59 protein-coding genes (2 of these 59 running past the window's edge) are annotated in these 57,671 nt (G+C 29.5%); 23 read left to right on the top strand and 36 right to left on the bottom strand.

The window, feature by feature from the left end; genetic code table 11:
* The 10 genes from DUT90_RS02480 to htpG form a co-directional block, all read right to left on the bottom strand.
* Positions 1–442, bottom strand: partial view of a transglutaminase domain-containing protein gene (locus DUT90_RS02480; RefSeq protein ID WP_114425135.1) — the 5' end (the start) only. The gene continues 569 nt to the left of window position 1, outside the view; only the first 442 of its 1,011 coding nucleotides appear in the window; its start codon is at positions 440–442; its stop codon lies off the left edge, out of view.
* 3 nt (positions 443–445) lie between these two features.
* Positions 446–853, bottom strand: a complete 408-nt coding sequence (locus DUT90_RS02475; protein ID WP_114425134.1) for a carboxypeptidase-like regulatory domain-containing protein — start codon at positions 851–853, stop codon at positions 446–448.
* 159 nt (positions 854–1,012) lie between these two features.
* Complete coding sequence (locus tag DUT90_RS02470; RefSeq protein ID WP_114425133.1) at positions 1,013–2,248, bottom strand: DEAD/DEAH box helicase; 1,236 nt, start codon at positions 2,246–2,248, stop codon at positions 1,013–1,015.
* 327 nt (positions 2,249–2,575) lie between these two features.
* Positions 2,576–3,028 carry a DUF4440 domain-containing protein gene (locus DUT90_RS02465; RefSeq protein WP_114425132.1) on the bottom strand — a complete coding sequence of 151 codons (453 nt, stop codon included), beginning with the start codon at positions 3,026–3,028 and terminating at the stop codon, positions 2,576–2,578.
* A gap of 4 nt (positions 3,029–3,032) precedes the next feature.
* Complete coding sequence (locus tag DUT90_RS02460) at positions 3,033–4,061, bottom strand: serine hydrolase (protein ID WP_114425131.1); 1,029 nt, start codon at positions 4,059–4,061, stop codon at positions 3,033–3,035.
* A 12-nt stretch (positions 4,062–4,073) separates the two neighbouring features.
* Positions 4,074–5,180, bottom strand: coding sequence for a serine hydrolase (locus DUT90_RS02455; protein ID WP_114425130.1), 1,107 nt, complete (start codon positions 5,178–5,180; stop codon positions 4,074–4,076).
* A gap of 46 nt (positions 5,181–5,226) precedes the next feature.
* Positions 5,227–5,643, bottom strand: coding sequence for a nuclear transport factor 2 family protein (locus tag DUT90_RS02450; RefSeq protein ID WP_114425129.1), 417 nt, complete (start codon positions 5,641–5,643; stop codon positions 5,227–5,229).
* 25 nt (positions 5,644–5,668) lie between these two features.
* A complete protein-coding gene (locus tag DUT90_RS02445) occupies positions 5,669–7,837 on the bottom strand; it encodes a serine hydrolase (RefSeq protein WP_114425128.1) in 2,169 nt (722 codons plus the stop codon).
* Between the two features lie 94 nt (positions 7,838–7,931).
* On the bottom strand, positions 7,932–8,828 hold the full coding sequence (locus DUT90_RS02440; RefSeq protein ID WP_181858125.1) for an AraC family transcriptional regulator: 897 nt from the start codon (positions 8,826–8,828) through the stop codon (positions 7,932–7,934).
* A 344-nt stretch (positions 8,829–9,172) separates the two neighbouring features.
* The gene (gene htpG / locus DUT90_RS02435; RefSeq protein ID WP_114425126.1) at positions 9,173–11,080 is read right to left on the bottom strand and encodes a molecular chaperone HtpG; all 1,908 of its coding nucleotides are present in this window, start codon (positions 11,078–11,080) and stop codon (positions 9,173–9,175) included.
* Positions 11,081–11,436: 356 nt separating this feature from the next.
* Between htpG and DUT90_RS02430 the strand changes: the two genes are divergently transcribed.
* Together DUT90_RS02430 and DUT90_RS02425 are read left to right on the top strand one after the other, a co-directional pair.
* Entirely contained in the window at positions 11,437–12,444 is a 1,008-nt protein-coding gene (locus DUT90_RS02430; protein WP_114425125.1) for a 3-oxoacyl-ACP synthase III family protein, read from the top strand.
* 163 nt (positions 12,445–12,607) lie between these two features.
* Positions 12,608–13,420 (top strand): GLPGLI family protein, encoded by an 813-nt coding sequence (locus tag DUT90_RS02425; protein WP_114425124.1) that lies wholly within the window; start codon positions 12,608–12,610, stop codon positions 13,418–13,420.
* 250 nt (positions 13,421–13,670) lie between these two features.
* Here DUT90_RS02425 and DUT90_RS02420 read toward each other — a convergent pair whose 3' ends face one another.
* The 4 genes from DUT90_RS02420 to DUT90_RS02405 form a co-directional block, all read right to left on the bottom strand.
* Positions 13,671–14,396 carry a head GIN domain-containing protein gene (locus DUT90_RS02420; protein ID WP_258848484.1) on the bottom strand — a complete coding sequence of 242 codons (726 nt, stop codon included), beginning with the start codon at positions 14,394–14,396 and terminating at the stop codon, positions 13,671–13,673.
* A 97-nt stretch (positions 14,397–14,493) separates the two neighbouring features.
* Positions 14,494–16,170 (bottom strand): PspC domain-containing protein, encoded by a 1,677-nt coding sequence (locus tag DUT90_RS02415; RefSeq protein WP_114425123.1) that lies wholly within the window; start codon positions 16,168–16,170, stop codon positions 14,494–14,496.
* Complete coding sequence (locus DUT90_RS02410) at positions 16,163–16,507, bottom strand: PadR family transcriptional regulator (RefSeq protein ID WP_114425122.1); 345 nt, start codon at positions 16,505–16,507, stop codon at positions 16,163–16,165. The genes DUT90_RS02415 and DUT90_RS02410 overlap by 8 nt, the downstream gene beginning before the upstream one ends.
* Before the next feature lie 15 nt (positions 16,508–16,522).
* Positions 16,523–16,951 (bottom strand): DUF4870 domain-containing protein, encoded by a 429-nt coding sequence (locus DUT90_RS02405; RefSeq protein WP_114425121.1) that lies wholly within the window; start codon positions 16,949–16,951, stop codon positions 16,523–16,525.
* Positions 16,952–17,103: 152 nt separating this feature from the next.
* Between DUT90_RS02405 and DUT90_RS02400 the strand changes: the two genes are divergently transcribed.
* Positions 17,104–17,559: a DUF4442 domain-containing protein gene (locus DUT90_RS02400; RefSeq protein ID WP_114425120.1), complete on the top strand. Its 456-nt coding sequence runs from the start codon at positions 17,104–17,106 to the stop codon at positions 17,557–17,559.
* Here the strand turns inward: DUT90_RS02400 and DUT90_RS13315 are convergent, their stop codons facing one another.
* Entirely contained in the window at positions 17,560–17,706 is a 147-nt protein-coding gene (locus tag DUT90_RS13315) for a hypothetical protein (protein WP_181858124.1), read from the bottom strand. It abuts the gene before it with no gap.
* 208 nt (positions 17,707–17,914) lie between these two features.
* Between DUT90_RS13315 and DUT90_RS02395 the strand changes: the two genes are divergently transcribed.
* Complete coding sequence (locus DUT90_RS02395; RefSeq protein WP_114425158.1) at positions 17,915–18,715, top strand: TIGR00266 family protein; 801 nt, start codon at positions 17,915–17,917, stop codon at positions 18,713–18,715.
* 89 nt (positions 18,716–18,804) lie between these two features.
* Here the strand turns inward: DUT90_RS02395 and DUT90_RS02390 are convergent, their stop codons facing one another.
* From DUT90_RS02390 to DUT90_RS02375, 4 genes are all read right to left on the bottom strand, one after another.
* Positions 18,805–19,014: a T9SS type A sorting domain-containing protein gene (locus DUT90_RS02390; RefSeq protein WP_258848485.1), complete on the bottom strand. Its 210-nt coding sequence runs from the start codon at positions 19,012–19,014 to the stop codon at positions 18,805–18,807.
* 100 nt (positions 19,015–19,114) lie between these two features.
* A complete protein-coding gene (locus DUT90_RS02385) occupies positions 19,115–20,023 on the bottom strand; it encodes a DUF5777 family beta-barrel protein (protein ID WP_114425118.1) in 909 nt (302 codons plus the stop codon).
* Positions 20,013–20,558: a YceI family protein gene (locus DUT90_RS02380; protein ID WP_114425117.1), complete on the bottom strand. Its 546-nt coding sequence runs from the start codon at positions 20,556–20,558 to the stop codon at positions 20,013–20,015. The genes DUT90_RS02385 and DUT90_RS02380 overlap by 11 nt, the downstream gene beginning before the upstream one ends.
* On the bottom strand, positions 20,551–20,988 hold the full coding sequence (locus DUT90_RS02375) for an OB-fold protein (protein ID WP_114425116.1): 438 nt from the start codon (positions 20,986–20,988) through the stop codon (positions 20,551–20,553). The genes DUT90_RS02380 and DUT90_RS02375 overlap by 8 nt, the downstream gene beginning before the upstream one ends.
* A gap of 144 nt (positions 20,989–21,132) precedes the next feature.
* Here DUT90_RS02375 and DUT90_RS02370 point away from each other — a divergent pair, with 144 nt between their 5' ends.
* The 10 genes from DUT90_RS02370 (at position 21,133) to DUT90_RS02325 (ending at position 30,594) form a co-directional block, all read left to right on the top strand.
* Positions 21,133–22,233, top strand: a complete 1,101-nt coding sequence (locus tag DUT90_RS02370; RefSeq protein ID WP_114425115.1) for a LytTR family DNA-binding domain-containing protein — start codon at positions 21,133–21,135, stop codon at positions 22,231–22,233.
* A 136-nt stretch (positions 22,234–22,369) separates the two neighbouring features.
* Positions 22,370–22,735, top strand: a complete 366-nt coding sequence (locus DUT90_RS02365) for a cytochrome c (RefSeq protein WP_114425114.1) — start codon at positions 22,370–22,372, stop codon at positions 22,733–22,735.
* A gap of 4 nt (positions 22,736–22,739) precedes the next feature.
* Positions 22,740–23,156: an OB-fold protein gene (locus DUT90_RS02360; protein ID WP_114425113.1), complete on the top strand. Its 417-nt coding sequence runs from the start codon at positions 22,740–22,742 to the stop codon at positions 23,154–23,156.
* Positions 23,157–23,165: 9 nt separating this feature from the next.
* Positions 23,166–23,711, top strand: coding sequence for a YceI family protein (locus DUT90_RS02355; protein ID WP_114425112.1), 546 nt, complete (start codon positions 23,166–23,168; stop codon positions 23,709–23,711).
* Positions 23,712–23,715: 4 nt separating this feature from the next.
* Positions 23,716–24,582 (top strand): DUF5777 family beta-barrel protein, encoded by an 867-nt coding sequence (locus tag DUT90_RS02350; protein WP_114425111.1) that lies wholly within the window; start codon positions 23,716–23,718, stop codon positions 24,580–24,582.
* 76 nt (positions 24,583–24,658) lie between these two features.
* On the top strand, positions 24,659–25,081 hold the full coding sequence (locus DUT90_RS02345; protein WP_114425110.1) for a thioesterase family protein: 423 nt from the start codon (positions 24,659–24,661) through the stop codon (positions 25,079–25,081).
* Between the two features lie 81 nt (positions 25,082–25,162).
* Positions 25,163–26,017, top strand: coding sequence for a PPK2 family polyphosphate kinase (locus DUT90_RS02340; protein ID WP_114425109.1), 855 nt, complete (start codon positions 25,163–25,165; stop codon positions 26,015–26,017).
* A 100-nt stretch (positions 26,018–26,117) separates the two neighbouring features.
* The gene (locus DUT90_RS02335; RefSeq protein ID WP_114425108.1) at positions 26,118–26,945 is read left to right on the top strand and encodes a 3'-5' exonuclease; all 828 of its coding nucleotides are present in this window, start codon (positions 26,118–26,120) and stop codon (positions 26,943–26,945) included.
* Positions 26,946–26,997: 52 nt separating this feature from the next.
* Positions 26,998–27,483: an ABC transporter ATPase gene (locus DUT90_RS02330; protein WP_114425107.1), complete on the top strand. Its 486-nt coding sequence runs from the start codon at positions 26,998–27,000 to the stop codon at positions 27,481–27,483.
* A gap of 186 nt (positions 27,484–27,669) precedes the next feature.
* Positions 27,670–30,594, top strand: a complete 2,925-nt coding sequence (locus tag DUT90_RS02325; RefSeq protein WP_114425106.1) for a glycoside hydrolase family 3 N-terminal domain-containing protein — start codon at positions 27,670–27,672, stop codon at positions 30,592–30,594.
* Between the two features lie 157 nt (positions 30,595–30,751).
* On the opposite strand, the gene DUT90_RS02320 is transcribed toward DUT90_RS02325, so the two are convergent.
* The 6 genes from DUT90_RS02320 to DUT90_RS02295 form a co-directional block, all read right to left on the bottom strand.
* The gene (locus tag DUT90_RS02320) at positions 30,752–31,804 is read right to left on the bottom strand and encodes a lysophospholipid acyltransferase family protein (RefSeq protein ID WP_114425105.1); all 1,053 of its coding nucleotides are present in this window, start codon (positions 31,802–31,804) and stop codon (positions 30,752–30,754) included.
* Between the two features lie 10 nt (positions 31,805–31,814).
* Complete coding sequence (locus DUT90_RS02315; protein WP_114425104.1) at positions 31,815–32,753, bottom strand: bile acid:sodium symporter family protein; 939 nt, start codon at positions 32,751–32,753, stop codon at positions 31,815–31,817.
* Positions 32,754–32,789: 36 nt separating this feature from the next.
* Positions 32,790–33,431, bottom strand: coding sequence for a DUF4159 domain-containing protein (locus tag DUT90_RS02310; protein ID WP_114425103.1), 642 nt, complete (start codon positions 33,429–33,431; stop codon positions 32,790–32,792).
* 41 nt (positions 33,432–33,472) lie between these two features.
* On the bottom strand, positions 33,473–34,180 hold the full coding sequence (locus tag DUT90_RS02305; protein WP_114425102.1) for a 16S rRNA (uracil(1498)-N(3))-methyltransferase: 708 nt from the start codon (positions 34,178–34,180) through the stop codon (positions 33,473–33,475).
* 77 nt (positions 34,181–34,257) lie between these two features.
* The gene (locus tag DUT90_RS02300; RefSeq protein ID WP_114425101.1) at positions 34,258–35,379 is read right to left on the bottom strand and encodes a GTP cyclohydrolase; all 1,122 of its coding nucleotides are present in this window, start codon (positions 35,377–35,379) and stop codon (positions 34,258–34,260) included.
* Between the two features lie 14 nt (positions 35,380–35,393).
* The gene (locus DUT90_RS02295) at positions 35,394–36,416 is read right to left on the bottom strand and encodes a transporter (protein WP_114425157.1); all 1,023 of its coding nucleotides are present in this window, start codon (positions 36,414–36,416) and stop codon (positions 35,394–35,396) included.
* 178 nt (positions 36,417–36,594) lie between these two features.
* Between DUT90_RS02295 and DUT90_RS02290 the strand changes: the two genes are divergently transcribed.
* Both DUT90_RS02290 and DUT90_RS02285 read left to right on the top strand, forming a co-directional pair.
* Positions 36,595–36,852 carry a DUF4834 family protein gene (locus tag DUT90_RS02290; RefSeq protein ID WP_114425100.1) on the top strand — a complete coding sequence of 86 codons (258 nt, stop codon included), beginning with the start codon at positions 36,595–36,597 and terminating at the stop codon, positions 36,850–36,852.
* Between the two features lie 2 nt (positions 36,853–36,854).
* The gene (locus DUT90_RS02285; RefSeq protein ID WP_114425099.1) at positions 36,855–39,266 is read left to right on the top strand and encodes a YfhO family protein; all 2,412 of its coding nucleotides are present in this window, start codon (positions 36,855–36,857) and stop codon (positions 39,264–39,266) included.
* Here DUT90_RS02285 and DUT90_RS02280 read toward each other — a convergent pair.
* Positions 39,263–40,972 (bottom strand): AraC family transcriptional regulator, encoded by a 1,710-nt coding sequence (locus tag DUT90_RS02280; RefSeq protein WP_114425098.1) that lies wholly within the window; start codon positions 40,970–40,972, stop codon positions 39,263–39,265. The two genes, DUT90_RS02285 and DUT90_RS02280, sit on opposite strands and share 4 nt — an antisense overlap.
* Before the next feature lie 159 nt (positions 40,973–41,131).
* Here DUT90_RS02280 and DUT90_RS02275 point away from each other — a divergent pair, with 159 nt between their 5' ends.
* From DUT90_RS02275 to DUT90_RS02250, 6 genes are all read left to right on the top strand, one after another.
* Positions 41,132–42,103, top strand: a complete 972-nt coding sequence (locus DUT90_RS02275) for a LamG-like jellyroll fold domain-containing protein (RefSeq protein WP_181858123.1) — start codon at positions 41,132–41,134, stop codon at positions 42,101–42,103.
* Positions 42,104–42,763: 660 nt separating this feature from the next.
* On the top strand, positions 42,764–43,288 hold the full coding sequence (locus DUT90_RS02270; protein ID WP_114425096.1) for a methyltransferase: 525 nt from the start codon (positions 42,764–42,766) through the stop codon (positions 43,286–43,288).
* Positions 43,285–44,475 carry a glycosyltransferase family 4 protein gene (locus tag DUT90_RS02265; protein WP_114425095.1) on the top strand — a complete coding sequence of 397 codons (1,191 nt, stop codon included), beginning with the start codon at positions 43,285–43,287 and terminating at the stop codon, positions 44,473–44,475. The genes DUT90_RS02270 and DUT90_RS02265 overlap by 4 nt, the downstream gene beginning before the upstream one ends.
* Positions 44,472–45,749 carry a glycosyltransferase family 4 protein gene (locus DUT90_RS02260; RefSeq protein WP_114425094.1) on the top strand — a complete coding sequence of 426 codons (1,278 nt, stop codon included), beginning with the start codon at positions 44,472–44,474 and terminating at the stop codon, positions 45,747–45,749. Before DUT90_RS02265 ends, DUT90_RS02260 begins: the two co-directional genes overlap by 4 nt.
* A gap of 2 nt (positions 45,750–45,751) precedes the next feature.
* On the top strand, positions 45,752–46,837 hold the full coding sequence (wecB, locus tag DUT90_RS02255; RefSeq protein ID WP_114425093.1) for a non-hydrolyzing UDP-N-acetylglucosamine 2-epimerase: 1,086 nt from the start codon (positions 45,752–45,754) through the stop codon (positions 46,835–46,837).
* The gene (locus DUT90_RS02250; RefSeq protein ID WP_114425092.1) at positions 46,838–48,292 is read left to right on the top strand and encodes an oligosaccharide flippase family protein; all 1,455 of its coding nucleotides are present in this window, start codon (positions 46,838–46,840) and stop codon (positions 48,290–48,292) included.
* Here the strand turns inward: DUT90_RS02250 and DUT90_RS13440 are convergent.
* The 10 genes from DUT90_RS13440 to DUT90_RS02200 all read right to left on the bottom strand — a co-directional run bounded on the left by DUT90_RS13440 (position 48,283) and on the right by DUT90_RS02200 (position 57,094).
* Complete coding sequence (locus DUT90_RS13440) at positions 48,283–48,591, bottom strand: DUF6122 family protein (protein WP_114425091.1); 309 nt, start codon at positions 48,589–48,591, stop codon at positions 48,283–48,285. The two genes, DUT90_RS02250 and DUT90_RS13440, sit on opposite strands and share 10 nt — an antisense overlap.
* Before the next feature lie 138 nt (positions 48,592–48,729).
* Positions 48,730–49,305: a Crp/Fnr family transcriptional regulator gene (locus DUT90_RS02240; RefSeq protein ID WP_114425090.1), complete on the bottom strand. Its 576-nt coding sequence runs from the start codon at positions 49,303–49,305 to the stop codon at positions 48,730–48,732.
* 62 nt (positions 49,306–49,367) lie between these two features.
* Positions 49,368–49,967, bottom strand: coding sequence for a WbqC family protein (locus DUT90_RS02235; protein ID WP_114425089.1), 600 nt, complete (start codon positions 49,965–49,967; stop codon positions 49,368–49,370).
* 33 nt (positions 49,968–50,000) lie between these two features.
* A complete protein-coding gene (lepB, locus tag DUT90_RS02230) occupies positions 50,001–51,701 on the bottom strand; it encodes a signal peptidase I (protein WP_114425088.1) in 1,701 nt (566 codons plus the stop codon).
* A gap of 125 nt (positions 51,702–51,826) precedes the next feature.
* Complete coding sequence (gene dapB, locus DUT90_RS02225) at positions 51,827–52,528, bottom strand: 4-hydroxy-tetrahydrodipicolinate reductase (RefSeq protein ID WP_114425087.1); 702 nt, start codon at positions 52,526–52,528, stop codon at positions 51,827–51,829.
* 1 nt (position 52,529) lies between these two features.
* Positions 52,530–53,006, bottom strand: a complete 477-nt coding sequence (locus DUT90_RS02220) for a DUF5683 domain-containing protein (protein ID WP_258848483.1) — start codon at positions 53,004–53,006, stop codon at positions 52,530–52,532.
* Between the two features lie 129 nt (positions 53,007–53,135).
* Positions 53,136–54,020 carry a ParB/RepB/Spo0J family partition protein gene (locus tag DUT90_RS02215; RefSeq protein WP_114425085.1) on the bottom strand — a complete coding sequence of 295 codons (885 nt, stop codon included), beginning with the start codon at positions 54,018–54,020 and terminating at the stop codon, positions 53,136–53,138.
* Complete coding sequence (locus tag DUT90_RS02210; RefSeq protein ID WP_114425084.1) at positions 54,021–54,785, bottom strand: ParA family protein; 765 nt, start codon at positions 54,783–54,785, stop codon at positions 54,021–54,023.
* 193 nt (positions 54,786–54,978) lie between these two features.
* Positions 54,979–56,439 (bottom strand): aminoacyl-histidine dipeptidase, encoded by a 1,461-nt coding sequence (locus tag DUT90_RS02205; protein ID WP_114425083.1) that lies wholly within the window; start codon positions 56,437–56,439, stop codon positions 54,979–54,981.
* A gap of 22 nt (positions 56,440–56,461) precedes the next feature.
* The gene (locus DUT90_RS02200) at positions 56,462–57,094 is read right to left on the bottom strand and encodes an NAD(P)H-dependent oxidoreductase (protein ID WP_114425082.1); all 633 of its coding nucleotides are present in this window, start codon (positions 57,092–57,094) and stop codon (positions 56,462–56,464) included.
* Positions 57,095–57,207: 113 nt separating this feature from the next.
* Here DUT90_RS02200 and DUT90_RS02195 point away from each other — a divergent pair, with 113 nt between their 5' ends.
* A protein-coding gene (locus DUT90_RS02195) for a DUF2851 family protein (protein WP_114425081.1) crosses the window boundary here: on the top strand, positions 57,208–57,671 show its 5' portion. It continues 808 nt past the right edge of the window; only the first 464 of its 1,272 coding nucleotides appear in the window; its start codon is at positions 57,208–57,210; its stop codon lies off the right edge, out of view.

The raw sequence follows: 57,671 nt of genomic DNA, 5'->3' as shown, positions 1-57,671 counted from the left end.
TACCAGATCCGTTTACTAAAATAGATTTTATTCCAACAATGGCAGACATTTCTTTAAGTAGGTATGCATAACCAGTACAAATTGTTTTTTTCTTTTTTCTAAGTTTTTTAAAAAGCGTTTTTTGAAACTTAGAATTCCATTTCTTTTGTTTAATAGAATCCTTTTTATACCGTTTTCTTTTTCTATCGTTTTTTAAATAAAGATTGTAGTCGTTTTCAATATTTGAAGTAACCCATATATAAATGGCTCTAAATTTTTCTACATCTGTGTCTAAATTCTGTGTTAATGCAAATGTAATTTTATTTAGGTTTTGTAAATCTTTGCTTTTGTACGATTTAGCAATATTATCAGCCTTAGAAAAATTTATATGTTTAAAATCGGACTTTTGGGCAAAATAATTTTTATGAAATAGGCATAGTAGGATAAATAAAAATAAACGCATTTATTATTGTTTCGCTCTTTTTGATTTAAAGCGTTTTTCTGAATTTAATGCGCCTAACATTTCAATATCTTCCTCTTTTAATAGTACTGTTAAGAATGATGTATCTTCTTTAATTTTTATATTTTGTTTTTCAAACCCGAGGTAAGAAAATACAAGAATATCACCTTTTTTTAATTTTTTAGGAAATGTAAATTCGCCTTTTTTATTAGTTGTAGTAGACTCATTAGCATTTTTTAAATAGACGTTAGCACCATCTAAAAGTTCAGTTTCAGATTCTACGAGCCCTTTTACAACTCCTTTTACCAAAATTTCTTGCGCTAAACTAGTATTTGAAAATAAGAAAAAAGATAAAAATAAACTCCATAAAAGAAGTGTAGGTTTTTGCAATGTAGTGGTTTTTGTAGTTTTCATTATTGTATGTATTAAATTCACATCTAAGCTATAAAGAACCAAAGAAAACAAAAATAAAAATTTAGTAATCAGTTCTTTTTAAAGGGTTAAAGTTACTTTTTATTTAGGTAAATTTAAAAAGAGAGTTGTTAAAACAACCCCATAATTTATTTTTCTACATTAATACCAACGTTTTTTCTTCTTTTTAGAAGCCTCAGATTTTCTGCTTTTTTTATGTTTACTAATGGTATTAGGTTGCTTTTTTTTGTGTTTTGGTTTGTTGATAGGGTAAGGATGATCTTCTATAACCTTGATAAATTTTTCTAGTAAGGCTTCTATGTTTTTTATATAGATATTTTCATCAGGAGAACAAAAAGAAAATGCGATACCAGATTTTCCGGCTCTACCAGTTCTACCAATTCTATGCACATACGTTTCTGGTACGTTTGGCATATCAAAATTAATAACAGCATCTACATTGGTAATGTCAATTCCTCTAGCGGCAACATCAGTGGCAATTAAAATCGTTGCTGTTTTGTTTTTAAAATCTTCAATAGCTTTGTTTCGTATACTTTGAGATTTGTCTCCGTGAATGCTAGTGGCCTTGTAATCGTTTTTAAGTAAAGTTTGTTCTAGTTTATCAACCCCAAATTTGGTACGTCTAAAAATAATAATTTTACCATGAATTGTATTTCGTAACAAATGCAAACATAAATCCGTTTTGTTTTTTTTTGGCAAATAATACAATAATTGACCAATATTTTTAGCGGTAGTTTCCTTAGGATTAATTTCAATTTTAACTGCGTTTTTAATTACAGATTTAGCCAATTTGTCAATCTTTTCTGGAATAGTGGCAGAAAACAATAAGGTTTGTTTTTTCTTTGGGGTGAGTTGCTCAATTTTTTTAACATCATTGATAAACCCCATATCTAACATTAAATCGGCTTCATCTAACACAAAAATTTCTATAGCAGACAAGTCAATATTTCCCTGAATTTGCAAATCAATCAAACGACCAGGAGTGGCAATTAAAATATCTATGCCTTTGGCTAAAATTTCTTTTTGTGGTTCTAGAGAAACACCGCCAAAAACGGCAGTGGTTCTTAAATTAGAATATGTACTATAACTTTTGAAGTTTTCTAAAATCTGAATAGCCAACTCACGAGTAGGCGTAACCACCAATGCTTTTATGGTTTTTGCTCCTTTTTCTGCATCTTGTTTGTCAAATAACAAATTTATAATAGGCAACGCAAAAGCTGCAGTTTTTCCTGTGCCCGTTTGTGCAGCAACAATTACATTTTTTTTTGCTAAAACTAAAGGAATTGTTTTTTCTTGTACTAAAGTTGGTCTTTGAAATCTTGCTTCTGCAATTGCTTTTAAGATGGACTTGTTAAGAGGTAATTCTGTGAATTGCATTGATTAGTTTTTATGCAAAGGTAATTGAAAAGAATTGGGTATTTAAAGTGTTTTGTTTTAACTTTTTTTGTGTGTTTTAGTTGCGTATTCTAAACATCTGATTTGGTAGATGATCTTGAACAAAGAGAATTTAAAGAGAATTTTGTAAGAAGGCTTGCATTAGTAATTAATTTAGTTTTTTGTTAGTATATATTATTTACTTGATCATGTTGCAATATTCGATTTTATAATTTCATAAATATTACCTTATTTCTATTTTGTTATAATACTGGAATGCCTATTTTATTGGTACGAATTTATGTGATTAAATTACATTTGTATTATGAGCTAAATATTATTCCAAATATCCAGATATATTTTCCAGTCACCATTTATTTTTTTCCAAACAATAACATATTTGCCACCCCAAGTTCTTTCTTCACCTTTAATGTTTTGTGTTTTGCCTTCATAATAACCGTAATCGTAAGCTGTATCTTTAATAATGGTTATTTCATTTTGTGTAATCTTATGATGTGATGTACTTAACCCTTTTGGTAAAGTCCAATATTTGATAATATCTTTGCCTTCTAGAATTTTCATATTATTAGGAAATATTTTGGCATCTTCTGTGTAAGATGCAGCTATCATTTCATAGTTTGAGGACATAACGTGTTTTGAAAAATCCGCTGTATTTTTCAAGATAGTTTGAATATCTTTTTTGTTACCGTTTAAGACTTGTGTTTGTGCTTGCACTTGACTAAATACTGCAAGCGCTAAAATTATTTTAGTTAGATATTTCATTTTACTATTTATTAGTGATTATTATATTGTATATCTCGTCTGCCATATCCATTACATTAAAAACCTTTTGATTCTTTAAGATGATGATATATAATTCTTCTTCAGGAAAATATCTAATTATTGCCTCATAGCTTCCTTGCTCACCATGATGATGGTGAACCTCTAATTTATCATCGTTCCATTCTAAAACACCTAAAGGCGATTGGGAGCCTTCCTTTTCAGAAAGGAGCTTTACGGATTCTTTTGACAGTAATTGATAACTATGCAAGTGCTGGAGATATTGGTATATATCTTGCGCTGTAAATAACATTAAAAACTTAATCCCATCCATCTTAAAAACATCTAGTTTGTTTTCTTTGTTAAAAGGATATGCAGGTAGTATTTCGTTTTTCCAAGGTGCAGCTTTTGCAAAATAGCTATTCGTCATTTTTGCAGGCTTAAATATATTTTGAGTAACATAACGCTCAAAAGATTGACCAGAAACCTTTTCTACAATATGAATGAGCAATATAGGATTGTAGTTTGAATACAGGTAGTCTGTACCAGGTTTAAAAGTAAGTTCTTCTACTTTCTTTAAATCATTCAGTAGCAATTCATGAGTAACAGTCATTTGATTTTCTCCATAACGTTCCCATGCTACTCTTGGTAAACCGCTTGTGTATTTAAACAATTGCTGAATGCTTATAGTCGAAGCCCAAGTTGGTAAATCGTTAAGATATTTACTTACTTTGTCGTCAAGTTTCAGTTTTCCACGCTCATAGAGTTGCATTATAGACACTCCTGGGAATTCTTTAGAAATAGAACCAATAGCAAAACGATGAGATGCTGTTAAAGGTTCTTTTGTTTTAGGATGACTAATGCCAAAAGAGTTTTCATATAAAACTTCCTTATTTTTTACAACAAGAACATTACCATTGAGTTCTCCTTTTTCGTTTATTTCATCGACGTAGGCATCTACACTTTTGTAGTTTTTACAACCAGAAAGTGTCAAGGTTAATACTAATATTAAGAGTTGAATTATTTTATGTTCCATTTTACTAGATTATTATTTCAAATTTTCAAGAATTCCATCTGCTAATTTTCCAAGCCATCTTCCTCCACTTGATGTAAGTATAACAACTCCATTGTTTTTTTGAGGACTGAAGAAATACTCGCATGCAAACCCGTCTGCATCGCCTCCGTGACTATATTTTATATCAGAACCGCCTGTCATTTTTATAAGACCAAAACCATATTGGAGTTTTTCATCCATTTTAGAAGTCTGTTTGGTTAGGATAAGAGGACCTTGTTCGTTCAGGCTGTCGTACAATCGGTATGCCTTAATTTGTTCAGATAATATTTTGGTCAGATCCGTTGCATTGGAGTAAATAGCACTTGCAGGTGTAGCCATTCCCATATTTGAGGGTTTTGTCTCTACCGTTCTATTATCTTTTCTGTAAGGCGTTACCAATTTTAAAATTTGGCTATCACTTAATTTTACAGATGTATTGTTTAGCTTATATGGAAGGGTGACATATTTTTCGAGAAGCTGACCGTAACTTAAATTGCTGACCGTCTCACAAATGAAGCCAACTATTGCGTACCCTGAATTGGAGTATTGAAACTGTGAACTTGGTTCAAATTCCAACTTTATATTGTTAATGTCTTTTATGAGTTGTTCTTTGGAATATCCCTTTGTCCAAGCATCACCATCAATTCTTTCGCTATAAACAAAACAAGCATCACTTGATATACCAGACGTATGGTTTAATAAAAATTTCAGTTTAATTTTATGCAATCGTTTTTTGGCATTTTCGTTGATGTCTGATGGAAAATAACTTGTAATTGGTTCTTCAAGATTTAGTTTTCCTTCTTGAATTAAATTATTAATAATTATGCCAGTAAACATCTTAGACTGTGAAGCAATCTGAAATATTGAACTTTCATTTACTTTAGTGGTGTCTTTTCTCGATTTTGTTCCAAAACCTTGGAGTATATCTATTTTTCCGTTTCTAATAATTCCGATGGATAAGCCAGGAACATTATTTTCATCCATTACTTTTTTTATTTTTTCTTCAATCGGATTTTCTGCTTTGTAGCTTTTTTCTTTTGTAGTAAAATTGCAACTAATAGCCACAATAGCTATTACAACAAAAAATAGTATTCTTTTCATAATGTATATGATTAGTTAAGTATCAAAGATTTTTGAAATTGTTTCGTTAATTCTTCTTTCTATAAAATATTTTACTCACCACTTTCCATTCCCCATCAATCTTAATAAGATTCATATAATCGATAAAACTAAAGGTTTCATAATCTATTTGAAGTTTAGCATTTGCTACGTTTCCTGATATATTGATGTAAGAAACATATGTTTTCCTGTTCTGTTTAGGTCCAGGGGTAATAGCTTTTTTAAAAAATTCTATAGCATTAACTTCAACGTATTTACCATTGCGAATAAATTTCATTGTAGCTGTTTTGTGAAAGGCTTTTTTTAGCGTTTCAAAATCGTTATTTGTGCCACCATCTAAATAATAAGACACGGTTTTTTCAATTAATGTATAATCTGAATCTTGAGCACAAACTGTTGCTGATAAACTTATACAAAGTAATAATGTGATGATTTTTGTTTTCATATTTATGTTGTTTTAAGATTTTATGTCAAATTTTAAGATTAGATTTTTTAATTATTTTTTTGAGTTTTTTTATTTGATTTCTTATTCTTTTTATATGTGCTGCATTATCTTTTGAAATAAGTGCAATAGCTTTTTCATAGTTCGTTACAGCATTTTTAATGTCTCCACTTAATTTATATGCCTCTGCTAAGGAGTCAAAAGAGTTCCAAGATTTTGGGTAGTTCAGTGTATTCAATTTAAAAACTTCTATAGCTTCAATTAACCTTGGTTGAATAGCGTTAAGAAAACTGTAGCCAATTTCATTGAGAATTGTTTCAAAATAGACTTCGCTGTACTCTTTACCGTCTTTAAGCTGATTTAAAAGTATTTGAACATTATTGTAATCCTTTTTATTAATAATTATTTCTAGTTTTTCACTAGCTAAGCTCTCTTTATTTCTGAGTGATTTATCTATAATGCCTAATAAATTGTTACTAACACGCTCTATATAAGGGTCATATTTATATCCATTTGATAAAAAAATGATGCTCATATTTTTACTCGGTACTTTTTTAAAAACTGATATGCCACCACCACTAAAACCAATTGTTTTAATTGTATTTAACTGTTCTATTCGCCAGCCGTATGAAAAGAATGAACTGCCATTCCCGTAAGGAAATGGAGAGGTCATTATGGTTTTGTGTTTTTGATTTAAAAAATTACCTGCTTCAAATTGTTGCTCCCATTTTATATAAGCATCTAAAGTTATATTAAGACCACCTGCGGATAATAAATAATTTGGTAAGTAAAAATCAAAAATCTTTGGTTCATAATTTTTGTTAGGGTAATATTCTGTAACTCTATTAGGAACAATATCTAAAATATCTCCAGAAAAAGAAATACCAATATGATTTCCGTTAAACTGATTTTCAATAATAAAATCTTGAAATTTTTGATTACTTACTTTTTCAATAATCTGTTTTAATAACCATAAATTGGTTCGGTTGTAATAATATTCGTTACCAGGTAGAGTTTGAGTATCCGCATTAAAAACTATGTCTTTAGCCTTGAACTCTGTTAAATTCCTTGACACTGGCATGGTTGGTAACCCAGATGAATGAGAGAGAAGGTGTTTTATTTTAACAGATTTCCAGTTTAGTGGTAAATCAGTTAAAAATTTTCCGATTGCATCATCAAGGTAGATTTTTTTATCTTGGATGAGTTGAAAAACCGCAACAGAAACAAAAAGTTTTGTTAATGAGTGTGTTTTAAAAATGGATGCACTGTTTACAGGAATATCATAGTCAATATTAGCTTTTCCATAGTATTCTTTATGAATAACTTGGTTATTTTTTAAAATGGCTACTGCTGCACCTTTAATGTCAAATTCTCTCATTATTTTGTTGATATAATCATCAATTTTCGATTTTAAATCAACACCTGCTATTGTATCTGTAAATTGTATATTCTGTTTTTCTAATATTTCAATAACCTTTTCAGCTACTGTTATCGAGGCAGAAGGATCTTGACCAGTAACTAACCTTCCGTCTACAACGTAGTGATTGTCCCAGCCTTTTTTTGAATAGATAAATCCCCCTCCATTTCTTTTTATTGCTTCTTCTATAGAAAAAGGAAATGTTTTATAATATGCAGCTGTTTTATTTTCAAAGGCATCAGGAAAACCATTTACTTGTTTTTCTTCATATAAAAACTTTCCATTAGATAATTTCAAATTAACGATTCCTGCTGTACCATGACAAACTGCAGATACAACTCCTTTATTTTCGTAAATAATTCGTGAGATATGTTGAATTTCTTTATTTTCAGGTACACCAAACATTGCTGCCCCACCTCCTACATAGTAAACGGCCTTGTAATCTGATGCATTAATATTTTTAGGGTGAAGTGTGTGTTTTAACAACTTCATAAAATCAGCGTCATATAAATACTTTTTTTGAATACTGTCAGATGTTTTAATGTATCCAATAGGAATAGTACCTCCTTTAGGACTTACAAAATCTATTTTATATCCACTTTTTTTAAAAATATTATAAGGCAGAACAATTTCAGAAAAATGATTAGAAGTATTTAAACTTGTATTGCCGTAAGTATGTTGATTAGAGACTACGAAAAGTATTTTTTTCTGCTTTTCTTGTTTAGGTGAAAAACCGAACAAAAGTAAGAGTAATACAATTGCAAGAATTGATTTAGGCATATTTCGAATTTTTAATTCGTAACAAATATGCAAAATGCACTTGTTCTATGAGTCTTATTTTATAGAGTAGAAGTTTAAATTTATAATACCGAACTTATTTTTTTTGTAATTTTTGATATTCTGAAGGTGTATAACCTGTTATTTTTTTAAAAACTGTAAAAAAAGTTGATTTAGAATTGAAACCACTTTCATAGCCAATAGCTTCAATTGTATATTGATTTTGGAGCGTAAGAAGTTCTTTTGCTTTTTCAATCCTTAATTCATTTATAAATAATGAAAATGATTTACCAAAATTATTATTTAGAATTTGAGATAATGTATGCTGTGTAATATCTAGTTCTTTTGCAACATTCTTAATAGTTAAATTGGGGTTTAGATATAGTTTTTTATCTTTTACTACACTTATTCTTTTAGTAACCTGTTCAACAGTTTTATTATTGATTTCTCTATTTCTATATCTTTCTTTTTCTTCAAAAAATGAAGTGTTTTTTTTATTTCTAAAAATAAAAAGTAAGACAATTAGGTAAAGTACAAAAGAAAACGATAAAGCTCCAACAATAGAAGAAGTATATGTGCCGATGATATAAGAAACACAAATTATAGCGGTACCTGTATAAATACTTGTTAACCAGATGTCTATGCTTGATATTTTTTCTGTTTTTTTTAAAAACCTTTTGAAGATTTGTTTAACAAATTTGAGAGATAAGACTATGTAGATTAACCATTGTAGATATATACCTTTTACAATATACCTACTCCAAATAGTTTTATGTTCTACATAAGGATATGTAACTCCTAAAATAATGATTCCTGCCAAAATGGGGAAAATATGAAGTATCCAATTATTGGTTTCTTTCTTAATGTAAGCTTTAAGGTATAAGTAAAGAAAAGGACCTATTAACACGCATGCTGAAAGACCGATTTGAATGAAAATTCCAGATAACTTAGGATTAAAATGAAAAAAAACAGATTTGGCAATTCTGATACTCAACGAGAGTAATAAAAAAGCTAAAAAATAATTTGAGAACTTTTTTTTACTTGCTAAATAGGCAAAATAGAACGCTAATAAAAAACCGTTGAAAGCTCCCAATGTACTAAAAAAGAAAACTAACTGTTTTTCAAGATTCATATGTTATTTTATAATTTTCAATCATATTAATTGTAAGTTTAAATAGTAGCCAACTATAATAATAAGTTAAGTTTCAATTTACTTTATCAAAAGTTAAACGAATGTAGTGGATTTTTTATAAAAGCTAATAAAAAAACCTCTTTGCAAAAACAAAGAGGTTTAAGTATTTGTGAAAATCTGAAACAAGTTCAGTAAGACTGAGCGAATTACTTTATCAACTCGTAACTTCTTTTAATAAAGTTTGTCAATTCTTCACCATGTAGTAGGTTTTGAGATAATTTTGCCAAATCAAACGCTTGAGAAATCAATCCTTTTTGCTTGTCTTCGTCAGCATTTAAAATCTCTGAAACTAACGGATTGTTAGTATTCACTACCAAATTATACATATCTGGCATATTGCCCATTCCCATCATTCCTCCACCACCTGTAGCTTGCATTTCTTTCATTCTACGCATAAATTCTGGCACGGTAATAATAAAGGGTTGTGCGCTAGAATCCATAGCTTCTAACTGAACGGTATAAGCAGAATCATTAATAGCTCCTTCTAAAACTGGCTTTAATTTTTCTTTTTCTTCGTCAGATAATTTAGAAATCGTTTCTTCGTCTTTTTTAATTAGATTGTCTATAAAATCTGAATCAACTCTAGTAAATTTCACTTTTGCATCACCACCTTCTAATTTCTGCATTAAATGCGAAATAATAGGAGAATCTAGTAGTAAGACTTCATAGCCTTTTGCAGTCGCATCTTGAATATAACTGTGCTGAGCATCTTTATTAGAAGCATATAAGATTACATGATTACCATCTTTATCGGTTTGATTTTCTTTTGTTTTTTCAATCAACTCATCAAACGTAAAATAGGTATCTGCAACTGTTGGGTATAAAGCAAATTTTTTCGCTTTGTCAAAGAATTTATCTTCCGATAACATTCCGTATTCTATAATCACTTTAATATCATTCCATTTCTTTTCAAAATCTTCACGATCTTTTTTAAATAGAGATGATAATTTGTCAGCTACTTTTTTAGTAATGTAACCCGAAATCTTTTTTACAGCTCCATCTGCTTGTAAATAACTACGAGATACATTTAAAGGAATGTCTGGAGAATCGATAACCCCTTTTAACATCTGTAAAAAGTCAGGTACAATTCCTTCAACATTGTCCGTTACAAAAACTTGGTTTTGATACAACTGAATTTTATCTTTTTGCATGTCTAAGTTTTGCGTCAACTTAGGGAAGAATAAAATTCCTGTTAAATTAAAAGGATAATCTACATTTAAATGAATGTGAAATAAAGACTCTTCGAATTGCATCGGGTACAACTCTCTGTAGAAGTTTGCATAATCTTCATCTTCTAAATCAGCTGGTTTTTTAGTCCAAGCAGGGTCTGTATTGTTAATAATATCGTCTACAGTAATTTTTCTATGAGGTTCTGTAGTTTCTTTACCATCTTTGTCTTTTGTAGTTTTTGGCTCGTGAGTAGGATCGTTTACTTCTTTAGTTCCAAATTTAATTGGCACCTGATTAAACCTGTTGTATTTGGTTAATAAGCCTCTAATTTTACCTTCTTCTAAAAATTCTGTAGAATCATCAGCAATATGTAAAACAATTTCAGTACCTCTATCCGATTTATCGTGCTCAACCAACGTATATTCAGGAGAACCATCACAAGTCCAATGGGCAGCAGGGGCATCTTTAAAAGATTTTGTAATAATTTCTACCTTATTTGCTACCATAAAAGCAGAATAAAAACCTAAACCAAAATGACCAATTACACCTGTTTCGTTTTTATCGTCTTTGTATTTTTCTAAAAATTCTTCAGCACCAGAAAAAGCAATTTGGTTGATGTATTTTTCAACTTCATCTAGTGTCATACCCAAACCTTGGTCTTTAATAGTTAGGGTTTTCGCTTTTTCGTCGATGCTTATTTCTATTTTAGCATCACCTAATTCAGTTTTCGCTTCACCAATAGAAATTAAGTGCTTTAATTTGGTAGTTGCATCGGTTCCGTTAGAAATTAGCTCACGTAAAAAGATTTCGTGATCAGAATACAAGAATTTTTTAATCAGTGGAAAGATATTTTCTACTGATACATTAATGTTTCCTTTACTCATAATTTATATTTGTTTTAGTGTAAGATTGCCATTTCGATTGATTTTCTTTTTTGAAATTGTATTGAGGAGTGTAAATGTTCTCGATACAATTTTTTTTGTTTCTCAAAAAAATCACTCGAACTGACAGAACGTTTTTATTTTCTAAACTTTTTACAGTCAAAAAAAATACCAAAGAAAATATTATGACAAGATGACAGCATAATTTTTCCTTTCGTCAGCAGCGTTTTACAAAAACATATCTTTTTATGGATTTGTTATATATTTTACAATAAAATTAATATTTCGATAAAAAAGCAATCTAAATAAAATCATTATTTTAGCTTATTACAAAGAATACGCAACTAAAATATCAACATATGTATAGCTCAAAAATAACAGGTTTAGGGTATTATGTACCCGACAACATCGTTACCAATAATGATTTAAAGGAATTTATGGATACCTCAGATGAATGGATTCAAGAGCGAACAGGAATCAAAGAAAGACGTTGGATAGATCCTAAAACTGATGATACAACAGCCGTTATGGGAGCCAAAGCGGCAAAAATAGCTATAGAAAGAGCTGGTTTAACTAAAAACGATATCGATTTTATTGTGTTTGCCACCTTAAGTCCAGATATGTATTTCCCAGGAGGAGGTGTTCAAGTTCAAGAAATGTTAGAAATGCCAACTATTGGAGCTTTAGATGTTAGAAATCAATGTTCTGGTTTTATTTATGCGATGTCAGTTGCAGATCAGTTTATTAAAACCGGTATGTATAAAAATATTTTAGTTATTGGTTCAGAAAATCATTCAGGTGGCCTAGAAAAATCTACTAGAGGCAGAGGCGTAACTGTTATTTTCGGTGACGGAGCAGGTGCAGCCGTTTTGTCTAGAAGTGAAGAAAAAGGAAGAGGAATTTTATCATCACATTTGCATTCTGAAGGGAAACATGCAAGAGAATTAATGTTAGATGGCCCTTCTACACAAAGATGGGTTCCAGAAATTTTAGAAGCCAATAATCCAGACGATGTTTCTTACTTTCCGTATATGAATGGGCAATTTGTGTTTAAGCATGCCGTAACCCGTTTTGCAGAAGCTATTGTAGAAGGTTTAGAGGCCAACAATTTGCAAAAAGAAGACATAGACATGTTAATTCCGCATCAAGCAAATTTGCGGATTGCGCAATTTATTCAAAAGAAGTTTAGATTATCTAAGGATAATGTTTACAATAATATCATGAAATATGGAAATACTACAGCTGCATCTGTAATTATAGCTTTGACAGAAGCTTGGGAAAAAGGTAAAATTAAGGATAACGATTTGGTGGTGTTAGCTGCTTTTGGTAGTGGATTTACGTGGGGTAGCGTTATCATTCGTTGGTAGTTCTAAGCTTTTGGAACTTGAAAAAGAGTATCTCAATTTGTGATGTTTTTTTATAAGTTTGGTTTAGATGCTTGATTTTCAGATTAAAGTTGTGTTAAAATAATGACATCTAGCTATTTTTTGTTTAGTATTTTTGTAATTTAGATAAACAAAAATATTTCTTATGAAACCATGTAACTTCAAATTTGCCATATTTTCATTCATTATTCTAATTACTTTAAATGTTCATGCACAAATTTTTCAAGGAAAAGCTGTGTACATGTCTAAATCTAAAATGACTTTAGGTTCTTGGGGAGCTAGACTGTCTGAAGGGCAAAAAAAGCAAATTCATGAACGTTTAAAAAATAGGTTAGAAAAAACATATGTACTAACATTTAATAATGCAGAATCTATGTTTTTAGAAGAAGAACAAATAGATGCAATTTCTGGAGCAACAGACAGCTGGGGAGCTTATTTTTCTAGAGGAGATCAGTATAAAAATATAAAAGATAAAAAAATAATACAAGCCCAAGAATTTTACGGTAAAAAGTTTTTAGTTAAAGATGACCTTTACAAGATAGATTGGAAATTAGGATCAGAAACCAAAAAAATAGGCGAGTATACTTGTTATAAAGCAAAGGCATTTGCACCTAAAGAAGAAATAGAGTGGTATAATTTTTCTTGGAGAGATTTAAGAAAGAATTCTAAAAAGACCACTAATACCGAAGAAAATTTAAAAGTCATAGAAGCGTGGTATGCGCCTCAAATTCCTGTTGCACAAGGGCCTGCAGAATATTGGGGTTTACCTGGTTTAATTTTAGAGGTAAGTGTAGACAATACTACATTATTGTGTTCTGAAATAACTATCAATTCAAAAAAACAGATTGTCATAAAAGCACCAGACAAAGGAAAAGAAACAACCAAAAAAGAATATGCAGCTACTGTTCAAAAAAAGATGTTAGAAATGAGAAACAATAGAATGAGGAGAAGTAGATAAAATCATCTACAAAAAAGTAAGCGCCGTTTTTTACAAAACGACGACTTACCAAGTAAACTAATAAAACCAAGTATTAGTACTATTATTAGAGTTAGCTATTCTAATAAATTTTTATAGATTTAAAATATACTTGTATAAAAATACAGCAATAAAAAATAGAACTTTAAAAATAAAACTGCTTTTAAAAGATTCTAAAAAAGTATTCATAGTTAGGTTGGTTTAAGTTGATTGTTTATGCTTAAAAAAAAATCTATTTTTTAGAAACACTACCACCAGAAGAAGATTTTTTTGTTACCTGTTTAGGGTTGCCCTTAAAATCGATATCTCCACCACTAGTAGCCTTTGCTTCTAATCTTTGTGAGGCATAAATGTTAATATTTGCACCACTAGTGGCTTTTGCAATGGCGTTTTCACTCTCCAAATAATATGCATCAATAGAGCTTCCGCTAGTAGCAGTTGATGCATGATTTATTGCTTTACCCGCAATTTTAATATCAGAGCCACTTGTAGTACTAGTTTCTACACTGTTAGCGTTTACACTTATTTTAATATCTGCACCACTGGTTGCCGCTATAGAAATTTCATCAGTTGTAATCGTATTTTCTGTATACACATCGCTACCGCTTGTAGCCCTTAACATCTTTAAATCTTTAATGATTACATGTACTTTACGTGCTTTAGCTCTCCAAATACTTTGTTCTGAATAAATTCTTAAAACATCATCTTTAACCTCTGTGATAATAATATCATGTAAATTTTCATCTGCTTCTACAGTAATTTTGTTTTTGTTACCTTGCGTAAGGTATACATCTATGCCTGTGCTTACTTTAATACCAGTAAAATCATTATTTGTTTTTCTGTTTTTAGTAACTACATTTCTATTGCCATTAACGCTATTAAACATATCTACTCCGCAAGAAGTAAATAAAGCAGTTATAAATAGAAATGTAAGGGTTTTTGTGATTAAATATTTCATGAGTTCTAGTTTGTTTAGATGGTAAAAGTCATTTTATAGATGCTTAAAACCAAAATTTGGTTGCTCAGTTGTTGTATTTTTTTACTGAATTGTAGATTTAGATAGATTTTTGATTGTTTAGAACATCATTATCTATACAATCTGTACAGGATAATGTTTTTTTAGTCATTAAAAAATGATGATTAACCATGTCTTTATCATAGATATCTTTATCATTTTTTACATCATGTAAAAAATTTCTGATAGAATTGTCAAAATAAACAGTTATACCTTCTGGAATATAAAACGTGATATTTATTTCTTCATCTTTCCAAAGATTTTTAAAATCTGACAAATAATAGGCATTTAAAACAATGTCTTTACCTTTAATTTCGTAGTTATACTCAATCTTTTCAGCATTCTTATTGGCACTACTTCTAGTTTTTCCTCGAGATTCTTTTTGAATGATGATATAGGCTTTGTTGGATGGACTTTTTTTGACATCAACTTTTACATAATTAGAATATACTTTAGTTTTACCATCTATTTCCACCTCATGTTTACGAGAAGTTCTTCTTAAATTATGTTGATAATATAGCGCATCATCATTTGTCATTTTTAAATGAATAGTATCGTTTTTTACATGATTTAAAGGTAATTGCTCTATATTTTGACCATAATTTGCGTGTGATGTTCCAAAATCTAACCCTGTAAAGACTAAGGTTAGTAAAGAAGCAACCCAAATACCTAAGAGTATCAATGATGTTGCTTTGCTAAATTTTTTAACATTACTAGACAAAATTCTTAAACCCAAAACCAACAAGGTTAAAAAAGGAATACCAATTAGCAAAAAACCCGTTAAGGTTAGTAACCATTTGGGTAGTATTGCATCGTAAAAGAAAGGAGGGTATTGTACAAACGCTCCGTCTATATTTACATTTAACCACTCTAAACTTCCAACAGAAAACCCACCAATAATTAGTGATAAAATAACAGCTGCCGCAACAAATACAAGTAATGCCCCAATAAACTTTCCGATAACTTTAAAAAATACCAAAATGATTTTTCCTATAGTTTCAAAGAAATCTTGCAAGCCGTTATTTTTTCTGCCCTTTCCCTTCAAAGAATTGTTTACTTTTTGAGAAATTTCATTAGCCCCTTCTTTAATCCTATCAGAAGCATTATTGGCAAAATCTTTTACATTTTCAGAAACGCTGTGAAACTCTTCTCTAATTTTTTTCTCAATATTATCAATATTTACAGGCTCACCTTCCATCTGTAACTTTTCGGCAGTTGTTTTTGCTTCAGGTAACAAAACCCAAAGAATTATATACAGAATAACACCAAAACCAGCCCCAAAAAATAGAGCAAGCAACCCTAAACGAATCCAAATAGGATCTACATCAAAATAGTGCGCTATACCAGAGGCAACACCACCTAAAAATTTATCATCTGGGTCTCTAAATAATTTTTTTCCAGAAGCATTATTTCTTTTGTAAGAATAGCTAGCGTCATTGTAATTTTCTTCTGCTTCTGCATAATCTTCTGGTTGCCCCATTATTTTTATAATATCATCAATATCACTTTCATTAACAACTTGTCTTGCATCTGTTATTTTTTCAGAAAGCAATTCGCTTATACGGGCTTCTATATCTGCAATGATTTCATTTTTTCCTTGCGGATCATCACTTAAAGATCTAGAAATAGACTCTAGATATCGTTTTAATTTTTGATAAGCAACTTCATCAATATGGAAAAAGAATCCACCTAAATTTATGTTAATAGTCTTATTCATTTGTAGTCGATTTTTTACTAATTACTTGGTTTACTGCATTTACTAAATTGCCCCATGTTTTATCTAATTCTTTTAAAAACATGCCTCCGTTTTCTGTTAAAACGTAATACTTTCTTGGCGGTCCAGAGGTTGATTCTTCCCATCTATAGGTTAGTAAACCAGCGTTTTTTAAGCGCGTTAATAACGGATATATGGTTCCTTCAACCACAATCATTTCAGCAGCTTTTAATGTAGAAAGTATTTCTGAGGTATAAGCATCTCCATGTTTTAATATGGATAAAATACAATACTCCAAAACACCTTTTCGCATTTGTGCTTTTGTGTTTTCTATCTTCATTTATTGTGGTTTATATTATTTTATAAATTTTATGGTAAATGGATACTTGTAGTTTTCTCCTTCTCGGGCTTTTAATGATGCAATAATTACCAAGGCAATACCAATTATGTATATAATTCCTGTTAGAGAGCCTAAGCCAATAAATCCAAACAGGTTGTTAAAATTAAAGTCAAAATTTGTGTGAAAATTAAAATTATCCCAATTTCTAAAAAATGATCCGAAAGCAACAGGAATAAAAATGATAGAAATTAAAAATACGTACAAAGTGTAGCTTAAATTAAAATTTACAGCTTCTTTACCTTGTTCATCTAAAAAAGGACTTCTGTCTTTTAGACTTTGCCACGCAATTAAAGGGGTTACTATATTTCCAAAAGGAAATATAAATCCTGCAAATGCAGATATATGTATTAAAAAAGCGTTGGTATTTTCGTTATTATGTTTCATCATTTTATATGTATAATACTTTCTTATGCAAATATATATCTAAAAAAAGGTATTATGCAATACATAGTACCTGTATTTAACATTTTATTAACATTTTAAATTTTTTACATGTTTGTTTAAAAAGTAGTATTTTGCTTACATTAAAAGAGAGTATGAAGATAACACCAAGCAAAATAAACGCATTCATGTTTTTTAAATTACCACTTGGTTGGTTGTCTAGAATGCGTGTAAAAAAAATAGATAGCATTTCTTGTGTTGTGTCAATACATCATAAATGGATCAATCAAAACCCATTTAAAAGTATGTTTTGGGCAGCTCAGGGTATGGCTGCAGAAATGAGTACAGGGGCTCTTGTAATGAAAGCGATTGAAGCGTCGCAAAAAAAAGTATCTATGTTGGTAACCAAACAAGAAGCAGCATTTTTTAAAAAAGCTACAGGGAAAATTGTTTTTACGTGTAGTGATGCAGCGTTAATAGCATCAACTATTCAAAAATGTATAGCTACTAAAAAAGGTCAGACTGTTAACTTAACATCTCAAGGAGTTAATGAAGAAGGAATTACAGTATCTACCTTTAAATTTGAGTGGAGTTTAAAAGTAAAATCGTAATTATTTTTTTTTATGATAAGGTTTTGGTCGCTCTTCTTTATAATCGCAATCTTGAAAAATTCCACAAGAAGTACTGGTACGAGCTAAAGACTTTGTAACCTCATATTTTTTAGACAATGCTTCTATTTCTGGTGTTAAGTATTTCATAATCAAATATTTTTAAATTGTATACTTTTTGCTTTTCATCAACAAAATCAAAAATAATAATTTTACAAATACGCATCCGTTAAAGAAAATGTTAAATAATTATGAATCATTGTAACAAAAACACATAAACGTCTTCTAATCCTAATATAAAAACCAAAAAAAGATGTATCAAGACAAATTACCAAATCAATCTTCAAATAAAAAACAGATGAATGCTCATGAAATAGATTATAAAATTTATGGAGAAGAGATGCAATTTGTAGAAATAGAATTAGACCCACAAGAAGGTGTTGTTGCTGAAGCAGGAACTTTTATGATGATGGATGATGCGATTACCATGAATACTATTTTTGGTGATGGTTCTAAACAAGAAAAAGGGGTGTTAGGTAAACTTTTTTCGGCAGGAAAAAGACTATTGACGGGAGAGAGTTTGTTTATGACTGTTTTTACAAATGCCGGTGTTGGAAAAAAGAAAATATCATTTGCCTCTCCTTATCCTGGAAAAATTGTACCTATAGACTTAATGGAATTTGGTGGTAAATTTATCTGTCAAAAAGACGCCTTTTTGTGTGCAGCTAAAGGAGTTTCAATCGGAATTGAATTTTCAAAAAAACTAGGTAGAGGTTTGTTTGGTGGAGAAGGATTTATCATGCAAAAAATAGAAGGGGATGGCTTAGGTTTTGTTCATGCAGGAGGAACAATGGCTAAAAGAGTTTTACAATCAGGGGAAGTTCTAAGAGTAGATACAGGTTGTATTGTAGGTTTTACGCAAGAAATAGATTATGATATTGAGTTTGTGGGTGGTATAAAAAATACCATTTTTGGAGGGGAAGGATTGTTTTTTGCAACATTACGTGGTCCTGGAACGGTATATATACAGTCTTTACCTTTTAGCAGGCTAGCAGGAAGAGTCTTGGCTATGGCTCCTAGAACTGGTAGTGGAAAAAAAGGTGAAGGCAGTGTTTTGGGAGGTATAGGAGATTTATTAGACGGCGATAATAGATTTTAATTAACTAAATATAGTTTGTTGATGGAGACTGTATTTTGATTTAAGAAACTTTTAATCAAAAGTATATATCATCATAAGAGGCAACACGTTTATTTTTTTATTTTTTTAAACCTATTATTTTCTGACTTTAAATTTATAAAATAAATTCCTGAAGGATAATGAGGTAAGTCAAGTTCAATTTCTTTTACAAAAAAGATTTCGGTTTCAGTTTTTAAACCCAATACATTAAAAATATTAACTTGGTATTTTATTGATTTATAGGATGACATTTTAAAATCTTTATTTTGAAGTGATAGAATTTTAAATGTGTCATTGATTTTGAAATCATTAATTTTAAGTTTTTAGCTCTAATTTTTTGTAATGTAATTTTTTTACTGAGTGGAGTCTAAAAATAAAGCTCTATTTAAAAGTTCTTTTTTTAGTATGTAAAATAAAAGTAGCATTAAACCCAAAGTGTAAGTTAGGGTCTTTAAAATTAAAATTATTTGCAGTTTCTGTTATAAAGGTATCTTCTGCAAAATTTCTAGCATTGGTTAGGTGAAACTGCAACATTAAATCACTAACTTCCCAATTAATTCCAATTAAAAAAGAGTTAAAAGTATCTATAGATTTTACAGGATTTACCACATAAAAGTATTCTGAAACAATAGAAGTATGAGTGTTAATTTTATGCCTACCACCAAAACCAATAGCAAATTGTGCATTAGGGTTATTGTTGTTGTTAGAAGAAGCTCTATAAACAAAAGAAGGTGATATTTGTAAAGATAATTCAGGGCTAAATTTTCTAGCAATTAGAGCCTGTGTAGTAAAAGAATACTTATTTTCTGATGAGCTAGGACTATATAGATTAGTATTAGCATTATCAAATTTACGATGAGATAGAGATTGTACTAATGTAATACTTAAAGGTGATTTTTTATCATGTACACGTTGTTTTACCAATTTGTATTTAATAAATCCATCAGAGATTTTATCAAAATTAGCATATCCAAAACCTACGGTAAAATCATTAGAAAAAGAATACGATAAACCATATCTTGTATTAACCTCATCTGCTAAAAAACGCTGACTTTGGGTGTTTGGTTTGTCCCAGTATCTGTTGTATAAAGAAATTTCTAAAGTACCTTTTTTACGAGTCTCTATAGAGTGACCAAGTCCTATTCTGGTGGTTTTAAAAGTAGCAATTTTATACTGTGGAGTATCTTTATGCTCTTTGTCTAACTTTTTTAAGAGGTCTTGTGCATTTGTTGAAAAATGAGATACAAATAGTAGTACTAAAATTAAAAAAGGATGTGTTCTATTCTTCATAAGGTTGGTATTGAAAAGTAAACTTTAAAGTAATAGATTTTGCAATATTACTAGTTAGTACGGGAGGTATTTTAATATCAAAATCGTTAACTAAAACTACAAATTCTCCAGTAATTAAATACGCATTTTCATCTTTTGAAATAGTAGCTTTTAGGTTGGTTTTTTTTGTAATACCATGAATATTTAAATTCCCCTCAATTATTTTTACCTGATTTGATGCTTTTGTATCAAAATCGATAATATTTCCCTCAAAAGTAGCTTTAGGGTAAATATCAGATTCAACGTAACTTTCATTAAAATGCTCATACATTAAGTCTTTTTTAAATACAAAAGCACGCATTAACATACTTACCGCTATTTTTTTATTAGCAACATCTAAGATGCTCAATACCTGATTATTCTGAGCTTCAATATTTTCTACAGATGCATAAGAAAAAAAAGAAACTTGTCCTTGGCGAGCTATAAATTCATCTTGAGCATTTGTAAGATGCGTAGCAAAAAAAGACAATAAAAGAAGAAGTAAACGTTTATTCATTAATTTGGGTCTCTATATAACAATTTAGTAAAATAACATCTTTAAGAAAACCTTTACAGATTCCTTTTACCATTATTTTTTGATTAATTTTTAATAATTTTAATTTCGGTACTTGACTTGGGTGTACATCACAAATTACTCCATAGTTTTCTTGTAAACCATATAGTATTACGGTACTTCTATTGTTTAAAAAACTAACTGATTTTACTTTACCAGATATTTCAATCACTTTTCCGGTATAAGTTGTATTAGATTCTTTTTCATTTACTAAATATGCATTTACCAAATCTTTAGAATCTAAGTTGGCTTCAGAAGTTACATTTTTTATATTGGTGTTAGTGTCTTTAAAATAAGGCATAACAAAAACAGCTACAGTTACTATTGCTAGTATGAATATTGTTAAAGTAATGATAATTTTATTTTTAGACATTTTTTTAAATATTACCTCAAAGAAAGTAAAACTTAGGGGTTTTAAGAAAAAAAATAATCTGAAAAGTGAAAAATTAAACTTGAAACAATAAAAAGATGTGCTAAAAAAATAAAATAGTCTTATTTTTGAGACTCAATATTTACCATGAAAAAAGATAGATTATATTTTTTAACCTTTTTCTCTATAGCCGTAATTTTTTTATTTGTAGCGTTAATAGCATCACAATATTTTATAAAAGTTAGTGCAAATCAACTCATAGAAGTTCAAGTAGAATCTACCAAAAGAGAGGCAAACGAAGTTGCTAATTTTATCAATTATCAATTTGAACAAGGAATTTCTAGAGACCAAGTTATTAAAAATGTACAAGAAACTATTTCCAAGACCAATACAGATAGTTGGTTTATTAGTGTGTTTGATTGGGGAGGTAAAATTGTCTGTCATCCAAATGTGGTGGAATTAGGGTTGCCAATCAATTCGAGTGAGTCTTTGTTGTCTTCCTTAAAAGAGCAAAACTCTTCTGATGACTTGTATGATATATTAGTAAAGAATGCTATCGATTCAGAAAAAACTATCATTTCTGAGGTTATACATGTATCTCCAATAAAAAAGTCCGATTTAATTGTAGCAGCAAACGTAAATGTTATTAGTATACGAAACCAAATGAGTGCTCTAAAAAATAATTTTTATCTCATTTTTTTAATAATGGGTATTTTGGTTATTGTATTGTCATTTTTAGCTGTTAGAATAATAGGGAGTGCTTATGAAAAGCAATTAGAATTAAAAAATTCTTCTCTAGCAACAGAAGTGGTCAGTTTATCTAAGTTAAATACAGATCTGGTGTCTTATAGAGAAAAAATGGTAGAAGTAACTCAAGAAAATAAGATTACAGAAGAAACCTCAGATAAAGAACGAAAAAGAATTTTAACCTATATAAGAAATGAGTTAGTACCTACACCAATAAAAGATATTGCATTTATATATACAGAAAATACAATTACTTATGTAGTATGTTTTGATGGAAAAAGGTCTACAACTAATGCAAGTTTAGATGATATGTATGCCAATTTAGACGAGTCACTATTTTTTAGAGCAAACAGACAATTTATAATCAGTATTGCAGCCATAGATAAGATTATTAAATATGGAAAAAGCCAATTGAAAATATTACTAAGGTCTAAAACGTCTGAAGAAATTATTATAAGTAAAAATAAAGCAGCAGAATTTAAACAGTGGCTTAACATGTAAACTTAAAGCTATTTTTACAATTTTTTTAAAGCTTTTTTTTCCTTTTTCACCTGTTTTTTTTCCTTTTCATAAAACTCAAGGGTTTGTAAACTGTTTAATTGTAGTTACTTTACACAAGAATTTAAAAACAAACATTATGAAAAACAGCGTTCAAATAAAAAAACATTTTTTTCTACTTTTTGTAGGATTCGTTTTTGCCTCATGTTTAACAAACGTAGATGAAGAGGTTGTAATTAATGATGACCCTGCCATAGAAGATCCTTGTAGTACAATTACATATACTCTTAATGTAAGACCAATTTTAGATAATAACTGTACAACTTGCCACAGTACAAACGGAGGGCAACCACCAAATTTAGAAACTTTTGAAAACGCTAGTGCAAATGCAATAATTATAAGATCTGAAGTTGTTAGAAGAACAATGCCAATAGGAGGAAGTTTAACAGATGAAGAAATACAAGCTATTAGTTGTTGGGTAGAAGCAGGTGCATTAAACAATTAAGATTATGACAAGTAAAAAAATAATTTCGTCAATTTTAATTGTGGCAATTTTAGGGATTTATATTGTATACAAAATGTACAATAAGCCTCATGTAGATGTTGCAGATACAAAGTCTGATATTATTGCAACAGCCTCGCAAATTATGACAGATTTTACATCTGATGAAAATAAAGCAAATACAAAGTATTTAGAGAAAATTATAGAAGTTTCTGGCGTAATTATAGATACCAATATAGAAAAAGAAAAAGGAATTGTCACTTTAAAAACCGATGATGATTTTGGGAGTGTTTTATGTCATTTATCTGAAACTGCAACCCAAAAAATAGAGACTTTAGAACAAGGACAGACAATAACAATTAAAGGAATTTGTACAGGTTATTTAATGGATGTTATACTTGTAAAAAGCGAAATAATCAACTAAAACCATAATATGAAAACAATTTATACCATATTAATATACATTTTACTTACAAATGTAACTACCGCCCAAGAAAGATATTTAACAAAAAATGGTTCTGTAACCTTTTTCTCTTCAACACCAATAGAAGATATTAAAGCAGATAATAATCAAGTTTTAAGTATTATAGATGCATCTTCAGGAAAAATGGCAATATCAATTTTAATGAAATCATTTATGTTTAAAAAAGCATTAATGCAAGAACATTTCAATGAAAACTATGTAGAGTCAGATAAATATCCGAAAGCCACATTTAAAGGAGAGATTATTAAATTTGAAGGTGTTTCTGATGTCAAATCTACAGCACAAGTTAAAGGAATATTAACCATTCATGGTGTTTCTAAAGAAACGACTATAGACGCAAATTTTGTAAGAACAAATGAAGCTATTGATGTTGTTGGAGATTTTATTGTAAATCTTGCAGATTTCGGAATCAAAATTCCTGCTGTTGTAGCCAAAAATATACAAGAAAACATTAAAGTAAACTTTAACCTTACACACAAACCCTTTAAAAAATAGCACAATGAAAAAAATAATATACGTAGTATGCATATTAAGTTCTGTGTTTGCTCATGCTCAAGACGACTTGTTAGACGTTTTAGACCAAGAAGCACCAAAAAATGAATCTGAAAACATTGTTACTGCCACTTTTAAAGGAACCAGAATTTTAAACGGGCACTCCATAGAAAATAGAAAAGATAAAGAATTAGAATTTATAATTTCTCACAGATTTGGTAGAATTAATTCTGGTTTTAGTGAGTTATTTGGCTTAGACAATACAAATGTTCGTTTTGCTTTTGAATATGGTTTGTCAGACAATTTGACAATTGGTATTGGAAGAAGTAGTTTTGAAAAAACATTTGATAGTTTTTTAAAATATAGTTTGGTAAAACAGAGAAGAGGAAATCGTTCTTTTCCTTTTGCAGTATCTGTTTTTGCAAGCGTAGCAGCAAAAACACAAGAAGAAGAATTTCCTATAGTAGAAAGAACATTTCAAGAAAACTTATCTTATGTAGGACAAGTCTTAATTGCCAGAAAGTTTAGCCAAGAGTTTTCATTACAGGTTACACCAACTTTTATTCATAGAAATACAGTACGAGAAACTCAAGATCCTCACGGAATTTTCGCCTTAGGCTTTGGAAGTCGTGTAAAAATAAGCAAACGTGTTTCTTTAAATGGTGAATACTTTTTAGCCTTTAATGAGTCTCAATCTATTAATGCTAGAAACTCATTAGCATTTGGGGTAGATATAGAAACAGGAGGGCACGTGTTTCAGTTAATTTTATCTAATGCCATTACAATGATAGAAAAAAGCTTTATAGCAGAAAATACAGGAAACTTTTTTAAAGGAGACATTCATTTTGGGTTTAACATATCAAGAACATTTTAACTTTTTAATAATGGGGGATAAGGTAGGTTACTGTCAACAAAACTTAAGATAGTAGCCTACTTTTAAAAACTAGAATATGTTTCAAAGAACTTATAAAGTACAAGGAGAAGATGTAAATGATTTTATGGTAATGCAAAATAGAGCTTACCTAAAATACACTAGTAAAATTGTAGAAACATTTTTATTTGTAAATGGTTTTACACGCTTAAAAATGAATAAACGACAAGTAGGATTGCAAAATAGTAATGACCAAATAACACGACAAAAAAGCTTACTATTTACACAAGATTTTTCTGTAAAAATAACTTTTGATACACTAAGTTTTTGTCAGCAGAAAATGACAGTTACTGTTGCGTTTTTCAATCAAAAAGAAGAATTGTGTGCTACCGTAATTAGAGATTTATTTTGGTTTGATTATAAATCATGGCAGACAATTACACCACCTAAAAACCTTACCAAATTCTTTACCAACAAAGAAATATTAGAACAAGCAAGTTAAAATACAAATACTTCATAAATCTTATAATATTGTAGGTCTTGCTTTCAATTTTTTCTATCTTTAAACATTATTTTTTAAGTAATGAATACAGAAGATTATATTGTAAAAAAGCCTATTAAACTTTTAGAAACTTCAACTAAAGAAGTGGTGGAAGATGCAAAAGGTAAGTTAAAAAAAATCAGAAGAAAAATTAGTAAACTACAAGATACCATGTATGCAGAGGGTAAGTATGGTATGCTTATTTGTTTACAAGGAATGGATACTTCTGGTAAAGACAGTTTAATTAGAGAAGTTTTTAAAGACGTAAATGCAAGAGGTGTAGAAGTACACAGCTTTAAAGTACCCACAGAGCTCGAATTAAAACACGATTTTTTATGGAGGCATTACATAGCCTTACCTGCTAAAGGTAAAATAGGTGTTTTTAACCGTACACATTATGAAAATGTACTGGTAACAAGAGTACATCCTGAGTATATATTATCAGAAAAAATTCCTACAATACAAAGTATAGACAATTTAAATGATGAATTCTATCATGATAGAATGGAAAGAATTAATGCTTTTGAAAATCATTTAACCAAAAACGGAACAATTGTTTTAAAATTCTTCTTAAACTTATCTAAAGATGAACAAAAAAACAGATTGTTAAGAAGATTACAAATACCAGAAAAAAACTGGAAATTCTCATCTGGAGATTTAAAAGAAAGAAAATTATGGAGCAAGTATATGTTTTGTTATCAAGATTTGCTAAACAGAACGTCAAAAGAAAACGCCCCTTGGTTTGTAATTCCTGCTGATGATAAACCCACTGCAAGATTACTTTTAGCAGATATTGTTTTGGAAGAAATGAAAAAATACAATTTTAAAGAGCCTACATTAAGTAAAAAAGATACAGAACAATTAGCGGACTTTAAGACACAATTAAATAACGAATAAATTTAAGTTTAACCAATTATGAAAATAAGTTTATAAAATTAGCATTATTAAAGCCAACTTTAAAAAAGTCCATTTGTAATTAAACTTTTAGCACTAAAAAATGAAACTAAACTTAATAAAACCAATCGTATTTTTTGACCTTGAAACTACAGGTGTAAATATAGGTTCAGATAGAATTGTAGAAATATCAATACTCAAGGTGTTTCCTAATGGAAATAAAGAAAGTAAAACGTGGTTGGTAAATCCTGAAATTGAAATTCCTCAAGAAGCAACAGATGTTCATGGAATTACTAATGAGCAACTAGTTACAGAACCTACATTTAAAGAATTGGCACCTAAAGTTAATAAGATGATAGCAGATGCAGATTTGGCAGGTTTCAATTCCAACAGGTTTGATATTCCGCTTTTGGCAGAAGAGCTAATGAGAGCAGGTATAGATTTTGATATGAATAATAGAAAAGCGATAGATGTACAAGTAATTTTTCATAAAAAAGAACAAAGAACACTTAGTGCTGGGTATCAGTTTTATTGCGGAAAAGAACTAGAAGGGGCACATGGTGCAGAAGCAGATACAAATGCAACCTATGAAATTTTATTAGCGCAACTAGAAAAATATGATGATATAGAAAATTCTGTAGATGCATTAAGTGAGTTTTCTACACATGGTAAACGAGCAGATTTTGCAGGTTTTATATTGATGAATGAAGATGATCAAGAAATATTTTCTTTTGGTAAATACAAAGGAAGAACTGTAGAAGAGGTTTTAAAAGAAAACCCAGGATACAACAACTGGATTCAAAATGCAGATTTTCCTTTATACACCAAGAAAGTGTTAAGAGAAATTAAAGAAAGAATGTCTGCACCTAAAGAGACTATGACAGATGCAGAAAAATTGGCTGCTTTACAGCAGAAATTTAATTTGAGATAATTTTGTTACAATTAAAAATAACAATTTAGTAAAAGCTTAATAACTTAAAATAATGTTTACAGAATATAAAAATTTACCCCATAGTTCTCGTGTTTGGATATATCAATCTAATAGAGAATTTACGCAAAAAGAAGTAACATTCATATCTAAGAAAGCTGTAGATTTTGTAAACCAATGGACACGTCATGGAGATGATTTAAGGGGGTCATTTACTATTAGATATAACCAATTTTTAGTGTTGGCGGTAGATGAGAGTTTTACTAATGTTTCTGGTTGTTCTATTGATAGTTCTGTTCGTTTTGTACAGCAATTGGAGCAAGAATTACAATTAGATTTAATGAATAAAATGAATATTACCTTTAAAGATAAAGATATTATTAATCTAGTAAAGTTAGCAGATTTTCAAAAATTTGCAAAAGCTCAAAAAATTACTCCAGAGACTATAGTATTTAATAATATGGTAAACACTAAAGCTGATTTTGAAAACAAATGGGAAGTTCCTGCAAAAGAAAGTTGGCACAAACGTTTTTTGGTATAAAAATTGGTTTATAGTGTAACTAAGTAGGCAAACGAGTTGCGTTAGGGATTGAGCGGTTTGTTTGAGCTCTTTTTTAGGTATCGGTTTGGGTAATTCTGCTTTTTAGCAGAATTGTACCGAAAACAAACCTAAAAAAAGCGAGTAGCGAAAGCCCGTTAAAACGCCCTAAAAAAAGAAAATTTTAGAATGCATAAAAATTTACTATTCCTTTTATTAATACTCTCATTAGCTTTAAACGTAAGTGCTCAAGGTGTAGATCCTTTAGTTGCCAAAGATACAGAGGCGCAAAAGATTTGGGTAGATAGCCTTTTAAATACAATGACTTTAGATGAAAAAATTGGTCAGTTATTTATGGTACAGGCTTATTCTAATCAAGATAAAAAGCATGAAGATTTTATTACAGAAATGATTACCAAATATCATGTAGGTAATTTAATTTTTATGCAAGGAACACCAGATAAACAAGCCGTATTAAATAACAAATATCAAGCTGTTTCCAAAATACCATTAATGATTGGTTTTGACGGAGAATGGGGTTTAGATATGCGTTTAAAAAACACCTATAGATTTCCTTGGAATATGACCTTGGGGGCTATTCAAAATGATTCATTAATCTATCAATTTGGAAAACGTCTAGGTAAGCATTGTAAACGATTGGGTATTCATATAAATTTTGCTCCTGTTGTAGATGTAAATGTAAATCCTGATAACCCAATTATTGGTAACCGTTCTTTTGGAGAAAATAAAGAAAATGTAACCCAAAAAGCAATTGCATTTACACAAGGTATGCAAAGTGAGGGGGTTTTAGCCAATGCCAAACATTTTCCGGGTCATGGAGACACAGCTTCAGATTCTCACCACACGTTACCTGTTTTAAATTTTGATATAGCTCGTTTAGATTCTATAGAGTTATATCCTTATAAAAAACTATTTGACAAAGGTGTAGCTAGTGTAATGACTGCGCATTTAAGCATACCAAGTTTAGAGTCTGATGATAGATTGCCAACATCATTATCAACAAATGTTGTTACAAACTTATTACTGCGCAAATTGGGTTTTAACGGATTGATAATTACTGACGGATTAAACATGAAAGGAGCATCCAATTATGCTTCATCTGCAGAGATTGACTTGGCAGCTATAAAAGCTGGGAATGATGTTTTGTTAATTCCGCAAAATGTACCCGAAACTGTTAGGTTAATTAAAACAGCAATTCAATTAAAAACCTTAACAGAAGCACGTATAAATATTTCTGTAAAAAAGATTTTAAAAGCAAAATATTGGGCAGGTTTACACCAATACAAACCAATAGTTTTAGATAGTTTACAGCAAGATTTAAATACTGCTACTGATGAAGTGTTGCATAGAGAATTAGTAAAAAATTCACTTACAGTTCTTAGAAACAGAAACCGAGAAATACCAATAGGTAGTTTAGAAAATAAAAAGATTGCTTATGTAAAATTAGGTGATGGTTCTGGAAATCATTTTATAAAAATGATGCAGAACTATACCAAAATTGATGTGATTTCTGATAACAATTTAGATGGGTTACTTAAAAAGTTAAAACCTTATAATTTAGTAATAGTTGGTTATCATAAATCTAACCTGCACCCTTGGAAAAGTTATAAATTTAAAGACCAAGAATTGGTATGGTTACAAGAGATTGCAAGAGCAAAAGAAATAATTTTAGATATTTTTGCAAGCCCATATAGTTTGTTGCAAATAAAAACATTTGTAAATATAGAAGGTCTACTAGTGTCTTATCAAAATAGCAAATTAGCCCAAGAAATATCTGCACAATTACTTTTTGGAGCTTATAAAGCAAAAGGTAAATTACCTGTTTCAATTCATAATTTTTTTCCAGAAGGTGCTGGTTTAACTACAACCAATTTAAGCAGGTTTGAATATACGATACCAGAAGCCGTAAACGTATCTTCAGAAAGATTAAAAAAAATAGATTCTATCGCTAAGATTATTTTAAAAGAAAAAATGGCGCCTGGTTTTCAAGTTTTTGCTGCCAAAGAAGGTAAAGTATTTTTGCAAAAAAGTTATGGTTATCACACAGATAAACAGCAAACAAAAGTTCAAAACTCAGATATATATGATGTAGCCTCTTTAACCAAGATTTTAGCAACATTACCTTTAGTTATGAGGGCAGAAGAAGAGCAAAAAATAACTTTAGACACTGCATTAAAAGATATTTTACCAAGCTTTAAAGAAAGTAATAAAGATACAATTACAGTTAAAGAAATTTTATCTCATAACGCACGTTTACAAGCATGGATTCCGTTTTATATTGCAACTCAAGACAGCATAACAGGTAAGAATTTATCAGAATTTTACAATTCTAAAAAAACAAAAAAATATGCAGTTAAGGTTGCAGAAAATTTGTACATCGATAAAAATTACAAAGACAGTATTTACAAATACATAAGAGAAATAGAGCAGAGAGAAAAAACTGGCTATAAATATAGCGATTTGGGGTATTATCTTTTTAAAGAAATCATAGAAAAAGAATATGAAAAACCACTAGACAAGTTGGTTAACAATGAGTTTTATAAACCTTTGGGGGCAAACAGAACAACGTTTTTACCGCTTCAAAAATTCCCGAAATCTCAAATCGTTCCAACAGAAAAAGACGATTATTTTAGAAATCAATTGTTACATGGTCATGTGCATGATATGGGAGCAGCAATGTTAGGCGGTGTTGCAGGTCATGCAGGCTTATATGCAAATGCCAATGATGTGGCAAAAATAATGCAAATGTATTTGCAGAAAGGATTTTACGGAGGTAAACGTTATTTAAAATCTGGAACTATAGAAAAATTTAACATGCGCTACTATTCTGATGACCAAATACGTAGAGGTTTGGGTTTTGACAAGCCCCAGCTAAATAAAGATATAAAGGCAACCTGTGGTTGTGTTTCAGACGCAAGTTTTGGCCATTCAGGATTTACAGGTACTTATGCTTGGGCAGATCCTCAAAGTGGTTTGGTGTACGTTTTTTTGTCTAACCGAGTATATCCAACCATGAAAAATAGAGGTTTGGTAAAACACAATATTAGAACAGAAATACAGCAAATACTTCAAGATGCTATTTTAGATGAGTAGCTGTTTCCTGCTTTCCACTATATCTTTTTTACAAATAAATGCACTACAATTTTAGTTTTAAAAATTAATTGTGTTCTAAAAAAATAAGTTTCATATACAAAAAAATATAAAAAAGGATGCCGTTTAAATCAGGGCTAAACTTGTTTGTTATTATCTTTTAGTCAGAATTTTCTGTGTTTGTTGGGGCATTTTTAGAGTATAGATAAACCAACAAAATAGAGGTGACTAAATATATTAAAGCTATTTTCCACCCCAAAAAAGTATTTACTACTAGTGCTTGCACACCATAAAATAGCGGAAATGTTATAGCATTAATTCCAAATCTAAAAGTATCTACAAATTCTATCTCATCGATTTTTTTTGCAACGGTTTTCCAAATTAAAAAAGGAAAAAAACTATTTATAAAAATACAATAACGCAACAATTTTAAATTGTTTTTTTGCTTTGGTTGAGTTGCTATAAAACTATTTTCTTTTAACAGTGTATTTATAAGTGTTACATTGGTAAAATCTACATTAGCACTATCTAATTTTGCAACAGTTTTTTGGTAGTGCTCATCATTAGGTATATGCACACTCAATTGTTGTAATTGATTGCTTACTTCATTTTTTAAAGCCACCACAGAAGCATTCAACTTCTCTGGGTTATAAAAATCATTTGATAAAATAGGTGTGCCATATTTTATAGCAACACTGCACGGGTATTTAGATGCGTTTTGGTAGGTTAACCCTACAGGAATTATTGTAATTTTTAAATCATTGTATTTTTCTAATGCACCAAAAACTATTCTTGTAAACCCTTTGCTTAAAGGTCTTATGGTTCTTTTTCTAAGATGACTTCCTTCAGGAAAAATCATTAATGTTTCTCCTTTTTTAAAAATTTCAAAACAGTTTTCAAAAATCTCTTTGTTTTTACCCAATTGACTTGCACCATCACGAATTCTATATATTGGCATTAAGTTTAAAGTACTCAATAACTTTTTTACCAATGGCTTTTTAAAAACTGCAGCTCTAACTAAATAATGATTTACTCTGGGTAAATGTGTAGTTACTAACAAAGGGTCTATTAAGCCATTAGGATGGTTAACCATGAATAAAACGGCTCCTTTTTTAGGAATGCTATTTTTACCGATTACTTTTATTTTTTTTGCATAAAAATGCAAGCTTATTTTAAGAAATAGTTTCCATAAGTGATACCAAATTTTTTTCAAAACACCCTATTTATTTAGATACTGTTTTTGTATTAGCCGTTTCTTTTTTAGTTGTATTGCCCCAATAAGTGGCTAAAGCCATTCCAGAAAAAACATCCCAAATTCCCCAAAAAGCCGCTAAAAGTGCCATTCCTCCTAAACCTTCAAAGAAACCAAAAATGAGTAACAACCCTAAACCACCATTTTGTATACCTGTTTCTATAGCTATAGTTTTGACATCTTTTGTACTTAATTTAAAACCTTTAGCCGTAAAAAAACCTAAGACAAAGGCAAAAATGTTATGAAAAATTACCAAAAACAATACATGATGTATGTGTGTAAAAAAAATGTCTAAGTTTTGTGAAAAAGCAATACCAATTAAGGCAATAAAAACCAACATAGATACGGGTTTTAATACCTTTTCAAGTTTTGCTGCAATTTTAGGAGTATTGTGTTTTATAAACATTCCTAAACCTAGAGGAATTCCCAAAATCAAAGAAACCAATGTAAATAAATCATAAGGGTTTAAAGAAACTGTTTTTAAAATTTCATTTGTTGGTGGGTATAAACTCCCCCAAAAATGTAAATTAAACGGGGTCATAAAAACACAAATTAACGTAGCAAAGGCAGTTAAGCTTACAGATAAAGCTGCGTTACCACCTGCCATTTTACTAAAAAAATTAGACACATTCCCACCAGGACAAGCAGCAATCATGATCATACCCAAGGCAAAACTAGGATGAGGTCTTAGTACTAAAATAGCCAAAAAAGTTGCAGCGGGCAATAAAAAAAATTGAGATAAGACACCTATAAAAACAATTTTAGGGTTTTTAAGCAAACGTTTAAAATCGTTAATAGTAATGCCTAAGGCAACACCAAACATAATAATAGCAATAGCAATGTTTAGCACCCACAACCCCTCTGTGTTAAAATTTATTTTAATTTCATCGATGGTTAATTCTTGTGCCATTATTAACTTTTTATACCTAGAGTTATTAAAATACACTTAATTTTTAAAAGCATATTCAACAATATTAGCGCCCATTTTTAAGGCTTTTTCTCTAACTTCTTTAGGGTTATTGTGTATAATTTCATCTTCCCAACCATCACTCAAATCTGTTTCATAATCATAAAAAACAACCAACCTACCTTCATAAAATAGTCCAAAACCTTGAGCAGCATTTTTATCGTGTTCATGAATTTTTGGCATTCCGTTAGAGAAAGCAAAGGTTTGATTGTAAATAGGATGATTTGTAGGTACCTCTTTAAAAGTTAATAAAGGAAACACTTTTTTAAGCTCTCTTCTAATATACTTATCTAACCCATAGTTGTCAGAAATGTGTAAAAAACCGCCAGAAATTAAGTAATTTCTTAAATTGTTAGCATCATCATCAGAAAAAAGAACATTACCATGACCAGTCATAAATAATAGAGGGTAATTAAAAATATCATCACTATTTACTGCTACAGACTGCGGGTTTTTAGCAATAGTAGTTTTGATGTTTTGATTACAAAAAGCTACTAAGTTTGGAATAGCAGTTGGGTTTGCATACCAATCACCACCGCCATCGTATTTTAAAACTGCAACTTCTTGAGCGTTATTAAAAAATGAAAGTGAAATAAAAAAAATATAAAAAAAATGTTTCATCAATGGTTTGTAATAAGATTACAAAGCAAGATAAGAAAAAGTTATTGATTTATAATTGCAACGGTATGTACTGCAACCAAAGCAGCAGTTTCTGTTCTTAGTCTAGCCTCTCCTAAAGATATAGGAATACAGTTGTTTTGTATTGCTTTTTGAATTTCTACGTTAGAAAAATCACCTTCAGGACCAATTAAAATGGTTGCTTTCTCTAAAGGTTTAATTTCTGATTTAAGCAGTTTCTTAACTCCTTCTTCACAATGAGCAATATAAATTTTACCATCAAATTTTTGAGTTATAAAATCATCAAATTTTAGAGGTGCATTTAATTGTGGTAAGGTAAATTTTAATGATTGTTTTAGGGCAGATTGAATAATTTTTTCAAGACGATCTAATTTTACAACTCTTCGTTCTGAGTTTTGACAGATTATTGGTGTAATTTCATCGATTCCTATTTCTGTTGCTTTTTCAAGAAACCATTCTATTCTATCATTATTTTTGGTAGGAGCAATGGCAATATGAAGATGATAGTTCCATGGTTTTTGCTTTTTTTGATGACGAATAATTTCGGCTAAACATTTTTTATCGCTAGCAATTGTAATTTTAGCATCAAACAAAAAACCCTTACCATTGGTAATGTTTAAAATATCACCTTCTTTTTTTCGTAATACTCTAACAATATGTCTACTTTCTGTTTTGTCAAAAGTAATTTTTTGGGTTTCTGTTGTAATATTTGCGTTGTAAAATAGTTGCATGTTATTGAGTTGCAATTTTTTTTAAGACTATAAAAGTATAGTGTTTTAAAATCTTGTTTTATAATTTTTAAACGTAATTATAAAATACTTTTTTTATAAGTTCTTCTTCTTTTATGGGTAATAGGATTAAAGTTTTCCCAAATTCTTCTAATGGCCTCGTTGTCTTCTAATTCAGGAGTTCTAATACAGTTAACAATCCCTTTTTCTTCAAATGTTTTTTGATATTGTTGAAAAATAATAGCATGTACGCCTTTGTTTTGATATTCTGGATGTACGCCTATTAAGTAAAAAATCATATCCTTTGCATTTTTTCTAGCATTGAGTAAATGAAAAAGTCCAAACGGGAAAAGCTTACCTTTAGCCTTTTGCAATGCTTCAGAAAATGAAGGCATCACAATAGCAAATGCTATAAGTTTATCGTTTTTATCAGTAACAAATTTGATGTACTCAGGATTAATAAACGAAATGTATTTTTTCTTAAAAAAGGCAATTTGTGCATTAGATATAGGTACAAAAGTAGAAAGTTTTGAATACGATTTGTTAAAAACTTCAAACATCTCATCTACGTAAGGCAAAATGTCTTTGGTTTTTGTAAAGTCTAACGCTTTTAGTTCAAACCTTTTTTTTATAATATTACTAATTCTAGAATAATATTTACCATCAACTTTTTCAAATTTAAATTTGTTCTCTAAATACTCTTTTTCTTTTACAAAGCCTAGTTGTTCTAAGTGATTTTTGTAATATGGATGGTTGTACCAGGTAATCATTGTTCCAATATGATCAAAGCCATCAATTAAAACACCAGTTTTGTCTAAATTGTTAAAGCCAACAGGACCTTCTAGGTATTCTAGGTTGTGTTTAAGTCCAATCACTTTCACCTTATTTAACAAAGCTTTAGAGACTTCTATATCGTCTATTATATCAAACCAGCCAAAACGCATTTTTTTAATGTGTTGTTTTTCAATTTCAAACCAATTTATAATTGCAGCAACTCGTCCAACAACAATACCGTCCTTTATTGCTAAAAAAAAATGTGCCTCTGCGTTTTCAAATACAGGATTAATCTTAGGGTCAAAATTATCTACTTCATCTTTAATAATAGGAGGAACCCAATATTTGTTATTTTTGTATAAAGAAAAAGGAAATTTAACAAATTGTTTCATTTCCTTTTTTGATGTTATTTTTTGAATCGTAATCATAATGCAGGTACCAATTAATTTCTTTTTCGACTTCTTTTAGATCTTTTACGAGTTTTCTTACTATTTTTTTTCTTGAATACACCAAAAATACGAGAAAAGAATCCAGCATTCTGTTTTTTATTATATCGGGTTATTGGAGAATCTTTAATTTCTTTACCATTTTCATCAAGATTTTTAAAGGAATCTTGATGCTTGTCAATTCTATAAGAAAGACCAAAAGCAGTATAAAAACCTTCTGCTCTTCCTTCTGTTAAATATCTTGCAGAGGTATTTATTTGTAAGTTTTTAGTGAAAAGATATGCTAACCCTAAACCAATATTATTATTGTTTTGGTATTTTTGAAAAACACCTTGATTTTCAAAAAAAGTAGACCACCTATCGCTAATATTTTGAGTTACAGTAATAATATAAGACATTTCTTTAAACTCAGTACCAACATTATCATAGAAGAAATTGGTTACAATGTTTAAGTCTCTACTTAAGTTATTTTGTAAAAGAAGTCCTATTTTAGGTGTAACTTTACCAACCTTATGAATATCGTTAACAGCATCTGTGTTAATACCCATATAAACAGCAACAGAAGGTATAAACCTTTTGTAATCAAAAGCATGTCTTCTTTTCCAACTTCTAATTTCTTTAGATTTATCTGTATATTTTTGTTGAAAAACCAAATATTTAGCACCAAAAGTGAGTCTACTTAATCCTGTAGTAAAATATTGAGAGGTAAATATATTTTTAAATGCTACTTTATCTCTTTGATAAGTCAGTTGAGTATTAAGCTCTAACTTTTCTGAAAGAAAACCAACTCTAAATAAAAGATCTGTACCAAAAGATTGGGGTCTAGAAAAGGTAGGTTCTATACTTGTATTTCTTAAAAAAAGGTTACTTTCAAATTGATAAACTCCCGTTCCTACAGCATAAGGACTTTCAGAAAATCCAGGTTTGTTAGAATTAATTACGTCTGTATATTGTGCGTTAGTTGAAAAAAATCCAAATAAAAAAAACACAAAAAAAAGACGTAAATAAATAGGCTTCATAAATTTTAGCATGCGGTTTTAAGAGTACCAATCAATTATCACAAACATAGTTTAAAAAACCTGTTTTTAAAAAGCAAAATATACTTTTTTGAGTTTATGAAAGTTTTATAGCTTGTAAACGCTTCAATTGTATTCAAATTGTTATTTTTGATTGATTTTTTTATAAACACTATATTTAATGGGGTTACTGAAAACGATATTTTTTTTACTTCTATTTTACTACGCTTTTAAATTTTTAGCAAAACTTTTTGCACCTTTTTTAATGAAAAAAGCTGCCGAAACCATTCAAAAGAAAGCACAACAGCAATATGGAGGACAACAGCAACAAAAAAGCACCGTAAGAGAAGGAGAAACAATTATAGATAAAAAACCTAGAAATCAGCAACAAAGTAAAGATTCTGTTGGTGAGTATGTTGATTTTGAGGAAATAGACTAATTATGAAATTACAAAAGTTCTTTCCATATCTCATTGCAATTGTAATTTTTGCTTTGGCTTCTATCTTATATTTTCACCCTGTTTTAAAAGGGAAACAGCTTCATCAATCAGACATAACTCAGTTTAAAGGAATGGTGAAAGAAATTAAAGATTACAGAGCAAAAAATAATGAAGAACCTTACTGGACAGGGGCCTCTTTTAGTGGTATGCCAGCATATCAAGTAAGTGCCTATTATCCTAATGACTTTGTAAGAACTGTAGATAAATTACTGCGTTTTTTACCAAGACCTGCAGATTATACATTTCTGTATTTTTTAAGCTTTTTTATTTTAATGATGGCATTAAAAGTTGAGTGGAGGCTTGCTGTTTTAGGAGCTCTAGCCTTTGGTTTTTCTACGTATTTAATTATCATTTTCGTACCAGGCCATAATGCAAAAGCGCACGCGATAGCCTATATGCCCTTGGTTTTAGCGGGAGTTTTATGGGTTTTTCAGCAAAAATATGTGTTAGGTTTTTTGGTTACGGCTTTAGCCATGGCTTTAGAAATCTATACCAATCATCCGCAAATGACTTATTATCTTGGTTTTTGTTTGTTGATATTAGGAATTGTAGAACTCATAAGCGCGATTAAAGAAAAAACATTGTCTAAATTTATAAAGCAAGCAGCTATTATTATAGGAGCTGTTATTTTAGGAATCGGAGCAAATGCACCTCGTTTAATGGCAATGAAAGAATATGCAGACAAAAGTACAAGAGGAAAATCTGAATTAACAATCAATCCTGATGGATCACAAAAACAAGCTTCTAAAGGTTTAGATAAAGCCTATATAACTGAGTACAGTTATGCAAAATTAGAAACGTTTAATTTGTTTGTGCCTCGCTTTATGGGAGGTGGTACAACAGAAAGGCTAGATGAAAGTTCTAGTTTTTATAAAACAATAAAAGAAACAGCAGGAAAAAGAGTGGCAAAAGATTACGCTCAACAAGTATTAACCTATTGGGGAGACCAAACTATTATAGAAGCTCCTGCTTATATTGGCGCAGTAATTTTTCTGTTATTCTTTTTAGGGATTTTCTTAGTAAAAGGAAAAATAAAACAATGGTTAGTTGCAGCAACAGTATTTTCAATTTTAATGAGTTGGGGACGTAATTTTGAAATTTTAACTAACTTTTTTATAGATTATTTTCCTTTATACAATAAGTTTAGAGCAGTGTCTTCTATACAAGTTATTGCAGAATTATGCGTGCCTATTTTAGGTGTCTTGGCATTAAAAGAATTCTTTTTAACCCAAAAAACCAATACTGAAAAACAAGAGGCATTAAAAAAAGCGGTTTACGTTTTTGGAGGTTTAATTGTTGTTGGATTTTTATTGGCGCATGGTTTTTCAACTTTTGAAGGTATAAGAGATAACCAATATAGTCAAATACCCGGTTTGTTAGAAGCAGTTATAGCAGATAGAAAAGACATGCTTCTTTCAGATACATTTCGTTCTTTACTACTTATGTTACTAACTGCAGGTACATTATGGATGCTTTTAAAGAACAAATTAAAAAATGTCTACGGAATTTTGGTTATAGCTGTTTTGATTTTGTTCGATTTGATATCAATCAACAAAAATTATGTGAGCGAAGATGATTTTAAATCAGTCAGAAAGCTACAAAAACCATATACAGCTTCTAGAGCAGATGAATTAATTTTACAGGACAAAACTCATTTTAGGGTAGGTAATTTTACGGTAAACCCAATAAATGATGGGAGTACGTCTTATTTTCATAATTCTATAGGTGGTTATCATGCTGCCAAATTAGGGCGTTATCAAGAATTGTTTGAGTATCAGATAGCTAAAAATAATATGCAAGTGCTAAACATGTTAAACACCAAATATTTTATTATTGGTAATGACAAGGGTGAAAAACAAGCACAATTAAATCCTGATACTAATGGAAATGCTTGGTTTGTTAAGCAACTACTAAAAGTAAATTCAGCAAATAAAGAAATAACAACTTTAGATTCTTTAAATACCAAAACTACTGCTGTTATAGATATTACAAAATATTCAGATGAAAACTTGCCAGTAAATCAATTCAATGCTACAGGTAGTATAGCGTTAATAACTTATGATGTTACTTCTTTAACCTATCAATCTAAAACAGAAGAGCAACAATTTGCAGTTTTTTCTGAGATTTATTACAAAAATGGTTGGAATGCTTATGTTGATGGTAAATTAACACCTCATTATAGAGTAAATTATGTGTTGAGAGGGATGGTTGTGCCTGCAGGAGAGCACGTTATAGAATTTAAGTTTGAGCCTAAGGTGATTCAGCAAGGAAAAGCGATTTCGTTATCCTCTTATGTATTGTTGATTTTGATAGGGTTAGGGTGGTTATTTTTTGTATTTAAAAGAAAAGCTTAGCCTAAGTTTTTGATAAATTCAGAAGGTGTAATGCCTTTATATTTTTTAAACGCTCTAGTAAATGCAGATGCATTGGTGTAGCCAATTTGCTCTCCGAGAAATTTGATTGTATACTTTTTATGGTCTTTTTCTTTTTCAAGTTTATTAATTAAATATTCTATTCTTATTTCAGTTAAATACTCTTTAAATGACTTTTGAAACTTTTTGTTTATTACATAAGAGATATAAGTAGTATTGGTATTTAATTCATCAGCCAAAATCTTAATATTGAAATCTGATTTTAAAAAGTTTGACGAGTTTTTCAGGTCTTTTAAACCTTGTAAAATACTATCTTCTATTTCAATATTTATATTGTATTCTTTCTTTGCAGTTGGATTTACTATTTGTTGATCAAATTTTTCTACCTTACTTAAATGGGGTGTTATTTTTTTAGATTTTCTAACAAAAAAAACAATAATCAATAACGTAAAGATTATGATAAAACCAATCAATTTTTGATAGTCAAACCTTTCTTTTTCTAAAATTTTCTTGTTTAAATCTTCTATATTCTTCTTATTATAAAGAAAATGAGTTTTATTCACACTATTTTTATTTTTTTCTAATATTTTTATCTCATTTAGGGTATGTTCAGAATATTTAAAAGCACTATCTAATTTTTGTTTGATATGATATTGATTTGCTAAAATATCATATATGGTAATTAGTTTTCTTTTGTTAATCTCTTTGCTACGATAATTCTTCAAATATTTTTTTGCATAAACTAGTGCAGAATCAGAATTATTTAAATTATGAAAGCAGATAGCTTTTAAAGAATTTATATTTTGTGAAGTATTAAATTTTTTCTGATTTTTAGAGTATTTGTTTATGACTTCTAAAGATTTTTCATATTCCCCCCTAGCCACTAAAACGTTAGCTTCTCTAAGTTGGAATAATGTTTCTGTATTTTCATGTTTAGGATCAAATTGTTTGGCAATATCATAAGCCTTTTTAAAATAAAAACTGGCAGAGTCTAAATCGGTACTATCAAAAGATTTATGATAATTCAAATAAGATTCTCCAAGTAGATTTAAAAAAGCAGATTGATTTCGAAGCATAAAATACTTAGCTTCTTCAGTATTGGTATAGTATTTTTTTTCTATAAGTTTTTGATATGTCTCAGGAAGAGATTCAATAGCTCTTTTATATACTGCCCTAGAAACTTCATGAAAACCTAAAATATCTTTTATAATTGCTAAGTTTATTTCTGCAGAAATAGTATTTATATCTGATAGAATATGATTTCTACCAAAACCTCGTATAACTTTTTTTCTTTTTATAGCAGTTTGATATGCCTTATTATATTGTTTTTTATTTTTATAGATCCAAAAAAGTCTAGTTAAAGCATTAGATTTAGTAACTATCAGACAGTTTTTTTTTGTTTTTTGTAAATCTTCTAAAACTTGTAAAGATTTTTGTTCAGCAGTTTTATAATCTCCCTCAAGGTATTTTGCTTTTGCTTCAAAATTAATTTCATCGTAAATAGTACAAGAGTCTTTTGATTGTTCTAATTTTTTTGAATAATATAGAATAGTGTCATTATTTAAATATACTTCCTTAGAAATTGATCTTGAATATTTAGCGTAATTAGATTTTTTTTGTCCACAAGTATATTGAACTAAAAGAAATAGTATTATTAAGTTTAAATATTTTGTTGTCTTAATTTTCAAAATAATTTTTAGCGATAGCAAAAATATTGATTAAAATTTTAAGAAAAAAATACTTTGCTTTTTATAAATAGCGTTTAACAAATTCAATAAAAGATAGTTAAAATTAAAACAAAACATTAAATTTATTACGGATTAAGAATTATTTTTAAAATGTTAATAATGAAAAAGATTTATTTATCAATTATTACTTTCTTATTTATTTTATCTTCAAATTCTCAAGATCTTCTAGTTCATTATAGATTTGATGCTAATGTAAATGATACTTCAGAGAATATGTATGATGCCACTTTATATGGAGAGCCATTTTTCGTTGAGGATAGAAATGGCAACCCAGAATCGGCATTATATTTTGATGGTATTGATAATTATGTCGATTTTCCAAATAATGAAAAGTTAAAACCTAATCTGCCTATTACAATTTCTTTTTGGGCAAAGTTTGATAATTTAGAAGATAGGAGTTCCGTTACTTTTACAACAGATTTTGAAGAAAATAATCATTCAGGTGTTTGGTCTAGCCTTTCATCAGGAAGAATAGCGATTTCTTACGGTGATAATACTGGAAATACAACATCAGGAAATAGAAGAAGTAAAGTTGGAAATACAATTTTATCTCCTGATATATGGTATCATTTTGTTTTTGTAGTTAGAGATAAGTTAGACATGAATATTTATATAAATTCAGTTAATGATGAAGGAACTTATTCAGGTGCAAGTAACATGGGAATTGGATATACTAATAATCCAGGATCTATAGGCCGAAAAGATTCAAACACAAATTTAGATACTTTTTACTTCAAAGGTACTTTAGATGAGTTTAAATACTGGAATAAAGCCTTAAATAAATATGATGTAGAAGCTTTGTATAATAAAGATGTAGAAGTTTTAAGTGCTAGTGCTGATGAATATTATAAAAATGAAATTACAATTTATCCAAATCCTTTTAAAGATAAAATTACAATCCATTCATATGCTAATGTTAAAGATGTGTCCCTATTTGATCTAAGAGGAAAAGAAGTTCGTGTCAATATGAATAATAATGATATAGTTAATACAAAAAGATTACCCAATGGGGCTTACATTCTAAGAGTAATAACTAAAGAAAAAACTTTTTATAAAAAAGTTTTCAAGTAGTTATTATATACATGAACTTTGTATTCATTAAAAATGAGGTGATTTTAAATAGTAGGTTTCCTTCTAATCTTAGTTTTGAAAATGAAGCAATATCTTTAATTAAACCTGGGTTTAACGTTTTGCTATTTTGTTTAAGATATCATAACAAAAAAACAAAATCAAACCATTAATGGGATTAATTTTAGAAGATATTTATCTAATACAAAAGAATATAAACTATCTTCATTATCTTATGTTTTCCTTTTTATAGATGGTTCATATAACGCAAATTGTACGATTTTATAAAAAAACAAAACAGATGTTTTATATGTTGATTATTTACTTATAGTAAATAGTGTTTATAAAATAAACATATCATTTTCCCTGAAAAGTAGAAAAAGAAAGAAGTAGAACTAGTGCTATAGTAGTTTTCTTTTTGTTTTTTTGTAAAAATAAATATATGTAATTCAGTTAATTAAGAAAAAGTTTTCATGCTTTTTATAAAAAGAATAACATATATGTTTTTTTATAAACTATTAATTATTTAAATATTCTATTTTCGTATAGCATTTAAATATGCATTGTTATGAAAAAGTATAAAGGAGAGGAATTATAATTTCTCTCCTTTTTTTGTGTACAACAAATTTTATATTTAGTAATTTTACAGTATAATTTTATTGTATGTATAAAAATTTTCCATCAAAGAGATATCATAACACCATTGTATTTCTACAAAAAGTATTACCTGCACCTGCAACAATTTTAGATTTAGGAGTTAGAAACCCTTTCTCTGAAATAATGGAAAATAATGGCTATACAGTCATTAATACCAATGGAGAAGATTTAGATGTTTTACCAGAAATTGTAAAACAACACCAAGTTGATGCTGTAACTGCATTCGAAATTTTTGAGCATTTATTGTCTCCTTTAAACGTTTTAAACGAAATTAAAGCAACAAAATTGATAACCACAGTTCCTTTAAACTTATGGTTTGCTAAAGCATATAGAAGCAAGACAGATGATTGGGATAGGCATTATCATGAATTTGAAGACTGGCAATTTGATTGGTTATTGGAAAAAGCAGGCTGGAAAATTAAAGAAAAGCAAAAGTGGACAAGCCCTATAAATAAAATAGGATTTAGACCTATTTTGAGGAAGTTTACTCCAAGGTATTACGCAGTTTATGCAAATAAAATAGCTTTATGAGAGTTGGTATGATTTTAGATGAGGAATTCCCTCCTGATCCAAGGGTAGAAAATGAGGCTCTTTCTTTGATCGAAGCAGGTCATGAAGTTTTTTTATTTTGTTTGAATTATACCAAGAAATTTGAAAATAAATTAATAAATGAGATACAAGTAAAAAGTTATCCATCGACTAAGCTAACTTATAAACTATCTGCGCTGGCTTATACGCTTCCTTTTTATAAAGTTTTACTAGCTTCTAAAATAACGCATTTTATTTCAGAAAATAATATTGAAATACTCCATATCCATGATATTAGAATTGCAGGAACTGTTTTTTTTGTTAATCAAAAATTTAACTTAAAGACAGTCTTAGATTTGCATGAAAATAGGCCAGAAATCATGAAATATTATCCTCATTTGCTGAAGTTCCCGGGGAAATACTTGATATCTCCTAAAAAATGGAAAAAAAAAGAGGAATCATTCTTAATTAAAAGTGATAAAATTATTGTTGTAACCAAGGAATCTAAAGAAGAAATTTTAAGTAGAGTTAATATAGGAAATACCAAAATAGTAATTGTACCTAACACTGTAAGAATAAATTTTTATAAAGATGCTAAGGTAAATGATGAAATTTTTGCTAGTTATAAAGAAAAATTTGTGCTACTTTACATTGGAGATACAGGTCTAAGAAGAGGTTTACAAACTGCTATTAAAGCTATAAAAGTACTAAAAGATAGTATCAAAAATATACAGTTGGTGATAGTTGGTAAAAATTCTTCTGACAGCGTATTAAGAAATTTAACTAATGATTTAGAATTAAAAGAATATATAGATTTTGTTGGTTGGAAAAACCCAGATCTTTTTAAAGATTACATATTATCAAGTGATATTTGTATTTCTCCTCTCCACAGAAATTTACATCATGACACTACGTATGCAAATAAAATATTTCAGTATTTGAGTCTGGGTAAACCAGTTTTAGTTAGCAATGCAACTGCACAAAAAAATATTGTTGAAAAATATAATACGGGCTTGGTGCATGAAGATAGAAATGTGAAAGGTTTTGTAGATAAAACACTTCTTCTTTATAACGATAAAAGTTTACGAGAAAAACTAGGGGCAAACGGCAAACATTTTATAGAAAACGAGTTCTCTTGGGAGCATACATCAAAAAAACTACTACATTTATACGATAATCTATCCTCTTGAAAGTATTAATTATTACATATTATTGGCCGCCTGCAGGAGGTTCTGGGGTTCAACGTTGGTTGAAGTTTGTAAAATATCTTAGAGATTTTGGCATAGAACCTGTTGTTTATATACCTAAGGATGCAAATTACCCAATAATAGATAATTCGTTACAATCAGATATTCCAGAAAATATACAATTCATCTCAAAATCAATTGTAGAACCTAATACGATATTTTCTTTTTTAAAACCTAAAAAAGCGAAACAAAGTGCTGGTTTTTTAGAATCAAATCCGAATTTGTTGGGTAGGCTTTTTCTAAAGATAAGAGCCAATTATTTTATTCCAGATGCTAGAAAATTTTGGATTAAACCTTCAATAAAATTTTTAAAAAAATACCTTTTAGAAAATGAAATAGATGCAATAATTACTACTGGGCCACCCCACAGCTTACATCTTATTGGATTAGCCTTAAAGGGAACAACAGGAATACCATGGATATCTGACTTTAGAGACCCTTGGACAGATATCGATTACTTTCATCAACTACCATTGTCAAACAAATCGAAAGCCAAACATCATTTATTAGAAAAAAAAGTTCTAAAAAACGCCGATGCTGTTTTAGTAGTAGGAGAAACCATGAAAGAAAATTTTTCTTCTATTTCTAATAATATACATGTGATTACTAACGGTTATGATTCGGATACTAAAAAGCAAGACACTCCTATACAATTAGATACTAAATTTACAATTACGCATATTGGATTAATGAATGCTGATAGAAATCCTATTATTTTTTGGGAAGCTTTACATGATTTAATAGAAGAGAACCAAGAATTTAAAAATGATGTAATCATAAAGTTAATTGGTAAATTGGCGAGTCAAGTAGAAGAGTCTATTGATAAGCTACCAAAAAGTATAATTGATAAAGTAGGTTATGTTTCTCATAATGAAGTGAAAAAGTATCAATTAAAATCGCAAGTTTTACTATTGGCAATAAACAATGTGCCAAGTGCTAAAGGAATTATTACGGGTAAAATTTTTGAATATTTACAAGCAAAAAGACCTATTTTAGCTATTGGTCCAAAAGATGGAGATTTAGCTGAGATTTTAAAAAACACCAATTCTGGTACCATAGTAGATTTTGATGAAAAAGAAGCCCTCAAATCTGAAATTTTCAAACTCTATTCCGATTATAAAACAGGAAATTTAAAGATTGCGTCCATAAATATAGAACAATATCATCGTAAGAATTTAACAGCACAATTAGCTCAAATTATAAAAAAGATAAAATAAAATTGAAAAAAATAGTAACAATTTTAGGGGCAAGACCTCAGTTTGTAAAAGGAGCTGTTTTGAGTCGAATAATAAGTAGACACAATGTTGTTAATGAGGTGATTGTACATACTGGTCAGCATTTTGATAAAAACATGAGTGATGTGTTTTTTCAAGAAATGAACATTCCTAAGCCTAAATACAATTTGGCAATTAATAGTTTGAGTCATGGAGCTATGACAGGTAAGATGCTCGAAAAAATTGAAGCAATATTACTTGATGAAAAACCTGATGTTGTTGTTGTTTATGGTGATACAAACTCTACCATTGCAGGTGCATTAGCTGCAAAAAAGTTACATATAAAAATAGTACACATAGAGGCAGGATTACGTTCTTTCAATATGCTAATGCCCGAAGAAATCAACAGAATTTTAACTGATAGAATTGCTAATTTACTTAGTTGTCCTACAAATACAGCTGTTCAAAATCTAAAAAATGAAGGTTTTCAAAACTTTGAAAATAAGATTGAAAAACATGGAGATATCATGAAAGACGCTGTTACGTACTACAGTCAATTCTCTGAAGAAAAATCATCTATTTTAAAAGATTTAGGAGTAAAATCTTCATCTTTTGTTTTGGCTACCATCCACAGAGAAGAGAATACGAATGACATCAAAAAACTAAGAAATATTTTTGAAGCTTTAGAAAATATTCATCAAGAAAAAGAGGTTGTTGTACCCTTGCACCCAAGAACCAAAAAAATATTGCAAGAACACCATATATCCCCTAAAATAAAATGCATAGAACCTGTAGGGTATTTTGATATGCTAGAACTCCTAAAACACTGTTATTTAGTAATTACTGACAGTGGAGGTTTACAAAAAGAAGCTTTTTTTAATAAAAAATATACGATTATTGTAAGAGAAGAAACAGAGTGGTTAGAATTGGTAGAAAATAATTTTGCTATAATTGTAGGTAACGATTTTAACAAGATTAATGAAGCTTATCAAGCTGTAAACCCACTTAAAATAGATTTTACCAAAGAGTTGTATGGTGATAATGTGGGAGAGAAAATTTACAAATCTATCATTACATTAATAGATAATTAAATGGGAATCGTACAAAAACAATCTTCGATAAATACAGTAATTATTTTTATAGCTTTTGCTGTTGGAGGAATGAATACTCTTTTTTTGTATACCAATTTTTTGACACCAGAAAAATATGGTTTAGTGGTCTTTCTATTATCTGCTGCTAATTTGCTAATGCCACTCACAGCTTTTGGGGTTCAGTATACAATTATCAAGTTTTTTTCATCTTACAAAACCAAAGAAGAAAAAGATCGTTTTTTGAGCGCTGCGTTAATATTGCCTTTATTTATTGCAGTGCCAATGGGGTTTTTAGGAAACGTTTTTTATGAAAAAATAAGTGAATTTTTATCGATAGAAAACGCCTTAATTAAGGGATATACGTATATCATTTATTTGGTAGCTATATCTACTGCCTATTTTGAAATTTTTTACGCTTGGGCAAAAGTACAAATGAAATCAACTTTTGGTAATACTGTTAGAGAGCTTTTTACTAGAATAATGATTACGGTTTTACTTCTTTTAGTTTGGGCTAAAGTTATCAATCAGCATGAATTTATCATTTATTTAACCTTATCTTATTTTTTAAGATTAATCGTAATGATGGTTTATGCATTAAAAACCTATACGCCAAAATTTTCTTTTAAATTTCCAAAAAATACTAAAGAGATTATAGGATATTCTGCATATATAATTTTAGCAGGTTCTGCAGGAGCTATACTTTTAGATATAGATAAAGTAATGCTTCCTCAAAAAGAAGCGATAGAACTAGCTGCTTTTTATACAGTTGGTGTGTTTATAGCCTCCGTTATAGAAGCTCCAGGTAGAGCAATGTTACAAATTGTACAGCCTCTAACATCTAAAGCTATTAATGAACATAATTTTAAAGAAGTAGACGCGCTATACAAAAGATCTTCAGTTAATTTATTAATGATTTGTGGCTTGTTTTTTATTTTAATTAATTGCAATGTAGAAGAGTTGTATAAAATTATGAGTAATCCAGAATATTCAAAAGGAGTATTTATCGTTTTAATGGTATCTGTAGCAAAACTGTACAATATGTTTTTAGGAAATAACGGAGCAATCATTTCCAATTCTAAATATTATAAAATTTTATTACCTTATGGTTTGGCTATGGCTATTTCTGTAGCTTACCTAAATGTAGTTCTTATAGAATATTTTAATATGAATGGAGCCGCTTTGTCAACCTTAATTGTAATTTTAGTATTCAATACCATTAAGATTTGGTATGTTAAGAAAAAGTTTTCCATTTTACCTTTTTCTAAAAATACTGCAATGGTCTTTATGTTAATTACTTTGGTGTTTTTTGCATTTTACTTTTGGAGTTTTTCTTTTCATCCTATTGTAAATATTATTCTTAAAAGTAGCATAATAGCAAGTTTGTATGTTTTATTGGTTATAAAACTAAATCTTTCTCCTGAGCTAAATAAACTATTGCAACGTTTTTACAAATAGCAATCTATGAAATCTGTAATCATATGAAATAATAGCGCAATACATATGATTTTTGTCTTTTTAAAAAACAGCCCAAAACAATAGAAACCAATAGCAATATAAGAGTGTAAAGGATGAAAATTTATGCTACATCTATTTTTGTCAAAAAGAGGAGTGGCAAGTAAATGATCTAAATCTACGAGCATAGATAATAAAAAAATTGAGTACACCATTTTCCATTGTTTTCTAAAAAGAAAAAATGCAATAAAAAAGGGGATTGCAAAATGTAGTCCGTAATGAATACTAAATTTTAAACTCATAATATAAAAAAAAGGCTTATTAAAGAAATAAGCCTTTTATGTAAATTGTTACTATAACAATAAATTGGGGGAAATAATACAATATCAAAAATACAATTATATTATTATTAATAAATTAACATATGTTAATCGATTTTATTATTTTGAATAAATTTCTTTTCTAATTCTACTTAACTGAACAGGAGTAATATTAAGATAGGAGGCTATATGATATTGGGGTATTAAATTCTCAATATCAGGTATTTGCTTTTTTAATTTTAGGTATCTTTCTGTAGCATTTAAAACAGAAAGGTCGTAAACTTTGGCTTCTAAACTAAGAAAAACATATTCTAATACAGTTGCATATAAGTTTGAAATAGCTTTGTCATCAATAGAAAGTTTTTTAAACAGCTTAAAATTTAATGAGTACACTTCGCAATCTAATAAGCAATCATAAGAAAATCTAGATGGTTTATTTAAAATCATTGCCCCCAAAGCACCTGTAGCTCTTACGGGGGTAAATATATGTCTTATGTATTCTTTACCTTTTTCATCAGTAAAAAAAGAACGAATTATTCCAGATTTTAAAATATAAATATCATTAGGTATTTCTCCAGCTTTTGCTATAATATCACCTTTTTTAAGTTCTTTTAAGCTAATTAGAGCAGTTAGTTTTTTTAGTGAAGATTCTGGTATATCTCCTATTTTGTCTATAAATTGAGTTAAAAACTTCATGGTATCTTAGTAATCAAATCAAAAAAGATTTGGGGGATTAACAGGATAAAGTTACTGTTTTTTTAATAAAGAAAGCTAATAGCGTTGGGGCCTTCCATAAAAAGAAGATCTAAAATAGAAAGGTTTGGTAAAAATCCATGTTTATCATCAAACATTTGTATATAAGTGTCTTTTTGTGAAGGTAGATGTTTAATAGAAGCTAAATTTCTATAATCACTCTTAACATCTATAATATATTCTGTGGTTTTAGAATAGTTTTGAGATATTTGTAGTGCGTCTGTAACAAATAGATAGGTGTCTATGTTAACGTCATGCAAAAAATGATATTTTTTAGTAAAAATAGGAATTAAATCATCTTCATAAAATTCGTAAAAAGGAGAAGTTCTGTATGCAGTTTGTAGAGATTTTAAATGGTGATCTTGCCATGAAACAGCATTTTCAACCAACATATCTTTTGTTTTTTTTCTAGTAGAGGTTCCTTTAGAGCCATCTTTAACAGGGATGTTTAATAATTGTTTGCCATTGGCATTATAAATATAACATCTATTTCTATAACTCTGTTTTTGAAAATTATCTTCAATTTCAAAAATGACCTCATCAGATTTTAAAATTTCTGAATATTGAGAAATAGGAGAGAAGTATGTTGGAATAAATAAAGACATAAATAGAATAACCTCTAAAAGATAATAGTAGTTCTAGTTCGTTTTCTTTTTCTTTCCCTTATAAAAACTATATCCTATATATATGGCTATTAATGCAAAAACAAGATATCTATAAGAAACAGGTTCTCCATCACCACCAACTGTGGTAAACATTCTGTTCCAGCGAATTGATTTTATTTTTTCACCAAAAGAAGTCGCATTTGCATCCCAACTAAACCATACCATAACAGGTTTTCCTAACACGTGGTCAAAAGGTACGTAGCCCCAATAACGAGCATCTAAAGAGTTGTGTCTGTTATCACCTATTAAATAAAAATAGTCTTGTTTAAAAGTATAAGAATCAACTTTTTCTCCATTGATAAAAATATTGTTTCCAACAACTTGCAAATCATTATTTTCATAGTTTTTGATGATTTGTTCGTAAAAAGGTAAAGATTTTACATCTAATTTTACAGTTGCACCAGCTTCTGGAATATAAATAGGACCAAAATTATCTTGACTCCACCCTAACTCTTTTACATGCGGAAAAATAGCATTGTCTGCGTCGTGTATTATTTTAGTGAGCGATTTTGTTAACGGATAGGTTTTTAAACGTATAGCTTCTTCTTCTGTTAAGTTGATATTGATTTTATTGTCAACAGATAACATTTTTAAACGTCTTGCAAAATCAGGATTTACGCCACCAGCAACTTCTGTATACAAAGAGTCTGATGCAATTTTGGTTAAATTTCCATTTTCTTTGATAGCGCTTTGTACCTTTGGGTTTTGCCAGTATTCTGTTAAAATTTTATACACACCAGTGCGTTCTTTGTCTAGTAAAAATTTTGGATATGTATTTTGGCTAATTGGTTTTTTTGATTCATATGTGTAGTAAAACTGTAATTTAGCTCTGTCTGGTAAGCTATTTTTCTTTCCGTTAATATAAAAATATCCATCTTTCATTTCTATAGAATCACCTGCTATACCAACACAACGTTTTACATAGTTTGTCTTCTTATCTACAGGTTTATAAGTGAATTTGCCTGACTTATCTCCCCACATTAATGCCAAAGTATCTGCAGGCCAATTGAAGCAAACGATGTCGTTATTCTTTATTTTTTGGATACCAGGTAGTCTTGTGTACGGTAATTGTGGGTGTTTTAAGTATGAGACAGTTCCTGTTAAAGGTAAAGAATCATGCACCATTGGTGCAGCAATTACGGTAGATGGTACTCTAGCGCCATAATGAAATTTACTTACAAATAAATAATCACCAACTAACAATGTTTTTTCTAACGAAGATGTAGGTATGGTAAAGGGTTGCATAAAATAAGTATGTACTAGGGTTGCTGCTATAATAGCAAAGGCTATAGAACTAACCCATTCACCCAATTCAGATTGAGGTTTTAAACTTCTATCTTTATTATATACTGCATCTGTGCCGTAATTTATATAAAAAATGTAGAGACCAAGTGTAAAAATGACAAGAAGGGAATCTGTTTTTTTCTTAAAACCAAAACTTCTTATTGTCTCTATCCAAATTACAGGAAACATCAATAAATTTACAACAGGAATAAAGAGTAAAATAATCCACCATTTAGGTCGTTTTATAATGCTCATTAATACAATACCGTTATAGATTGGTACTGCTGCTTCCCAAGCTTTTCTGCCCGCTTTTACATATAATTTCCAAGTTCCTAAAAAATGAACTATTTGAATTGCTATAAAAAAAATAAACCATTCTGTAAATGTCATATGCTGTATTTTTGGTTAGACTTAATGTAATAAAAGTCTAATTTTTCTTAATAAATATTTCTAATTTGCTTTAGAGAAAACAAATATGTTTAATAAGTAGTGATCTGGTAATTTTGTTACTGTTTTTAACGGATGTTTAACACATCTTTCATAGAAAAAACACCTTGTTTACCAATAATCCATTCAGCAGCTACTACTGCACCTAAAGCAAAGCCTTTTCTGTTGTGAGCGGTATGTTTTATTTCTATAGAATCAACTTCAGAATCATACCAAACTGTATGTGTCCCAGGAACTTCAGGAATTCTTTTAGCAACAATTGAAATTTCACTTTCATTAGCTTTATCTCCTAATTTCCAGTTTTCTTTAGTAGTATTTTCTATAACCCCTTCTGCTAATGTAATTGCTGTACCACTTGGAGCATCTAATTTTTTTGTATGATGAATTTCTTCCATAGAGATGTTGTAATCTTCTAGATTGCTCATCATTTTGGCGAGCTGTTTATTTAACTCAAAAAAGATATTAACACCCAAGCTGTAATTAGACGCATAAATGAAAGCACCTTTATTTTCTTTACATAAAGTTACTGCTTTCTCATAATTTTCTAACCATCCAGTTGTACCAGAAATGATAGGAACATTATTTTCTAAACAGTTTTTGATATTATCAAAAGCAGAAGAAGGTACGCTAAAATCTATAGCAACATCAGCTAATGTAATATCAATCTTGTCACCTATATCTTTACGAATTACAATTTCGTGTCCTCTTGATAAAGCTATTTTTTCAATCTCTTTACCCATTCTTCCATAGCCTAATAATGCAATTTTCATTTTAAAAGTTATATTTTAGTGTTACCCCTAATTTAGGAGTTTCAATTTGTACAGGGGTATTTATAAATGTTGGTCTTAATGTTAAGTTATCATCTGTGTTAAATTGCAATAAATGAGCATTAACACTAGCTTCTACAATTTGTAATACATATAAAATTGCAGTAGTTAGTAATGATAAATCTCTATTTTCTCTTAGCTGTTCTTGTGCTCTTTCTATGGTTTCAACAGATACTGTTTCTGTAGTTGTGCCATCAGCATTAATTACGGTAAACTCATCTTGAAATCCGTTACTTCTTGCTCTAAAAGCTCTTCTAAATCGTTTAAATTCGTTATTGTTGTCTAAATAAAAAAAAATACTGGTACCTAATGCGCCCCAAACAATAGGAGCTTTCCAATACTTTCTATTGTATATCTGTCCCATTCCAGGAAATGCAGCCGAATAAAAAGCTGCTCTAGAAGGAGCTAAAGGGTTGTACAACCCTTTAGCATTTTTTTGAAACCTAGCAATCCTTTTTATTTTTTTGGGTTTGATAGAATCATTTTGAGCAGAAAGATTTGTACAAAAAAATCCGATTAGGAAAACGAATATGATTTTTTTTAAAAACACCTATTTTAATAAGTTTTTTATACGGTTGAAATCTTCTTCAGAATGAAAAGGGATAGAGATTTTTCCTTTACCAGTGTTGCTAACAGTAACATCTATTTTATGACCAAAATAATCACTTATATCTTTAATGCTATTTTTAATATAGGTAGGTACTGGTTTCTTTTTTGGTTTAGGCGTTTTGCCAAATCTTAATGTTTTTACCAAATCTTCTGTTTGTCTTACAGATAGTTTTTCTCGTAAAATCTTTTCGTAAATGGCTAATTGATCTTCTGTATTTTCAACGTTTATCATTGCTCTACCATGTCCCATAGAAATAAAGCCATCTCGCATACCTGTTTGTAAAATAGGGTCTAACTTTAGCAAACGTAAGTAGTTGGTTACTGTAGATCTTTTTTTACCTACTCTAGTACTCAATTCTTCCTGTGTTAACTGAATTTCATCAATTAAACGTTGGTAAGACAAAGCTACTTCTATAGGGTCTAAATTTTTACGCTGAATATTTTCAACCAATGCCATTTCTAGCATTTCTTGATCGTTTGCAATTCTAATGTATGCAGGTATAGTGGTATTACCTATTAATTTAGATGCTCTAAAACGACGTTCACCAGAAACCAATTGAAATTTGTTTCCATCTAATTTACGAACAGTAATTGGCTGAATAACACCTAGTTCTTTGATGGAGCTAGCCAATTCTCGTAAAGCCTCCTCGTCAAAATAGGTCCTGGGTTGATATGGATTTACATCAATACTTTCAATTTCAATTTCTATAATACTCCCAACAACTTTATCTGCATTTTTGTCTGATGCAGAATTGATGCTAGAAGATTCTTGTAACAAAGCAGATAATCCTCTCCCTAAAGCCTGTTTCTTAGTTGCTTTTGCCATTTATGCATTCTTTTTTAATAACTCTTGTGCCAAATTTAAGTAATTTACAGCACCTTTACTAGTGGCATCGTAATCAATTATACTTTCTCCGTAACTTGGTGCTTCTCCTAAACGCGTATTTCTTCTAATAATGGTGTCAAAAACCATGCTAGAAAAGTGTTTTCTAACTTCGTCTACTACTTGATTAGAAAGTCGCAAGCGAGAATCAAACATGGTTAATAACAGGCCTTCAATATCTAAGTCTGGGTTGTGAATATTTTGAACACTCTTAATAGTGTTTAATAATTTTCCTAAACCTTCTAGAGCAAAATATTCACATTGTATAGGAATTATCACAGAATCTGACGCTACCAAAGAGTTTAAAGTAATTAATCCTAAAGACGGTGCACAATCAATCAAAATGTAGTCATAATTGTCTTTGATTTCAACCAAAGATTTTTTGAGCATATATTCTCTGTTTTGTTTGTCTACCAACTCTATTTCAATAGCAACCAAGTCAATATGAGCAGGAATGATATCTACATTAGGAGAGTCTGTTTTAACAATAGCATCTTTAACGTTGACTGTATGCTCTAAAACTTGATAAGTACCGTATTCTACAGCTTCAACATCAATACCCAAACCAGAAGAAGCATTTGCTTGTGGATCTGCATCTATTAACAACACTTTCTTTTCTAAAACTCCTAGAGAAGCAGCTAAATTAACACTGGTTGTGGTTTTTCCTACTCCGCCTTTTTGGTTTGCTATTGCTATAATTTTACCCATTATAAGATGATATCTATATATGTAGTAAAATTACATTTTTTTCTCTTTATATAAAGTGAAAGATGTTAACAAAAAATGAATTGTTTAATTGTTTAAATTACAGTGTTTTATTATTGTTTTGTTTCAGTTTTTAAACAAAATTAACAGATAGAATAATAATGTTAAGTTACTGATTCAAAATATCGAATAAATCTTATTTTTTTGGAATATTTTTTAAAATTTCGATTAAGAAATTCCAGAATTTTTGAGTTGATGAAATTTGAGCCCTCTCATCTGGAGAGTGTGCTCCTTTTATATTTGGCCCAAATGAAACCATGTCTATATGAGGATAATTTTGCCCCAAAATACCACATTCTAGACCAGCATGACACGCTGCAACATTAGGTTTTTCATGATGTAGTTTTTCGTATAAATTAGCAACAATACCCAAAATTTCTGAATTTACATTGGGTTGCCATCCAGGATATTCACCAGAAAGTAGTACTTTAAACCCAGCAAGTTCAAATGCAGATTGTAAAGAGTTTGCTAAATCGTATTTGTTACTTTCAGAAGAAGAGCGAGTTAAGCAACCAATTTTTATAGTTTCGTTTTTTACGATAACTCTAGCTATATTATTAGATGTTTCTACCAAACCTTTAATATCAGGACTCATTCTATACACCCCATTTAAAGCTGCATAAATAGATTTTAAAAACTGCTCTTGCACACCTAAATTCATTACTTTTTTAGGTGAAGTAGTTTCGTTAATCGTAATCGTTAAGTTGGGTTCTATAGGTAGAAATTCTTTTTTGATGTTGTTGATAAGTATTTGGATATCAGAAAGGAAAATAGTTTTAGAAACGGAGTCTATACAAACTATAGCAAAACTTTCACGAGGTATTGCGTTACGTAAGCTTCCACCATTTATTTCAGAAATTCGCAATCCGTATTTAGCAAAACCATCGTATAAAATACGATTCATGATTTTATTTGCGTTTGCTAACCCTCTATGAATGTCCATACCAGAATGACCTCCTTGCAAACCGGTAATAGCAATTGCAAAGGCAGTAGTTTTAGTGGGTGTATTTTCTTCTTTATAATTTTGAGTAGCTGTTATGTCTATACCTCCTGCACAACCCATTCCTATTTCGTCATCTTCTTCTGTATCTAAGTTTAATAAAATGTCACCTTTTAAAAGCGACGATTCTAAACCCATAGCACCTGTCATACCTGTTTCTTCATCAATTGTAAACAAAGCTTCTATATTGGGGTGTTGTAATGTTTTTGAAGATAATACACTCATAATTGCAGCCACACCTAAACCATTATCAGCACCTAAAGTTGTACCATCTGCAGTAACCCAATCACCATCAACTAGCATTCTAATACCTTCTTTTTCAAAATCGAAAATAATATCAGCATTTTTTTGATGTACCATATCTAAGTGACTCTGCAATACAACAGTTTTTCTGTCTGTAAAATTAGGTGTAGCAGGTTTTCTAATAATAACATTACCTACTTTATCTACAAACGTGTCAAGGTTAAGTTGTTTACCAAAATTTACCATAAATTCAATTATACGTTCTTCTTTTTTAGAAGGACGAGGAATTGCATTTAAATCGGCAAAATGATTCCACAAAACTTTTGGTTCTAAATTTCTGACTGCATCATTCATAGTAAAGTAGTTTATGATAATTTTAGTTGATTTCAATAATAGATTCAGAAAGTGTTTTTCTTACTTTTGGCATATCTTTCATATGGCAATCATCAGATCTAAAACCAACAGGTAAAACCAATACAGAAGTAAGGTTTTTGTTTTTAAGTGCCAGTACTTTATCGTATTTTTCAGCAATAAAACCTTCCATAGGACACGCATCAATTTTTTCTACTGCACAAACGGTTAATAAATTACCTAAGGCTATATAAGCTTGATTTTTGTTCCAAAGAAACAAATCTTCTTGTGATTTTTTATCAATTTCTGATATCAAAAATTCCTTAAAAGGAGCAATTATTGCATCTGTAGTGTTTCTTGTATTTTGTACCCTATTAAAGTATTTTTCAACTTCTTTAGAATTGTATGTTTTTGGAACGCAAATTACCAAAAGATGCGAAGCTTCTAAAACCTGAGGCTGGTTAAACGAATGTGCTACCAATTTTTTTTGAACATCTTTGTTTTTAATAACCAATAATTGTAACGGTTGTAAACCGTAAGAAGTAGCCGTTAAATTAAAAGCTTCTTTTAAGGTGAGTATTTGATGTTTTGTAAGTTCTCTCTCAGTGTCAAATTTTTTAACAGCATAACGCCATTTTAAGCTATCTACAATATTCATTTTTCTATTTTGAAGTACAAAAATACGTCTTTACCATGCATGATTTTTGTTAATACAATTATAAAAATTTATAATTTTATAGACGAATTTTTGTACCTTGAAAATAAAAAGCTATGAATGAAGATTTTTTGCACTATGTATGGAAGTATCAATTGTTTTCTGCAGGTACTTTAAAGACTTCTACAAATGAAGATTTAGTGGTTGTAAAGGTAGGTATGCATAACCAAAATTCGGGTCCTGATTTTTTAAATGCACAAATTAAAATAGCAGACAAATTATGGGTAGGAAATGTAGAAATTCATGTAAAATCTTCAGATTGGTATTTGCATAATCATGAAATAGATTACAATTATAACGCAGTAATTTTACATGTAGTTTGGGAAGATGATGCTGTTATTTTTTTAGAAAAAAATACAGTATTACCAACATTAGTACTTAAAAATATTACGTTTTCTTCCGCTTTGCAAAATTATCAGAATTTATTTTCTACTCAACAACGTTGGATTTCTTGTGAAAATGAAATTTACAATACAGATAAGTTTGTTTTTGAAAATTGGAAAGAGCGTTTGTTTTTTGA

Origin of the sequence: Polaribacter sp. WD7, assembly GCF_003335085.1 — a bacterium.
In the GTDB taxonomy this organism is placed as follows: Bacteria; Bacteroidota; Bacteroidia; order Flavobacteriales; family Flavobacteriaceae; genus Polaribacter.
This window is presented reverse-complemented; position numbering and strand designations above follow the sequence as displayed.

Bases quoted from the DNA above. Each gene is read 5' to 3' on its own strand.
- DUT90_RS02425 (WP_114425124.1), top strand. From the start codon at position 12,608: ATGAAACCATGTAACTTCAAATTTGCCATATTTTCATTCATTATTCTA.
- DUT90_RS02445 (WP_114425128.1), bottom strand. From the start codon at position 7,837: ATGCCTAAATCAATTCTTGCAATTGTATTACTCTTACTTTTGTTCGGT.
- DUT90_RS13315 (WP_181858124.1), bottom strand. From the start codon at position 17,706: ATGAAATACTTAACACCAGAAATAGAAGCATTGTCTAAAAAATATGAG.
- DUT90_RS02305 (WP_114425102.1), bottom strand. From the start codon at position 34,180: ATGCAACTATTTTACAACGCAAATATTACAACAGAAACCCAAAAAATT.
- DUT90_RS02290 (WP_114425100.1), top strand. From the start codon at position 36,595: ATGGGGTTACTGAAAACGATATTTTTTTTACTTCTATTTTACTACGCT.
- DUT90_RS02460 (WP_114425131.1), bottom strand. From the start codon at position 4,061: ATGGAACATAAAATAATTCAACTCTTAATATTAGTATTAACCTTGACA.
- DUT90_RS02350 (WP_114425111.1), top strand. From the start codon at position 23,716: ATGAAAAAAATAATATACGTAGTATGCATATTAAGTTCTGTGTTTGCT.
- DUT90_RS02465 (WP_114425132.1), bottom strand. From the start codon at position 3,028: ATGAAATATCTAACTAAAATAATTTTAGCGCTTGCAGTATTTAGTCAA.
- DUT90_RS02410 (WP_114425122.1), bottom strand. From the start codon at position 16,507: ATGAAGATAGAAAACACAAAAGCACAAATGCGAAAAGGTGTTTTGGAG.
- DUT90_RS02420 (WP_258848484.1), bottom strand. From the start codon at position 14,396: ATGAAATATTTAATCACAAAAACCCTTACATTTCTATTTATAACTGCT.
- DUT90_RS02370 (WP_114425115.1), top strand. From the start codon at position 21,133: ATGAAAAAAGATAGATTATATTTTTTAACCTTTTTCTCTATAGCCGTA.
- DUT90_RS02395 (WP_114425158.1), top strand. From the start codon at position 17,915: ATGAATGCTCATGAAATAGATTATAAAATTTATGGAGAAGAGATGCAA.
- DUT90_RS02375 (WP_114425116.1), bottom strand. From the start codon at position 20,988: ATGTCTAAAAATAAAATTATCATTACTTTAACAATATTCATACTAGCA.
- DUT90_RS02315 (WP_114425104.1), bottom strand. From the start codon at position 32,753: ATGGCACAAGAATTAACCATCGATGAAATTAAAATAAATTTTAACACA.
- DUT90_RS02265 (WP_114425095.1), top strand. From the start codon at position 43,285: ATGAGAGTTGGTATGATTTTAGATGAGGAATTCCCTCCTGATCCAAGG.
- DUT90_RS02470 (WP_114425133.1), bottom strand. From the start codon at position 2,248: ATGCAATTCACAGAATTACCTCTTAACAAGTCCATCTTAAAAGCAATT.
- DUT90_RS02270 (WP_114425096.1), top strand. From the start codon at position 42,764: ATGTATAAAAATTTTCCATCAAAGAGATATCATAACACCATTGTATTT.
- DUT90_RS02450 (WP_114425129.1), bottom strand. From the start codon at position 5,643: ATGAAAACAAAAATCATCACATTATTACTTTGTATAAGTTTATCAGCA.
- lepB (WP_114425088.1), bottom strand. From the start codon at position 51,701: ATGACATTTACAGAATGGTTTATTTTTTTTATAGCAATTCAAATAGTT.
- DUT90_RS02455 (WP_114425130.1), bottom strand. From the start codon at position 5,180: ATGAAAAGAATACTATTTTTTGTTGTAATAGCTATTGTGGCTATTAGT.
- DUT90_RS02475 (WP_114425134.1), bottom strand. From the start codon at position 853: ATGAAAACTACAAAAACCACTACATTGCAAAAACCTACACTTCTTTTA.
- htpG (WP_114425126.1), bottom strand. From the start codon at position 11,080: ATGAGTAAAGGAAACATTAATGTATCAGTAGAAAATATCTTTCCACTG.
- DUT90_RS02325 (WP_114425106.1), top strand. From the start codon at position 27,670: ATGCATAAAAATTTACTATTCCTTTTATTAATACTCTCATTAGCTTTA.
- DUT90_RS02430 (WP_114425125.1), top strand. From the start codon at position 11,437: ATGTATAGCTCAAAAATAACAGGTTTAGGGTATTATGTACCCGACAAC.
- DUT90_RS13440 (WP_114425091.1), bottom strand. From the start codon at position 48,591: ATGAGTTTAAAATTTAGTATTCATTACGGACTACATTTTGCAATCCCC.
- DUT90_RS02295 (WP_114425157.1), bottom strand. From the start codon at position 36,416: ATGAAGCCTATTTATTTACGTCTTTTTTTTGTGTTTTTTTTATTTGGA.
- DUT90_RS02355 (WP_114425112.1), top strand. From the start codon at position 23,166: ATGAAAACAATTTATACCATATTAATATACATTTTACTTACAAATGTA.
- DUT90_RS02400 (WP_114425120.1), top strand. From the start codon at position 17,104: ATGAAGATAACACCAAGCAAAATAAACGCATTCATGTTTTTTAAATTA.
- DUT90_RS02330 (WP_114425107.1), top strand. From the start codon at position 26,998: ATGTTTACAGAATATAAAAATTTACCCCATAGTTCTCGTGTTTGGATA.
- DUT90_RS02285 (WP_114425099.1), top strand. From the start codon at position 36,855: ATGAAATTACAAAAGTTCTTTCCATATCTCATTGCAATTGTAATTTTT.
- DUT90_RS02205 (WP_114425083.1), bottom strand. From the start codon at position 56,439: ATGAATGATGCAGTCAGAAATTTAGAACCAAAAGTTTTGTGGAATCAT.
- DUT90_RS02340 (WP_114425109.1), top strand. From the start codon at position 25,163: ATGAATACAGAAGATTATATTGTAAAAAAGCCTATTAAACTTTTAGAA.
- DUT90_RS02235 (WP_114425089.1), bottom strand. From the start codon at position 49,967: ATGTCTTTATTTATTCCAACATACTTCTCTCCTATTTCTCAATATTCA.
- DUT90_RS02300 (WP_114425101.1), bottom strand. From the start codon at position 35,379: ATGATTACGATTCAAAAAATAACATCAAAAAAGGAAATGAAACAATTT.
- DUT90_RS02365 (WP_114425114.1), top strand. From the start codon at position 22,370: ATGAAAAACAGCGTTCAAATAAAAAAACATTTTTTTCTACTTTTTGTA.
- DUT90_RS02360 (WP_114425113.1), top strand. From the start codon at position 22,740: ATGACAAGTAAAAAAATAATTTCGTCAATTTTAATTGTGGCAATTTTA.
- DUT90_RS02415 (WP_114425123.1), bottom strand. From the start codon at position 16,170: ATGAATAAGACTATTAACATAAATTTAGGTGGATTCTTTTTCCATATT.
- DUT90_RS02240 (WP_114425090.1), bottom strand. From the start codon at position 49,305: ATGAAGTTTTTAACTCAATTTATAGACAAAATAGGAGATATACCAGAA.
- DUT90_RS02215 (WP_114425085.1), bottom strand. From the start codon at position 54,020: ATGGCAAAAGCAACTAAGAAACAGGCTTTAGGGAGAGGATTATCTGCT.
- DUT90_RS02345 (WP_114425110.1), top strand. From the start codon at position 24,659: ATGTTTCAAAGAACTTATAAAGTACAAGGAGAAGATGTAAATGATTTT.
- DUT90_RS02380 (WP_114425117.1), bottom strand. From the start codon at position 20,558: ATGAATAAACGTTTACTTCTTCTTTTATTGTCTTTTTTTGCTACGCAT.
- DUT90_RS02385 (WP_114425118.1), bottom strand. From the start codon at position 20,023: ATGAAGAATAGAACACATCCTTTTTTAATTTTAGTACTACTATTTGTA.
- DUT90_RS02275 (WP_181858123.1), top strand. From the start codon at position 41,132: ATGAAAAAGATTTATTTATCAATTATTACTTTCTTATTTATTTTATCT.
- DUT90_RS02200 (WP_114425082.1), bottom strand. From the start codon at position 57,094: ATGAATATTGTAGATAGCTTAAAATGGCGTTATGCTGTTAAAAAATTT.
- dapB (WP_114425087.1), bottom strand. From the start codon at position 52,528: ATGAAAATTGCATTATTAGGCTATGGAAGAATGGGTAAAGAGATTGAA.
- DUT90_RS02210 (WP_114425084.1), bottom strand. From the start codon at position 54,785: ATGGGTAAAATTATAGCAATAGCAAACCAAAAAGGCGGAGTAGGAAAA.
- DUT90_RS02250 (WP_114425092.1), top strand. From the start codon at position 46,838: ATGGGAATCGTACAAAAACAATCTTCGATAAATACAGTAATTATTTTT.
- DUT90_RS02310 (WP_114425103.1), bottom strand. From the start codon at position 33,431: ATGAAACATTTTTTTTATATTTTTTTTATTTCACTTTCATTTTTTAAT.
- DUT90_RS02335 (WP_114425108.1), top strand. From the start codon at position 26,118: ATGAAACTAAACTTAATAAAACCAATCGTATTTTTTGACCTTGAAACT.
- DUT90_RS02405 (WP_114425121.1), bottom strand. From the start codon at position 16,951: ATGAAACATAATAACGAAAATACCAACGCTTTTTTAATACATATATCT.